Annotated in this window: 47 protein-coding genes; 29 read left to right on the forward strand and 18 right to left on the reverse strand. The window is 64.8% G+C overall.

Annotated features, from left to right (window positions below):
* Positions 1–206 precede the first annotated feature (206 nt).
* Positions 207–1154 (forward strand): NAD-dependent epimerase/dehydratase family protein, encoded by a 948-nt coding sequence (locus tag IVB01_RS15460; protein ID WP_247422388.1) that lies wholly within the window; start codon positions 207–209, stop codon positions 1152–1154.
* Here IVB01_RS15460 and IVB01_RS15465 read toward each other — a convergent pair.
* Complete coding sequence (locus IVB01_RS15465; RefSeq protein ID WP_247422003.1) at positions 1142–2161, reverse strand: glycosyltransferase family 4 protein; 1020 nt, start codon at positions 2159–2161, stop codon at positions 1142–1144. The two genes, IVB01_RS15460 and IVB01_RS15465, sit on opposite strands and share 13 nt — an antisense overlap.
* Positions 2158–3117 (reverse strand): lysylphosphatidylglycerol synthase transmembrane domain-containing protein, encoded by a 960-nt coding sequence (locus tag IVB01_RS15470; protein ID WP_247301761.1) that lies wholly within the window; start codon positions 3115–3117, stop codon positions 2158–2160. Before IVB01_RS15470 ends, IVB01_RS15465 begins: the two co-directional genes overlap by 4 nt.
* Before the next feature lie 220 nt (positions 3118–3337).
* Between IVB01_RS15470 and IVB01_RS15475 the strand changes: the two genes are divergently transcribed.
* The 10 genes from IVB01_RS15475 to IVB01_RS15520 all read left to right on the forward strand — a co-directional run bounded on the left by IVB01_RS15475 (position 3338) and on the right by IVB01_RS15520 (position 15745).
* A complete protein-coding gene (locus tag IVB01_RS15475) occupies positions 3338–4327 on the forward strand; it encodes an NAD-dependent epimerase (protein WP_247422002.1) in 990 nt (329 codons plus the stop codon).
* A 7-nt stretch (positions 4328–4334) separates the two neighbouring features.
* Positions 4335–5747 carry a mannose-1-phosphate guanylyltransferase/mannose-6-phosphate isomerase gene (locus tag IVB01_RS15480; RefSeq protein ID WP_247422001.1) on the forward strand — a complete coding sequence of 471 codons (1413 nt, stop codon included), beginning with the start codon at positions 4335–4337 and terminating at the stop codon, positions 5745–5747.
* A gap of 183 nt (positions 5748–5930) precedes the next feature.
* Positions 5931–6935 carry a Gfo/Idh/MocA family oxidoreductase gene (locus tag IVB01_RS15485; RefSeq protein WP_247422000.1) on the forward strand — a complete coding sequence of 335 codons (1005 nt, stop codon included), beginning with the start codon at positions 5931–5933 and terminating at the stop codon, positions 6933–6935.
* 50 nt (positions 6936–6985) lie between these two features.
* Entirely contained in the window at positions 6986–8137 is a 1152-nt protein-coding gene (locus IVB01_RS15490; RefSeq protein WP_247421999.1) for a DegT/DnrJ/EryC1/StrS family aminotransferase, read from the forward strand.
* Between the two features lie 186 nt (positions 8138–8323).
* On the forward strand, positions 8324–9850 hold the full coding sequence (murJ, locus tag IVB01_RS15495; protein ID WP_247421997.1) for a murein biosynthesis integral membrane protein MurJ: 1527 nt from the start codon (positions 8324–8326) through the stop codon (positions 9848–9850).
* An 83-nt stretch (positions 9851–9933) separates the two neighbouring features.
* Positions 9934–10323, forward strand: coding sequence for a VOC family protein (locus IVB01_RS15500; protein WP_247421995.1), 390 nt, complete (start codon positions 9934–9936; stop codon positions 10321–10323).
* A gap of 352 nt (positions 10324–10675) precedes the next feature.
* The gene (locus IVB01_RS15505; RefSeq protein ID WP_247300206.1) at positions 10676–11083 is read left to right on the forward strand and encodes a DUF1127 domain-containing protein; all 408 of its coding nucleotides are present in this window, start codon (positions 10676–10678) and stop codon (positions 11081–11083) included.
* A 283-nt stretch (positions 11084–11366) separates the two neighbouring features.
* Positions 11367–13676: a xanthine dehydrogenase family protein molybdopterin-binding subunit gene (locus IVB01_RS15510; RefSeq protein ID WP_247421989.1), complete on the forward strand. Its 2310-nt coding sequence runs from the start codon at positions 11367–11369 to the stop codon at positions 13674–13676.
* An 86-nt stretch (positions 13677–13762) separates the two neighbouring features.
* Entirely contained in the window at positions 13763–14209 is a 447-nt protein-coding gene (locus IVB01_RS15515; RefSeq protein ID WP_247421985.1) for a cytochrome c, read from the forward strand.
* A gap of 252 nt (positions 14210–14461) precedes the next feature.
* Positions 14462–15745 (forward strand): cystathionine gamma-synthase family protein, encoded by a 1284-nt coding sequence (locus tag IVB01_RS15520; RefSeq protein ID WP_247469384.1) that lies wholly within the window; start codon positions 14462–14464, stop codon positions 15743–15745.
* Positions 15746–15817: 72 nt separating this feature from the next.
* Here the strand turns inward: IVB01_RS15520 and IVB01_RS15525 are convergent, their stop codons facing one another.
* Positions 15818–16234 (reverse strand): CHRD domain-containing protein, encoded by a 417-nt coding sequence (locus IVB01_RS15525; RefSeq protein ID WP_247278726.1) that lies wholly within the window; start codon positions 16232–16234, stop codon positions 15818–15820.
* A gap of 154 nt (positions 16235–16388) precedes the next feature.
* On the opposite strand from IVB01_RS15525, the gene IVB01_RS15530 reads away from it, so the two are divergent.
* Positions 16389–17315, forward strand: coding sequence for a cytochrome c (locus IVB01_RS15530; protein ID WP_247421980.1), 927 nt, complete (start codon positions 16389–16391; stop codon positions 17313–17315).
* A 147-nt stretch (positions 17316–17462) separates the two neighbouring features.
* Here IVB01_RS15530 and IVB01_RS15535 read toward each other — a convergent pair whose 3' ends face one another.
* On the reverse strand, positions 17463–17708 hold the full coding sequence (locus tag IVB01_RS15535; protein ID WP_061878884.1) for an Lrp/AsnC family transcriptional regulator: 246 nt from the start codon (positions 17706–17708) through the stop codon (positions 17463–17465).
* Positions 17709–18150: 442 nt separating this feature from the next.
* Between IVB01_RS15535 and thiD the strand changes: the two genes are divergently transcribed.
* From thiD to IVB01_RS15555, 4 genes are all read left to right on the forward strand, one after another.
* Complete coding sequence (gene thiD, locus IVB01_RS15540) at positions 18151–18951, forward strand: bifunctional hydroxymethylpyrimidine kinase/phosphomethylpyrimidine kinase (protein ID WP_247278724.1); 801 nt, start codon at positions 18151–18153, stop codon at positions 18949–18951.
* A gap of 214 nt (positions 18952–19165) precedes the next feature.
* Positions 19166–19978, forward strand: a complete 813-nt coding sequence (locus tag IVB01_RS15545; RefSeq protein WP_247278723.1) for a UDP-2,3-diacylglucosamine diphosphatase — start codon at positions 19166–19168, stop codon at positions 19976–19978.
* Positions 19978–21021 carry a glycosyltransferase family 1 protein gene (locus IVB01_RS15550; RefSeq protein ID WP_247421978.1) on the forward strand — a complete coding sequence of 348 codons (1044 nt, stop codon included), beginning with the start codon at positions 19978–19980 and terminating at the stop codon, positions 21019–21021. The genes IVB01_RS15545 and IVB01_RS15550 overlap by 1 nt, the downstream gene beginning before the upstream one ends.
* Before the next feature lie 63 nt (positions 21022–21084).
* Positions 21085–22068 (forward strand): threonine/serine dehydratase, encoded by a 984-nt coding sequence (locus IVB01_RS15555; RefSeq protein WP_091892002.1) that lies wholly within the window; start codon positions 21085–21087, stop codon positions 22066–22068.
* Between the two features lie 267 nt (positions 22069–22335).
* Here IVB01_RS15555 and IVB01_RS15560 read toward each other — a convergent pair whose 3' ends face one another.
* Positions 22336–24090, reverse strand: coding sequence for a caspase family protein (locus IVB01_RS15560; protein ID WP_247469387.1), 1755 nt, complete (start codon positions 24088–24090; stop codon positions 22336–22338).
* Between the two features lie 165 nt (positions 24091–24255).
* Here IVB01_RS15560 and IVB01_RS15565 point away from each other — a divergent pair, with 165 nt between their 5' ends.
* From IVB01_RS15565 to IVB01_RS15585, 4 genes are all read left to right on the forward strand, one after another.
* Entirely contained in the window at positions 24256–24699 is a 444-nt protein-coding gene (locus IVB01_RS15565) for an RbsD/FucU domain-containing protein (protein ID WP_247421974.1), read from the forward strand.
* Positions 24700–24746: 47 nt separating this feature from the next.
* Complete coding sequence (locus IVB01_RS15570) at positions 24747–25142, forward strand: hypothetical protein (RefSeq protein WP_247421971.1); 396 nt, start codon at positions 24747–24749, stop codon at positions 25140–25142.
* A gap of 823 nt (positions 25143–25965) precedes the next feature.
* The gene (locus tag IVB01_RS15575; protein ID WP_247421969.1) at positions 25966–26433 is read left to right on the forward strand and encodes a phasin family protein; all 468 of its coding nucleotides are present in this window, start codon (positions 25966–25968) and stop codon (positions 26431–26433) included.
* Positions 26434–26878: 445 nt separating this feature from the next.
* Entirely contained in the window at positions 26879–27076 is a 198-nt protein-coding gene (locus tag IVB01_RS15585; protein ID WP_247278715.1) for a hypothetical protein, read from the forward strand.
* A 133-nt stretch (positions 27077–27209) separates the two neighbouring features.
* Here IVB01_RS15585 and IVB01_RS15590 read toward each other — a convergent pair whose 3' ends face one another.
* The gene (locus IVB01_RS15590; RefSeq protein ID WP_247421964.1) at positions 27210–27905 is read right to left on the reverse strand and encodes a Crp/Fnr family transcriptional regulator; all 696 of its coding nucleotides are present in this window, start codon (positions 27903–27905) and stop codon (positions 27210–27212) included.
* A gap of 802 nt (positions 27906–28707) precedes the next feature.
* Positions 28708–30129: a hypothetical protein gene (locus tag IVB01_RS15595; RefSeq protein ID WP_247494681.1), complete on the reverse strand. Its 1422-nt coding sequence runs from the start codon at positions 30127–30129 to the stop codon at positions 28708–28710.
* Between the two features lie 75 nt (positions 30130–30204).
* Between IVB01_RS15595 and IVB01_RS15600 the strand changes: the two genes are divergently transcribed.
* A complete protein-coding gene (locus tag IVB01_RS15600; RefSeq protein ID WP_247494682.1) occupies positions 30205–31401 on the forward strand; it encodes a major facilitator superfamily domain-containing protein 6 in 1197 nt (398 codons plus the stop codon).
* Here IVB01_RS15600 and dgcA read toward each other — a convergent pair.
* Positions 31371–32366: an N-acetyl-D-Glu racemase DgcA gene (dgcA, locus tag IVB01_RS15605; RefSeq protein WP_247421955.1), complete on the reverse strand. Its 996-nt coding sequence runs from the start codon at positions 32364–32366 to the stop codon at positions 31371–31373. The two genes, IVB01_RS15600 and dgcA, sit on opposite strands and share 31 nt — an antisense overlap.
* 134 nt (positions 32367–32500) lie before the next feature.
* On the opposite strand from dgcA, the gene IVB01_RS15610 reads away from it, so the two are divergent.
* From IVB01_RS15610 to IVB01_RS15620, 3 genes are read left to right on the forward strand one after another with little or no spacing between them, the layout of a single operon-like run.
* Positions 32501–33634, forward strand: coding sequence for an ABC transporter permease (locus IVB01_RS15610; RefSeq protein WP_247494683.1), 1134 nt, complete (start codon positions 32501–32503; stop codon positions 33632–33634).
* Between the two features lie 2 nt (positions 33635–33636).
* A complete protein-coding gene (locus tag IVB01_RS15615) occupies positions 33637–34407 on the forward strand; it encodes an ABC transporter ATP-binding protein (RefSeq protein WP_247421949.1) in 771 nt (256 codons plus the stop codon).
* A gap of 16 nt (positions 34408–34423) precedes the next feature.
* A complete protein-coding gene (locus IVB01_RS15620; protein ID WP_247421946.1) occupies positions 34424–35293 on the forward strand; it encodes an MlaD family protein in 870 nt (289 codons plus the stop codon).
* 272 nt (positions 35294–35565) lie between these two features.
* Here IVB01_RS15620 and IVB01_RS15625 read toward each other — a convergent pair whose 3' ends face one another.
* Positions 35566–41274: an apolipoprotein A1/A4/E family protein gene (locus IVB01_RS15625; RefSeq protein ID WP_247421943.1), complete on the reverse strand. Its 5709-nt coding sequence runs from the start codon at positions 41272–41274 to the stop codon at positions 35566–35568.
* Between the two features lie 398 nt (positions 41275–41672).
* Between IVB01_RS15625 and IVB01_RS15630 the strand changes: the two genes are divergently transcribed.
* Together IVB01_RS15630 and IVB01_RS15635 are read left to right on the forward strand one after the other, a co-directional pair.
* On the forward strand, positions 41673–42047 hold the full coding sequence (locus IVB01_RS15630) for an Hpt domain-containing protein (RefSeq protein WP_247421940.1): 375 nt from the start codon (positions 41673–41675) through the stop codon (positions 42045–42047).
* Between the two features lie 169 nt (positions 42048–42216).
* Entirely contained in the window at positions 42217–42537 is a 321-nt protein-coding gene (locus IVB01_RS15635; RefSeq protein ID WP_247278705.1) for a 2Fe-2S iron-sulfur cluster-binding protein, read from the forward strand.
* A 17-nt stretch (positions 42538–42554) separates the two neighbouring features.
* On the opposite strand, the gene IVB01_RS15640 is transcribed toward IVB01_RS15635, so the two are convergent.
* Complete coding sequence (locus IVB01_RS15640) at positions 42555–43022, reverse strand: thioesterase family protein (protein WP_247421937.1); 468 nt, start codon at positions 43020–43022, stop codon at positions 42555–42557.
* Positions 43023–43206: 184 nt separating this feature from the next.
* On the opposite strand from IVB01_RS15640, the gene IVB01_RS15645 reads away from it, so the two are divergent.
* The 3 genes from IVB01_RS15645 to IVB01_RS15655 all read left to right on the forward strand — a co-directional run bounded on the left by IVB01_RS15645 (position 43207) and on the right by IVB01_RS15655 (position 45599).
* Positions 43207–44235 (forward strand): NAD(P)/FAD-dependent oxidoreductase, encoded by a 1029-nt coding sequence (locus IVB01_RS15645; protein WP_247421934.1) that lies wholly within the window; start codon positions 43207–43209, stop codon positions 44233–44235.
* A gap of 119 nt (positions 44236–44354) precedes the next feature.
* Positions 44355–44951, forward strand: coding sequence for a DUF2147 domain-containing protein (locus tag IVB01_RS15650; RefSeq protein ID WP_247421932.1), 597 nt, complete (start codon positions 44355–44357; stop codon positions 44949–44951).
* 291 nt (positions 44952–45242) lie between these two features.
* Positions 45243–45599 (forward strand): hypothetical protein, encoded by a 357-nt coding sequence (locus tag IVB01_RS15655; RefSeq protein WP_247421930.1) that lies wholly within the window; start codon positions 45243–45245, stop codon positions 45597–45599.
* 90 nt (positions 45600–45689) lie between these two features.
* Here the strand turns inward: IVB01_RS15655 and garD are convergent, their stop codons facing one another.
* From garD to IVB01_RS15695, 8 genes are all read right to left on the reverse strand, one after another.
* Positions 45690–47231: a galactarate dehydratase gene (gene garD, locus IVB01_RS15660; RefSeq protein WP_247421928.1), complete on the reverse strand. Its 1542-nt coding sequence runs from the start codon at positions 47229–47231 to the stop codon at positions 45690–45692.
* A gap of 94 nt (positions 47232–47325) precedes the next feature.
* Entirely contained in the window at positions 47326–48774 is a 1449-nt protein-coding gene (locus tag IVB01_RS15665; protein ID WP_247300152.1) for an aldehyde dehydrogenase family protein, read from the reverse strand.
* A gap of 79 nt (positions 48775–48853) precedes the next feature.
* The gene (gene gudD, locus IVB01_RS15670) at positions 48854–50197 is read right to left on the reverse strand and encodes a glucarate dehydratase (protein ID WP_247421927.1); all 1344 of its coding nucleotides are present in this window, start codon (positions 50195–50197) and stop codon (positions 48854–48856) included.
* A 26-nt stretch (positions 50198–50223) separates the two neighbouring features.
* The gene (kdgD, locus tag IVB01_RS15675) at positions 50224–51168 is read right to left on the reverse strand and encodes a 5-dehydro-4-deoxyglucarate dehydratase (protein WP_247421925.1); all 945 of its coding nucleotides are present in this window, start codon (positions 51166–51168) and stop codon (positions 50224–50226) included.
* Positions 51169–51291: 123 nt separating this feature from the next.
* Positions 51292–52197 carry a LysR substrate-binding domain-containing protein gene (locus IVB01_RS15680; protein ID WP_247421924.1) on the reverse strand — a complete coding sequence of 302 codons (906 nt, stop codon included), beginning with the start codon at positions 52195–52197 and terminating at the stop codon, positions 51292–51294.
* 126 nt (positions 52198–52323) lie between these two features.
* Positions 52324–53676: an MFS transporter gene (locus IVB01_RS15685; RefSeq protein WP_247421923.1), complete on the reverse strand. Its 1353-nt coding sequence runs from the start codon at positions 53674–53676 to the stop codon at positions 52324–52326.
* Positions 53677–54131: 455 nt separating this feature from the next.
* Positions 54132–56084 carry a hypothetical protein gene (locus IVB01_RS15690; protein ID WP_247421921.1) on the reverse strand — a complete coding sequence of 651 codons (1953 nt, stop codon included), beginning with the start codon at positions 56082–56084 and terminating at the stop codon, positions 54132–54134.
* 79 nt (positions 56085–56163) lie between these two features.
* Entirely contained in the window at positions 56164–57246 is a 1083-nt protein-coding gene (locus tag IVB01_RS15695; RefSeq protein ID WP_247421917.1) for a YbhN family protein, read from the reverse strand.
* Positions 57247–57671 lie beyond the last annotated feature (425 nt).

A 57671-nucleotide genomic window follows, 5' to 3' on the forward strand; every position in this document is an offset into this window, starting at 1 on the left:
TGCCGGCATCATGGCGGCGCAGCCGAACGAGCCGCCGATGCAGACGCTGCGCAAATGGATTGCGGCGCTGGAGCAGGCGATCGCGCGCGACGATCGCGCCACCATCAGGACCATCCTGAAGGATGCGGTTCCCGAATTCGGGTCGACCGCGGCCTGATCGTGCCGGTCGACGGATTGTTGCGCAACGCTGTTCTGTCGGAGCAATGATGAGCGAGATAAAGCCGGTCGCGCTGGTGACGGGAGCGAGTGGCTTCATCGGCCGTCATGTCGTGCGCGCATTGACGCGTGAGGGCTGGTCGGTCCGGTGCGCGGTGCGCAGCCCGGAAGGGGCCGGCGACGAGGTCGTGATCGCATCGATCGGCCCCGAAACCGACTGGCGGGCCGCGCTTGAAGGCGTCGACGCCGTCATCCATCTCGCCGCGCGCGTGCATTACAAGAACGACGAGCGCGCGGTCGAGCTCTACCGCAAGGTCAATGTCGAGGGCACACTGCGCTTGGCGCGCTGCGCAGCGACGGCCGGCGTACGCCATTTCATCTTCATCAGCACTGTTCTGGTGCACGGCCGCAGCAACGAGGGCCGTGCCCCGTTCAGCGAGCGCGATGTCCCGACGCCGCGTGGCCTCTACGGCGCGTCCAAGGCCGAGGCCGAGGCGGGCTTGAGGACGCTGGCGCGGGACAGCGACATGAAAATCTCGGTGATCAGGCCGCCGCTGATCTACGGCGCACACGCCAAGGGCAATTTCCCGCTGCTGGCGCGCGCGGTCAGGCTGGGGCTGCCGCTGCCCTTTGCGGCGATCCGCAATCGCCGCAACTTTCTATGCGTGCAAAACCTGTCGTCGTTCATCCTGCACCGGCTCGGCCATCCCGACCCCACGAGCAATTTCGAGATCTTCCTGCTGGCCGACAGGGAAAGGGTCTCGACGCCCGAATTCATCGCGTGCCTCGCGAGAGCCTCCGGCAAGCGCCCGCGGCTGTTCGGCATACCGCCAAACCTGCTCAGCGCGGCCCTGCGCGTGACCGGGCGTCAGGATATGCATGACGGCCTGATCGGCTCGCTCGAGCTCGACATCTCGAAGGCGATCGCAACCGGCTGGCAGCCGCAGCTCACCCTCGAGGAGGGCTTGCGTCTGGCGGTGTCGGATCAGGAGCCCTGAGACCGCGAGAAGCGGTGCAGCACGCATCCGACCGCGAGCGCGCCGGCCACAAGTGCGCTCGTGGTGACCGCCGGCGCGGCGGCACGGATGGTGAGGATGGCGAGCCCGGCGAGCACGAGGTTGAGCAGGAAGACCTCGCCGATCACCCGCGGGACCGTGAAACCGTTGTCAGTGGCGCGCTGGTAGAAATGCGTACGGTGCGCCGACCAGAACGGCTCGCGCCGCGCGATCCGTCGAAACAGCGTGATGGTGGAATCGGCGAGATAATAGGCCGGCAGCAGCAGTGCCGCGGCCGTCTGCCCGCGAAAGGCGAGCTCGAGCAGGCACCAGCCAAGCAAAAGGCCGATCGGCAGGCTGCCGACATCGCCCAGGAAGACTCTTGCCACCGGACGGTTGAACGGCGCAAAGCCGAGCATGCCGCCGCACAGCGTCGCCGCGACCAGCGCGGCCGGCCATGGCAGCTCGCCCAGCCATCCCAGCAGCAGCAGCGCCGCGGTGACCGGCACCACTTCCGCGGCCGTCATCAGATCGAGCCCGTCCATGAAGTTGACGAGGTTCACGAACCAGACCCCTGCGAGCAGGATGAGGCCGCGCTCCAGCGCAAGCGGCAGCGCCGGAACGATGCGCGCAGTCTCGGGCGCGGTGAACACCACGGCGCCGACGGCCGCGGCCTGCAGCACCAGCCGCACCAGCACCGGCAGCGATACGATGTCGTCGGCAAATCCGACCAGCGCGATCAAGACCGTCGCACCGAGCAGTGCGGGCGGGATCGCGACGTTCGCGACACTCGCAAAGAGCGAGGCGACGATGAGCGTCGCCGCGATCACGGCGATGCCCGCACCCTGCGGGGTCGGAATGCGATGCGAGGAGCGCGCGTTCGGCCGTGCCAGCGCGTAGCGCTGGAGCAGGGGACGGCTGCTCCAGGTGATGAGCGCCGACACCAGCGCGGCGATTGCGACGGCAAGCAGCGACGGCACGGCGGCGAGGGCGTCTGCGGCCGAGCTCACTCGGGCACTCCGATCGGGACCGACCCTTGCGCGGCCTTCTCCGCGCTGAGGATCCAGACCAACCCGCCGATCGCGCCGACGATGAAGAACACGGCGCCAAACAGCAGCGAGACGTTGACACCTTCGTTTGCGGCGAGTCCGGCGAAGCCGAACGCGAGGCTCATGGTGGCTTCACGCACGCCCCAGCCCGCGATCGAGATCGGCATCATGGTGATCAGCATCACCGGCGGGACCAGCAGGAATATCTGGCCGAAGCTGATTGGCGCGGCGATCGCCTGCACGACGCACCAGGCGACGACGACGGCGAGCACGTGAACGAGGACCGACAGGACCGCGATGATCGGTCCGCGGCTGCGGCTGAAGATCACGCGATTGGCGATCACGGCACAGGCGTGGATGTGATGCGTCGCCCACCAGGTCTTCAGCCAGCGCCATTTCAACGCGCCGAAGATCAGGAAGCCGAGGCCGCCCGCCAGTGCCGCGAAATCGATGAGCAGCAGCGCCGAGCGCCCGTGCGGATCGGTGATGAGGGTATAACTCCAGGGCAGGCTCGCGACGATGAGCACCGCGAGCGCGATCAAGCCGATCGCGCGATCGACGAAGATCGAGTAGGTCGCCGCGCGCCAGCCGGCGCCGGCGCGCGCAACCAGCCACAGCCGGACCGCATCGCCGCCGATCGCCGACGGCAGGGTCTGGTTGAAGAAGGCACCGATCACGTTGTAACGCATGGCACGGCCGAGCTCGAGCGGCGCGCCGCACGCGGCGCTGATCTCGCGCCAGCGCAGCACGCCGACGAAGATTTGCAGGAACGCGACCGCGATCGCCACGCCGATCCAGAACAGGCTGGACACCGTGAAGCGCGAGAACAGTTCGGACAGGTCCACCTTGCGCAGCGCCAGATAGAGCAGCGCCGCGGAAATCAGGATCTTGGCCGCAGAAAACAGGATTCGGCGCATCTCGCCCGCATGAACAGGTTTGCGAAGATTGGAGGCAACCCGACGCGAGGCGCCGAATTCGGCCGCTTTGGTATGGTTTTGGCGCCGATCTTGCAATAGCCGATGTAAGACGCTGTGCAGCGGCGTTTGAAGGCCTGCATGAGGAGCGGCAGGCCTATTGCGACCTCCACGAAGTGGCGGCTAAACAGGCTCTGTGGGCAAGGGATCCCTGGGGAACAGAATGACGGATCAGGCGATTTTGGTCACGGGCGCTGCCGGCTTCATCGGCTTTCACGTTGCCCGCCAGCTCTTGGCCGAAGGCCGGTCCGTCGTCGGGCTCGACAACCTCAACAGCTATTACGATCCGGCGCTGAAGCGAGCGCGCCTTGCACTGCTCAAGAAGGAGCCCGGTTTCTCCTTCGTCGAGGCCGACCTCGCCGATCGTGACACGATCGCGGCGCTGTTTGCGCGACATCAATTTGCCAAGGTGGTGCATCTCGCGGCCCAGGCCGGCGTGCGCTACTCGATCGAGCAGCCGCATGCCTACGCCGATTCCAATCTGCAGGGCTTTCTCAACGTGCTCGAAGGCTGCCGCAACAATGGCTGTCGTCACCTCGTCTACGCATCGTCATCCTCCGTTTATGGCGCCAACACAAAAATGCCATTCGCCGTGCAGGACCGCACTGACCACCCCGTGAGCTTCTACGCCGCGACCAAGAAGGCCAACGAAGTGATGGCGCAGTCCTACAGCCATCTCTACCGGCTGCCGGTCACCGGCCTGCGCTTCTTTACCATCTACGGGCCGTGGGGACGGCCCGACATGGCCATGTTTCTCTTTGTAGATGCCATTATGGCGGGCAGGCCGATCCGGCTTTTTAACCATGGCAGGATGCGCCGCGACTTCACCTATATTGATGATGTGACGCGTGTAGTATCCAGGCTGATCGATCTCGTGCCTGCGGACGATCCGGCTGCCGCAAATGCGCCGTCAAAGCTCTACAATGTCGGCAATCACCATCCGGAGGAACTGATGCACGTCGTCGGTCTTCTGGAGCGGGAGCTGGGCCGGACGGCGATCAAAGAATTGCTGCCGATGCAGCCGGGAGATGTGCTGGAAACGTTCGCGGATGTCGAGGATCTGATGCGCGACAGCGGCTTTGCGCCGTCAACGCCGATCGAGCATGGGGTCCGTAACTTTGTCACCTGGTATCGGGACTATTTCAAGGTTTGAGATGACGATGGACAAACGCATAATCCCCCTGATCATGTGCGGCGGTGCCGGCACGCGGCTGTGGCCGGCTTCGCGCGAGGTGCGGCCCAAGCAATTCCTGCCGCTGTTCGGCGCCCGCTCGACCTTCCAGGACACGCTGCTGCGGGTCTCGGATCCTTCGCTGTTCGACCGGCCGATCGTCATGACCAATGCGGCCTATCGCTTCATGGTGCTGGAGCAGCTCACCGAGATCGGGATCGAGGCCGACGTGATCCTCGAGCCGATGCGGCGCGATTCCGGGCCTGCGATCGCTGCGGGTGCGGTGTTCGCGCAGAAACGCGCTAACGAGGCAATCGTGCTCGCTCTCGCCGCCGACCACGTGGTGCGGGACAATGCCGCCTTCGTCGCCGCCTGCCGCGAAGGCCTTGCGGCAGCGAATGCCGGGCGCATCGTCACGTTCGGCGTCAAGCCGGAGCGGCCGGCGACCGAATACGGCTATATCAACCCGGGCGAGGTGATATCGGGCGAGGTGCATGCGGTCGCGCGCTTCGTCGAGAAGCCGGATGCGGTGAAGGCATCGGACTACGTCAATTCCGGCTATCTCTGGAACAGCGGCAACTTCATGTTCCCGGCCGGCGTGCTGCTCGACGAATATCGCATGGTCGATGCGGCGAGCATCGAGGCGGTTACGAGCGCCGTCACCAATGCCGGCCGCGATCTCGGCTTCGTGACGCTGGAGCCCGAGGCCTTCGGCGCGGCGAAGGCGATCTCTATCGACTATGCGGTGATGGAAAAGACCTCGCGTGCAGCAGTCGTGCCGGTGTCCTGCGGCTGGTCCGATGTCGGCTCCTGGCTCGCGGTGTGGGAATTGTCGGAGAAGGACGCGCAAGGCAACGCCGCGCACGGCACCGCGGTGTTCGAAGATTCCCGCAACTGCAACGTCACGACGGATTCCGCGCTGGTCGCGCTCGAAGGCGTCGACGATCTCGTGGTGGTCGCGACTGCGGACGCGGTGCTGGTCTCGCGCCAGAAGGACGCCAACGGCTTGAAGCGTCTGGTGGCCAAGCTGAAGGCGGTCGCGCCGAAGGTCACCGAGGAGCATCTCAAGGTGCACCGGCCCTGGGGCAGCTACCAGTCGGTCGACAACGGCGCGCGCCACCAGGTCAAGCGCATCGTGGTGAAGCCGGGCGGCCGCCTGTCGCTGCAGAAGCATCACCATCGTGCCGAGCACTGGATCGTGGTGCGGGGCACGGCACAGGTGACGGTCAACGATACCGTGAAAGCGGTGCACGAGAACGAGTCGATCTACATTCCGATGGGCGCCGTTCACCGGATGGAGAACCCCGGTAAAATCATGCTGGAACTGATCGAGGTCCAGACTGGAAGCTATCTCGGGGAAGACGACATCATCCGGATTGAAGACGACTATCAAAGGTCGTAACCAGCAAGCTCCGAATCACGCGGCCAGGTCGAAAGAGCGGCATCTGCTCCGGCTCAAGACCCGGGGAACGTGTAATTGTTTGAATCAAATCGTGTCCGGCTGGCTAGCGCGGCGTTCGCCACAAATGTGGCGCCCGTGCTAGAAGCGGCGCCGGGGATTTGGGTTGAATCGGGGTTCTATCAGATGAGTTCCAAAGGGTCTGCACCGGCAAAGGCCGGCCTGCGTGTCGGCGTCATTGGCGCAGGCGTGATGGGCAGCAACCACGCGCGCGTGCTTAGCGGCCTCCCCGGCGTCAGCCTGGTCGGCATCGTCGATCCTTCACCAGTGCACCGGACGCGCACCACCGAGCTTGCGAGCTGCCCGGGCTTCGAGACGCTCGACCAGCTCCTCGCCGAAGGCGCCGATGCCGTCACCATCGCGGCGCCGACCCATCTGCATCACGAGATCGCGCTCGCCTGCATCGCCAAGAACATCCACGTGCTTGTCGAGAAGCCGATCGCATCGACGGTCGAAGAGGGCCGTGAGATCGTCGCCGCCGCGCAAAAGGCCGGCGTCACGCTGATGATCGGTCATGTCGAGCGCTTCAATCCGGCGGTTGCCGCGGTCAAGCAGGCGATCGCGGGTGAGGACATCCTGTCGATCGCGATTACCCGCGTCGGCCCGTTCCCGCCGCGCATGTCCAATGTCGGCGTCGTCATCGACCTTGCCGTGCACGATATCGATTTGATTCGCTGGTTCACCGAGTCCGACATCGTTGAGGTGCAGCCGCAGCTGTCGAGCGCGGTCGCTGAGCGCGAGGACATTGCGCTGTTGCAATTCCGCACCGAGAGCGGCGTGCTCGCCCACATCAACACCAACTGGCTGACGCCGTTCAAGGCGCGCAGCGTCACGGTTGCGACGCGCGGCAAATACGTGATGGGCGATCTGTTGACGCGCCAGGTCACCGAATGCTTCGGCTTCAAGCCTGACGGCAGCTATTCGATGCGGCATCTGCCGGTCGGCCATGACGAGCCGCTCCGCGCCGAGTTGATCGCGTTCTTGAAGGCAGTGGCTAACGGCGAGACGCCGGCGGTGACCGGCGACGAAGGCGTCGCCAGCCTCGAGATCGCGACGCGGTGCCTGGAGACGCCATCGCGGCCCGCGGCCACGGCGCCTGCCCGCAAGGCCCCGCGCCGCGTCGCCGGCTAATTCTTTATCCATGTCGACCTCTCAACTTCGCGAGAAACCAGCAAAGCGCCATGAACCAGCATCTGCGTTCCGATCCCATTCCCTTCATCGATGTCGGCGCGCAGCGCCGCCGGCTCGGCGCCTCGCTCGATGCCGCCGTGAAGCGGGTTCTCGACCATTGCCAGTTCGTCAACGGCCCTGAGGTCTTCGAGCTCGAGAAGCAGCTTGCGGCTTATTGCGGCGCCAAGCACGTGATCGGCTGCGCCAGCGGGACCGACGCGATCCTGATGGTGATGATGGCGAAGAATGTCGGGCCCGGCGATGCCGTGCTGTGTCCGTCCTTCACCTTCATCGCGACAGCGTCGCCGGTGGCGCGGACCGGCGCGACGCCGGTTTATGTCGACGTGGACGAGGCGACCTTCAACATGAGCCCGGAATCGCTGAAGCGCGGCATCGTGACCGCCCGCAAGGCGGGGCTGAAGCCCGTCGCGGTCATTCCGGTCGATCTGTTCGGCCAGCCTGCCGATCACGATTCCATCGCCGAAATCGCCAGGGCCGAAGGGCTGTTCGTGCTTGACGACGCCGCGCAAGCGTTCGGCGCGAGCTACAAAGGCCGCAAGCTCGGCACGCTCGCGCTCGCCACCGCGACCAGCTTCTTTCCGGCCAAACCGCTCGGCTGTTTCGGCGACGGCGGCGCGATCTTCACCGATGACGACGAGCTTGCCGCGACGCTGCGCAGCATCCGCGTGCACGGGCAGGGCGTCGACAAATACGACAACGTCCGCCTCGGCCTGACCGGCCGGCTCGACACCATGCAAGCCGCGATCCTGATCGAGAAGCTGAAGATTTTCGACGACGAGATCGCCGCCCGCAACAGGGTCGCGGAACGTTACGCGCGTGGCCTGTCCAATGTCGTCACCGTGCCGCGCCTGGCGCCGGGCAGCACATCGGTCTGGGCGCAGTACACCGTCCGCCTGCCTGAAGGCACCGACCGCGACGGTTTTGCCGCCGCGCTGAAGGCCCAGGGCGTGCCGACCGCGATCTATTACGGCAAGTCGATGCATCAGCAGACCGCCTACAGGCACTATCCGGTTGCAGAAGGCGGCCTGCCCGGCTGCGAGAGCCTGTCGCAGGACGTCATCAGCCTGCCGATGCACGCTTATTTGACTGAAGCGGACCAGGAGCGGGTCATCGCCGCCGTGCGCGGTGCGCTGGCGGGCTGAGCTTTTCACCTCTCCCGCTTGCGGGAGAGGTCGCGCCGAAGGCGCGGGTGAGGGTTCTCTCCTCTGGGGGAGTCTTCGTCGTCGATCCACCCTCTCCCCAACCCTCCCCCGCAAGCGGGGGAGGGAGCACACCTTCGCTGCGGTTTGCACCTAGACCTGATCTCGCCATGCTCTAAAACAGTCCGCATGCTCGGACGCATCTTCACGGTTGGCGGTTACACGCTGCTCTCGCGGGTGACGGGATTTGCCCGCGACATCATGCTCGCGGCGATTCTGGGCGCCGGCCCCGTGGCCGACGCCTTCTTCGTGGCGCTGCGGCTGCCCAATCATTTCCGCGCGATCTTCGCCGAGGGCGCCTTCAATGCGGCCTGGGTGCCGGCTTATGCCCATGTTCACGGCGAATGCGGGGAGGGGGCAGCGCGACTGTTTGCCGACCGCATTTTCACGCTGCTGCTGGCTTCGCAAATCGTGCTGCTGATCGTCGCCTGGCTGTTCATGCCGCAAGCCATGAGCATACTTGCACCGGGCTTTTCCGACGATGCCGAGCAGCGCAAGCTCGCGATCGAGCTGACCCGGGTCACGTTTCCCTATCTCCTGCTGATCACGCTGGTGACGCTCTATGGCGGCATGCTCAACGTGATGCAGCGCTTTGCCAGCGCCGCAGCGGCGTCGATCTTTCTCAACATCTCGATGATGATGACGTTGGCGGTCGCCGCCTGGTTTCCGACCGCAGGGCACGCGGCGGCGTGGGGCGTGCTGATCTCTGGCTTCCTGCAATATGTCCTGCTCGCCGGCGATCTGGCTCGCCACGGCGGCCTGCCGCGCTTCGCACCGCTCAGGCTCGATGAGGACGTCCGTGGCTTCTTCAAAGCGCTGGGACCAGCGACTCTGGGCTCGATGGGCACACAAGTCGCGCTGTTCGCCGATACCATTATCGCGACGTTCCTGCCCGCAGGCGCGCTGTCGGCGCTCTATTACGCCGACCGCCTCAACCAGCTGCCGATCGGTGTGATCGGCATCGCCATCGGCACGGTGCTGTTGCCAGAGATGTCGCGGCGGATCACGGCCAACGACCACGACGGTGCGATGAAGGCGCAACGCCGTGCGTTCGACTTCACGCTGCTGTTCTCAGTGCCGTTCGTCGCAGCCTTCATCACTGTGCCTGACGCGATCATGCGCGCGCTGTTCGCCCGCGGGGCGTTCTCGAAGGCCGATGCGGCCACCGCAGGTGCAACGCTCGCCGCCTACGCGATCGGCCTGATCCCCTTCGTGCTGATCCGCAGCGCGGTCGCGACCTTCTATGCGCGCAAGGATACGGCAACGCCGGTCCGGGCCTCCCTGACCGGGATTGCGGTCAATGTCGCCCTGAAGGTTGCCCTGATGGGATCGCTCGCCCAGATTGGTCTTGCGCTCGCAACAGCCGTCGGTGTCTGGACCAATTTGCTGCTGGTGCTGTTCTTCGCCGTGCGGCGAGGCTTTCTCGTGCTGGACCGCGCCTGGCTATTGTCGGTCATCAAATTCCTGCTAATCGGGATCATCCTTGCCGCCGCCTTCTGGCTGATTGCGCGCTTCAGCGGCTCTTGGCTGGGCGCGATGCACTTCCGGGACGAGGCGATGCTGCTCCTGCTCGCGGTCGGCGGCACCATCGTCTACGCGCTCGCGATCCTGGTCCTGTTCGGCCGCAGCTGGCTGGTCTCGCTGGTGCGCGGTTAGGGCCCTGTTCTCAACTGAGGATTGAACCAGCTATAGTGGCTCCGACCAGTTGTTCGTAGGTGGAAACAAATTGGTAGCTCTGCATGCGACTACATCTGAGCCTTACCGCGGTGGTCGTACGAGACTATAACGAGGCGATTGCATTCTTTGTCGACAAGCTCGGATTTGAGCTTCGGGAAGACACGCGTCTCGACGAAGAGAAGCGCTGGGTCGTCGTCGCGCCGCCTGGCAGCACCGAGAGCGGCATTCTGCTGGCAAAGGCCGCGAACCCGGCCCAGGCACAGGCCATCGGCAACCAGAGCGGCGGCCGCGTCTTGCTGTTCCTGGCGACCGACGATTTTGATCGCGATTACGCAGCATTTCGAGTGCGAGGCGTGAAGTTTCTCGAAGAGCCGCGCCGTGAGCCTTATGGAATGGTCGCGGTGTTTGAGGACCTTTACGGCAATCGTTGGGACCTTATCGAGCGGACATAGGGCGTCGGTGATGCCGCAGGCCCGGCGCTGCCTGGGGCGATTCTGCCGTCATGGGCGACCGGTGCTTTTCGCGGCCTGCGGCCGACGTGCATGGCTAGAGCTGTGCTCGCCCTCAGGCTGCAATCAACTTCCGCACATCTCTTGATTTTGCACGATTGTCGTGCTATTGGGACCTCATGATCAAATCGTCGCGCAAAGTCACCTTCAACCACATGACCCGCTTCGGCCGGGCCGTGGAAGGAGTCGTGCGCTAGGAATCGACCACGACGTATTTCCACCAGGCCCCGCCGGCATCGGACGGGGCCTTTTTGTTTGGCCACGCTCCCTGCCGGCTCAACAGCAGGAGCATCCGATGCCACCCCAACTGACGAACATTCCATGCGGGACTGAGCGCGATGGCGCGGCGCTCCGCCTCGACTTGCCTATCGTGTTAGCGAAGGAGGCAATGGACGAGGCTTTGGCGGCAGCGCACTTCAACGCGTCCATTGCAGCGCCGGACGACGCTTTGTCGGGTCAGTATGCTGCTGGACCGACGACCGCATCGACGCGAATCGTCCCGGGCTTGCTCAAGCGATATTGGCGTGCGTTTCAGGAGCGTCGCTGGCGCCAGGGCTCGCGAGTCAAATTGCAGAACCTGAGTGATAGGGAGCTGATGGATATCGGCTTGACGCGTGGCGAGATCGACTACATCACATCTCAACGAGCTATCGATAGGCTGAGAGATAGCACGACGCATCTATGGAGCCGTGGTGTGATGTGACTGACCGGCGTCAGAAGCAGACATGCGATTTGCGAGCAAGCGGCGGTCAGCACGGCTGCTTGTTCATAGGAGTGCGCCGCGGGGTTGGTTCGGCAACTATCATGCCAATAACCGGACCGATCTTCGCAGGAAAATGACCGGGCTGCGACCTTTGCGCCCATCCCGCTCTGACAGGTGAGGGCGGCGAACGAGTTTGGCGGACCCTGCATGCCCAAACCCGTTTGCCTTGCCGGTTTTTCCACGGCAATATGCCGGCAAAACAACCATGAGAACGGGAAAGAAAATGGCGGCTCCCATCAAGTTCGGCGTTGGCCAAAGCGTGCTGCGCAAAGAGGATGACGCACTCATCCGCGGCAAGGGCCGCTACACCGACGATTACGCGCCGCAGGCCGCGCTCCGCTGCTTGATGCTGCGCTCGCCGCACGCGCATGCCAAATACACGATCGACGTGAGCCGCGCCCGCGGCTTGCCGGGCGTCGCGCTGATCCTGACCGCAGATGACGTTGCGGATCTCGGCAATCTGCCCTGCCTATTCAACCTCGAGACGGATCCCTTCACCGGCCCGCCTTACCCGATCCTGGCCAAGGATGAGGTGCGCCATGTCGGCGATGCCGTCGCCTTCGTCGTCGCCGAGACCATCGACCAGGCCCGCGACGCGATCGAGGCGATCGAGGTCAAATGGAGCCCGCTGCCGGCGGTGACCGGTGTCGTGAACGCCGTGAAGCCCGGGGCCCCGCAGGTTTGGCCGGACAAGCCCGGCAACGTGCTGTTCGACGTCTCGATCGGCGACAAGAAAGCGACCGAAGCCGCCTTCGCCAAGGCGCATGCAGTCGCCGAAATCTCCATCGTCAATCCGCGCGTGGTCGCGAGCTTCATGGAGACGCGCGCGGCCGTGTGCGAATACGACGCCAAGCGCGACCATCTGACGCTCACCGTCGGCAGCCAGGGCAGCCATCGCCTGCGCGACATCCTCTGCCAGAACGTGCTCAATATCCCCACCGACAAGATGCGGGTGATCTGCCCCGACGTCGGCGGCGGCTTCGGCACAAAACTGTTTCCCTATCGGGAATACGCCTTGATGGCAGTCGCCGCGCGACAGCTGAAGAAGGCGGTGAAGTGGGCGGCCGACCGCACCGAGCATTTCATGGGCGACGCGCAGGGCCGCGACAACGTCACCACCGCGAAGATGGCGCTAGCCGAGGACGGCAAGTTCCTCGCGATGGATTGCGACCTGATGGGCGACATGGGCGCGTATCTGTCGACCTTCGGGCCCTACATCCCGCATGGCGGGGCCGGCATGCTGCCTGGCCTCTACGACATCCAGGCCTTCCACTGCCGGGTGCGCACCATCTTCACCCACAGTGTACCGGTCGATGCCTATCGCGGCGCCGGGCGGCCGGAGGCGGCCTATGTCATCGAACGTCTCGTCGACGCCTGCGCGCGAAAGCTTGACATGACGCCGGACGCCATCCGCCGCAAGAATTTCATCCCGCCGAAAGCGCTGCCCTACAAGACCGCGACCGGCAAGATCTACGATTCCGGCGACTTCGCCGCGCATCTCAAGCGCGCGATGGAGATCGCGGAATGGAAGGAGTTCGGAAAGCGCGCCAAGGCGGCCAAGAAGCAAGGGCTGATCCGCGGCATCGGGCTTGCCAGCTATGTCGAGATCTGTGGCGTGATGGGCGAGGAGACCGCCAATGTCCGTCTCGATCCCAATGGCGACGTCACCGTCCTGATCGGCACGCAATCGAGCGGGCAGGGCCATCAGACGGCCTATGCGCAGATCGTCGCCGAACAGTTCGGCCTGCCGCCGGAGCGTGTGCACATCCGCCAGGGCGACACCGACGAGATCGTGACAGGTCTCGGCACCGGCGGTTCAGCCTCGATACCCACCGGCGGCGTTTGCGTGGAGCGTGCTGCTGGCGAGCTGGGCAAGAAGCTGAAGGAGTTCGCAGCGCAGGCGCTGGAAGCGAGCGCGGGCGATCTCGAAATTACCGACGGCGTGATCCGGATCGCCGGCACCGACCGCTCGATCTCCTTCGCCGACCTCGCCAAGCGGCCCGGCGCCGATCCGTCGAAGCTGAACGGCAGCGCGACCTTCGCCAGCGCGGACGGCACCTATCCCAACGGCACGCATCTGGCGGAGGTCGAGATCGATCCGGCCACCGGCATCATCAGAATCGTCAACTATGTGATCGTCGATGATTTCGGCAAGACACTCAATCCGCTGCTCTTGGCGGGGCAGGTGCATGGCGGCGCCATGCAGGGCATCGGCCAGGCCTTGATGGAGCAGGTGGTCTATGGCGCGGGCGACGGCCAGCTCATCACCGCGACCTTCATGGACTACGCGGTGCCGCGCGCGGCGGACGGGCCGGCCTTCGTGTTCGAGACCAACAACGTCCCCTGCAAGACCAACCCGCTGGGCGTCAAGGGGGCCGGCGAGGCCGGCGCGATCGGCTCCTGTCCGGCCGTCGTCAACGCCATCGTCGATGCGCTCTGGCGCGAATACAAGATCGACCATATCGACATGCCGGCAACGGCCGAGCGGGTGTGGATCGCGATCAACGAGCACCACCGGCGCCATAGCCTGTGATTCACGCGATGGAATGAACCCTGCCGACCGGTGTTGGCCTCAGGAGGGTCGGCACGATCCTGCATCATGGAAAAAGGACTTTGCGAATGAAGCGAGCGTTGGTTGTCGGGGGCGCGTTCCTGTTCGGTATGGGCGCGGTTTGGGCGCAGCAGGACTCTGCCAAGGAAGTTCAAACCCTCATGAAGGGCAACGGCAAGAACGCCGGCGCGATTTCGGCGATGGTCAAGGGCGAGAAGCCCTATGATCAGGCTACGGTGAACAGCGCGCTGGCGCAGTTCGAGGATACCGCCAAGAAGCTGCCGCACCTGTTTCCGGCCAGCGCCAAGGGTGTGAAGCTCGACGGCGACTACAGCATCTCGCCGAAGGTCTGGGAGGACAAGGCCGGCTTCGACGCGAGGGTCGCGAGCTTTGCCAAGCTCGTCGGCGAGGCCAAGGCCAAGATCAAGGATCTCGACTCGCTTAAGGCGACGATGCCTGCAATCGGCAAGGAATGCGGCGGCTGCCACGAGACCTACCGCGTGAAGAACGGCTGACGCCAACATCATCCGGGGTACGGGAAATCGAGAAAGGCGGTTGCCAAGCAGCCGCCTTTTTGCGTTGGCGCACGGCCCAGGGGGAAATCGGTCCGCAAGGCCTGACGGATCGCCGTGAGAGCGGTTATCTTTGCTCCAGCCGCGGCGGCATTGATGTGAGCTGTTGCATGCTGGCGCATCTCGCGCCTGACTGCCTCATGACATCAGGGTTCCAACGCCCGGCGAGGAACTGAAGCAACAGCGAGACAGGCCATGGCAAAACCGTTCCCGTCGAAGACGCACATCGGCAACCATATGCTGCATCCGGAAACCTTGATGCTGACCTATGGCTATGATCCGCAACTATCGGAAGGCGCCATCAAGCCGCCGGTGTTCCTGACCTCGACCTTCGTCTTCAAGACGGCCGATGACGGCCAGGACTTCTTCGATTTCGTCGCCGGCCGGCGCGAGCCGCCGGAAGGGATGGGTGCGGGCCTGGTCTATTCGCGCTTCAATCACCCCAACAGCGAGATCGTCGAGGACCGGCTCTCGATCTACGAACGCACCGAGAGCTGCGCCCTGTTCTCATCCGGCATGGCGGCCATTGCGACGACGATCCTTGCCTTCGTCCGCCCAGGCGATGTCATTCTGCACTCCCAGCCGCTCTATGGCGGGACGGAAACCCTGCTGACGAACACGCTTGCGCGTCTGTCGATCGGCGCCGTCGGCTTCGCCGATGGCGTTGACGAAGCTGCGGTCCGCCAGGCCTCGGAGGAGGCCATGCGCAAGGGCCGGGTGTCGATGATTCTGATCGAAACTCCCGCCAACCCGACCAACGGGCTGGTCGACATTGCGATGATGCGCCGTGTCGCCGAGACGATCGGGAAGAGCCAGGGGCACACACCGATCATCGCCTGCGACAATACGCTGCTCGGACCGGTGTTTCAGCGGCCGATCGAGCATGGCGCGGACATTTCCTTGTACTCGCTCACGAAATATGTCGGCGGTCATTCCGACCTGATCGCCGGCGCCGCGCTCGGCTCCAAAGCAATCATGAAGGGCATCAAGGCGCTGCGCGGCGCTATCGGTACCCAGCTCGATCCGCATTCCTGCTGGATGATCAACCGGTCGCTGGAGACGCTGAGCCTGCGCATGGAGAAGGCCGATGCGAATGCGCGCCTCGTGGCCGACTTTTTGCGCGGTCACGCCAAGGTGGCGAAGGTCCATTATCTCGGTCACCACGAGGATACGTCGCCGGCCGGACGCGTGTTCGCACAGCAATGCTCGGGGGCCGGCTCCACGTTCTCGTTCGACATCGTCGGCGGCAAGGACGCGGCGGTCAAATTTCTCGACGCGCTCCAGATCTTCAAGCTCGCGGTGAGCCTCGGCGGAACGGAATCGCTTGCCAGCCTCCCCGCGACGATGACCCATTCCGGCGTTCCCGCCGACATCCGCCGGAAAATCGGTGTCCTCGATTCCACGATCCGGCTGTCGATCGGCATCGAACATCCGTCGGACCTGATCGCAGATCTCACGCAGGCACTGAACGCGGCTTGAGCGTGGCGAGAATCGAACAGGCCGGGCGCCCCTCCTGCGCCCGGCCCTTCCGCGACGACGCAGCGTTTGCGCTTACTTCGTCACTTGGCCGCGGATCTCGCCGCCGGGGTTCGCCGCCGTGTGGATGTTGATGTAGTACTTGCCGCCGAGCAGATCGGCGGCCTGCGCCTCGGTGAGCGTCGCTTCGCCTTTGACCGGGCTCGATGTCGCATTCGGGATCGCGACCGCAACGCCGGCGTTCTTGCCCGCTTCGGCCGGGCCATGAAAATGAGCGGCTGTGGCAGGGCCAGAGAGCCCGGAATAGGTGACAGTCCAGGACAATTTCTTGCTGGCGGCATCGTAGTCCAGATCGGCCGTTCCGGTGCCGCTGCTGGTCGTTGCCGGCACCTCGGACTTGGCATCGAGCGTTGCTTTCAGCTTTTCGGCGCTGGCCGGCCCTGCGAAAGCAGCGGCCGCGAGCACTGACACGGCGATGACGGTCTTGTTCATAACATTCTCCCTGCTGAACCCGTTTGGGCTGCTAAACTTCCAACAGCCGATGTTTCAGTTTATTCCCGTCTCCAGCCGGGGCAGGCTAAATTCTTCGTGGCTGGAGCCGCGCGCAGATCGGTCGTAGGTTCGCCGCCAGAACGAATGGACGTGCATGTTGCAACGAACAATTCTCGTGGCGCTGCTCGCTGCGCTTGCCGCAGGTGGCGTCTATTGGTGGCTCAGCGCGCCCGTAGTGGCAGCCGCGAGCACCACGCCGCCGCACGCGCCTGATCTTGCCAATGGCGAGGTGATGTTCAACGCCGGCGGCTGCGCGTCCTGCCATGCCGTTCCCAATCAGCCTGATCGTCTCAGGCTCGGTGGCGGCGTCGCGATCAAGTCGCCGTTCGGAACGTTTCACGCGCCGAACATCTCGCCCGATCCCAATGACGGCATCGGCAAATGGACCGACGCCGATTTCGTCAACGCCGTGATGCACGGGGTCTCGCCGGCCGGGCAGCACTATTTTCCGGCGTTTCCGTATACGTCCTATCGGCACGCCGGGCGTGAGGATGTGCTCGACCTCTTCGCCTATCTGAAAACGCTACCGCCTGTTGCGGGCAAGGTGCGCGACCATGATGTCAGTTTTCCCTTCAACATCCGGCGCAATGTCGGCATCTGGAAGTTCTTGTTTCTGGACGGCAAGCCGTTCGTCGCCGACGGCGCGAAGTCGCCGGCATGGAATCGCGGCGCCTATCTCGTGAACAGTTTGGGCCATTGCGCCGAATGCCACAGCCCGCGCAACGCGCTTGGCGGCATCATCGCGAGCGAGCGGTTTGCCGGCGGCCCCAATCCGGAAGGCGAGGGCTGGGTCCCCAACATCACCCAGAAGCGCCTTGGCGAGTGGAGCGCGAAGGACATCGCCTATTTCCTCAAGACTGGCGAACTGCCCGATGGCGACAGCGTCGGCGGCGCGATGACGCGTGTGATCAAGAACACCTCGCAACTGCCGGACGCGGATCTCGCGGCCATGGCGGACTACGTCAAATCGCTGCCGCCGGTGGACGGCCCGACGCCGCCCAAGCGCAAGCAGGGCAGCTAGTGCGTGATGAAGGTTAGCTCGATCGTGAGACTGTAACCCCTCACCCGGATCGCATCTATCGATGCGATCCGACCTCTCCCTTCGAGAGAGGTGAACCGTTGGCTCGTACGATATAAACCAAACTTATCCCGCATCGATGACGCACCGTTAGCCGGTGCCGAACGCCTTGAAGGTGATGATGGTGAGGGTGTCCTGGATGCCTGGCAGCACTTGCACCTTCTCGTTGACGAAATGGCCGATGTCGGTGTCCTTGTCGACGTAGAACTTCACCAGGAGGTCGTATTGACCGGCCGTGGAGTAGATCTCAGAGGCGATCTCGGCTTCGGCGAGCGCATTGGCGACCACATAGGACTGGCCGAGCTTGCATTTGATCTGGACGAAAAAGGGAACCATCGCGGTCACTCCGAAAGCACATCTAGCCGGCTAATAGGCCAAAACCGGCCGGATTTAGCAAGCGAACTTGCCTGCCGCCAGATGCGGGTCCGGCGCTCAGCAGGTGACGGCCACGGCGGCGAATGCATCCCTGAGCCGCTGCGCGAGCTCGATCTTGCGATACGGCTTGGTCAGCACGATCGCTTGCGCATGCACGCGGCCCGGATTCAAGCTGGGCGCGATCCGCAAAGGCCATGATCATGCCGCAGCCCGAGCTCGTCCTGATCTCGACATTTGCGCGCAAGGCTCCCGCCAAATGGCTTTTCGGGTCCGGGCGGGCCTTAGCTGGAGCACGGCTGTGTCGCGAATCGGCGTGGCTTGCCGCTGGTCGCGCTTGCTGGTGTTCCACGGTCGCGCTAGGACAGGCCATGGCTGTGTCCGGATCAAGCAGATGTCTCCGGCGATGACGACGCCCGTGGCGCTCACTATCGCCGGCTCCGATTCGAGCGGGGGCGCCGGCATCCAGGCGGACCTGAAGACTTTTGCCGCGCTCGGCGTCTATGGCGCCTCCGCCATCACGGCGTTGACGGCGCAGAACACGCGCGGCGTCACGGGTATTCATGCGGTGCCGGCCGAGTTCGTCACCGCGCAGATCGATGCGGTGTTTTCCGATTTCGATGTCGGCGCTGTGAAAATCGGCATGGTGGCCCAGGCCGCCAGCATTGACGCGATCGCGGCCGCGCTGTCGCGCTGGGCGCCCCGGCACGTGGTGCTCGATCCCGTGATGGTGGCAACATCCGGCGACCGGCTGCTGGCCTCCGACGCCGTCAAGGCGTTGCGCACGAGACTGATACCGCTGGCCTCGGTGATCACGCCGAACCTGCCCGAGGCCGCTGCGCTGCTCGATGCACCGGTCGCGGCCAACCAGGCCGAGATCGAAAGCCAGGGGCGCCGTCTGCTGGCGCTCGGCTGCCGCGCGGTCTTGATCAAGGGAGGACACGGCGAGGGCGCGGAGAGCGTCGACTATCTGGTTGATGCCGACAACGCCATCGCGCTAGCGGCGCCCCGCCTTGCCACCAAGAACACCCATGGTACCGGCTGCTCGCTGTCCTCGGCCGTCGCGGCGGGTCTCGCCAGAGGCGAGGCGCTCGAGCAGGCGGTCCGCAGCGCCAAGGCCTGGATCAGCGCTGCGATTGGCGCCGCCGACCGCTTCAGCGTCGGCCACGGCCACGGGCCGATCCATCATTTCCACAAGTTCTACTGACGACCGCTCGCCCAAGCGGGAGAGGGAGCGCCTGCCCTCCGGGCTTCCAGTGCCAATCTGATCTTGGACGAGGCGCTGCGCGCCATGTCGCCTGATTGTCGCATGCGACTGATATTCGCAGGGCAGGCGAGGCAAGGCTTGATTCGTATCGGAAGGTGCCTCAAGAGTTCAATCGGTCATCCCCCTGTCACGGGACATTGTTACAGGCTGGCGCATGGGAAGTTACGATGTGAGTGACGAGAGCCCGGAGCGGCGCTTTCGCACGTTGTTCATCTCCGACGTCCATCTCGGAGCCCGCGGTTCTCAAGCCGATCTTCTGCTGGACTTCCTGCGCTACCACGATGCCGACACCATCTATCTCGTCGGCGACATCGTCGACGGCTGGGCGCTGAAATCGAGCTGGCACTGGCCGCAATCCCATAACGACCTCGTCCAGAAGCTGCTGCGCAAGGCGCGCAAGGGCGCCAAGGTCATCTACATTCCCGGCAATCACGACGAGTTCCTGCGCAACTATTACGGCACGCATTTCGGCGGCATCGACGTGGTCGAGAACACCGTTCATACCGGCGTCGACGGCAAGCGCTATCTCGTCATTCACGGCGACATCTTCGACCTCGTGGTGCAGAACGCGCGCTGGCTCGCTCATCTCGGTGACAAGGCCTACGATTTCGCGATCCAGATGAACCGCCTCGTCAACTTCTTCCGCCGCTTGTTCGGCGTGCCCTATTGGTCGCTGTCGCAATGGGCCAAACAGAAGGTCAAGAACGCCGTGAACTATATCGGCGCGTTCGAACAGGCGCTCGCCGCCGAAGCGCGACGTCACGACGCGCACGGCGTGATCTGCGGCCACATCCATTACGCCGTGATCCGCGACGAGGCCGGCATTCGCTACATGAATTGCGGCGACTGGGTCGAGAGCTGCACCGCGCTGGTCGAGCACGACGACGGCCGTTTCGAGATCATCACCTGGGCGGATCATTTGCAGAAGCCGGCAACCGTCCCGCAGGTCGCGGCAAGAGCTGCCTGATGCGCATCTTGGTCGCGACCGACGCCTGGCACCCGCAAGTCAACGGTGTGGTTCGGACGCTGACCAAGCTGGCCGACGCGGCAGAGGGGCTCGGCGTCGCGTTCACGTTCCTGACGCCGCAATCGTTCCGCACCTTTGCGATGCCGAGCTATCGCGACGTGCGCCTCGCCATGCCGCGCCCGGCGCGAATTGCAAAGCTGATCGAAGAAGCACGCCCGGACAGCATCCACATCGCGACGGAGGGGCCGATCGGCCTGATGGTCCGCCGCTATTGCCGCCAGCGCAAGCTGCCGTTCACGACCAGCTTCCATACCCGCTTTCCAGAATATGTCCGTGCTCGCGTGCCGGTGCCGGGCTCGCTGATCTGGCGCGCGCTGCGCCGCTTCCATGCGCCCAGTCGCGCCGTGATGGCGGCCACGCCTGCGCTCGCGCGCGAGCTCGCCGAGCGCGGCTTCGACAACGTCGTGCTGTGGCCGCGCGGCGTCGATACCCATTTGTTCCATCCCCGCGCGATCGACCTCTGTCTGCCGGCGCCGGTGTTCCTCTCGGTCGGCCGGGTCGCGGTGGAGAAGAACCTTGAGGCCTTTCTCGACCTCGACCTGCCCGGCACCAAGGTGATCGTTGGTGACGGTCCGGCGCGGGCCTCGCTCGAAGAGGCCTATCCCGACGCGATCTTCCTCGGCGAGAAGCACGGCGAGGCGCTGGCGGAAATCTATGCTGCGGCCGACGTCTTCGTGTTCCCGAGCAAGACCGACACGTTCGGCCTGGTCCTGCTGGAAGCGCTCGCAAGCGGCTTGCCGGTGGCGGCCTTTCCGGTGAAGGGGCCCCGCGACGTGATCGGCAATGCGCCGGTCGGCGCGCTCGATCACGATCTGCGCAACGCCTGCTTCGCCGCGCTCGACATCTCCAGGCAGGACTGCGTCGCGTTCGCCGCCAATTACACCTGGGAGGCTTCGGCCCGGGCTTTCGTCGCCAGCATCGAGGGACTGGGCGCGGTGCTGCCCTGCCGGAACGGGGCGGAACAGCCGCGCTTCGTGGCCTAATCGACCAAAATCCTCGCGGGGAGGTGTCTTGCTCGCGGCTCCCAGGCCGCGATAAGGTCTGATATGACCGAACAGCTCCTCCCGGTCGGCCCCGCCGACATCGACGCCGCAGCGCGCGTGATCGCGCCTTACGCCATCCGCACCCCGCTGTTGTCTTTCCCCGTGCTCAACGAGCGCGTCGGCGCGAAGGTCTTCCTGAAGCCGGAGATGCTCCAGCGCACCGGCTCGTTCAAGTTCCGCGGTGCCTTCAACAAGGTATTCTCGATTCCGCAGGACAAGCGCGCCGGCGGCGTCGTCGCGTTCTCCTCCGGCAACCACGCCCAGGGCGTGGCGGCCGCGGCGAAGATCCTCGACATGCAGGCGACCATCGTGATGCCTGCGGATGCGCCGCTGTCCAAGCGCGAGCGCACCAAATCCTACGGCGCCGAGGTCGTGCTGTACGATCGCGACCGCGACGACCGCGAGGCGATCTCGCGCGGCATTGCCGAGAAGCGCGGTGCGACGCTGGTCAAGCCGTATGACGATCCTTTCGTGATTGCGGGGCAGGGCACCGCCGGCCGCGAGATCGCCGAGGACATGGCGGGCCTCGGCCTTGCCCCCGACATCGTGGTGGCGCCGGCTTCCGGCGGCGGCCTGATCGCGGGCGTCGCGACGGCCGTGAAGGCGCGCTATCCGCTGGCCGAAATCGTAGTCGCGGAGCCGGAGGCGTTCGACGATCACGGCATTTCGCTGACCGCGGGTCATCGCGAGCCGCATCCGCCGGCAGGCCGCACCATCTGCGATGCGCTGATGGCCCTGATGCCCGGCGAGATGACGTTTGCGATCAACAGCAAGCTGCTCGCGCGCGGTGTCACCGCGTCGGATGCCGAAGTCGGTGCTGCCGTGGCGTTTGCCTATCGCGAGCTCAAGCTCGTGGTGGAGCCGGGCGGCGCCGTGGGCCTTGCCGCTCTGCTGGCGGGACGTCTCGACGTCGCCGGCAAGAACGTCGTCATCGTGCTCTCCGGCGGTAATGTCGATGCGGATCTGTTCGCCGAGCTGGTGGCTTAGCTAGCATCATTCCGGGGCGCGCATGAGCGCGGCCTGCGCCTCATGGCACAATCTGGAATGACCAGAAAGGGGCAGAGCGTTGCCGCTCTACCCCTTTCGCATTGTGCTTGGCGGATTCAGCTCGCCCCTTGCTCGGTGCAACCTCTCCCGCTTTGCGGGGGAGGTCGGCGCGAAGCGCCGGGTGGGGGCTCTTTCCTCTCGGGGGTCCTCGACTGTGGAAGCACCCTCCCCCGCAAGCGGGGGAGGGTGCGCACTTTCTCCGCGCGATCAGTGCATGAAGCTCCGGCGATTGTTGCCGCCCATGCTCGGCGCCTGGTTCATCGACTGGCGAAAGTTGTTGCCGCTGTTGACCATGCGGGTCGGCATCGAGTTGAGCTGCGGACGATTGTTCGCTACGTTATTCTGGACCTGCACCTTGTTCGCCGCATTGGTGTTGAGCTTCACGATACCGGTGTTGCCATTGTTGATGCGGATCGGGTGGTTCTGGTTCTGAACGGGCTTCGCCTCGACGTTCGGGCCGCCCTTGCCGACATTGACCGGCATGCTCACGATCTTGCCGGGTTTGCCGTTGGCGTTGCCGCCATTCGGCATGGTGTTGGTCGGCGCAGGCAGGGTGACGATCTTGCCCGGGGTCTGCGACGAAGTGCCGTTCTGCTGGTTCGGCTGGTTGTTGCCCGCCGGCAGGTTGACGATGTGGCCGCCATTGCCGAGCTTGCCGATCAGGTTGCCATCGAGCGGCTTCTGCACGACTGGCAAATTGCCGTTTACATGCGCGCCGCCATTGTCCTGCTGCATCAGCGGCATGTATTTGGGCTGACCGAGATTGCCGATCTTAAGCGTCGGGGCGATGTTCTGCGGCGCCAGGAATTTGGTCGCCTGCATCAACGGGATCTCCTTCGGCTGCGCCTGCAGCTTCAGCGCGACATGCGCATAGGGGCTGTTGCTGAAGCTGTCATGGAAGCTCTTGTAGGCAACAGGCGAATTCGCGAGCACAGCCTTGTGCCAGGCCTGCGAGATCAGGAGATTGTTGAGCAGCCAGCGGACGTGGTCGCAAAGCGGGTCGTGCGGGTACATCTGGATGAACTCCTGATAATATTCCGGCCGGCCCTCGGACACGACGTAGTCATAGGCCTGGCGGGTCGAGCGGCTCGGCAGGTTGGAGGCCATTTGCACCACTGGCGCTTTCACCGGCGCGCGGTTGGCGGCAACGGCGGTGTCGCCGAAGAAGGTGAAATCAGAGGTCAGCGACGAGCTTTCCCATGGGATTTGCGCACCGCTGGTGGTCTGGTTCACTTGCAGGCGCACGCGCTTGAACAGCTGCTCGATCGGCACGTTGGGCTCGCGCGCGACGTTCAGGAAGGCCTGCGTGTAGGGGCTGTGGCCGTTGGTGCCGTCGAGCGCTTCGGCCCCCGGTGCGGTCGAGTAGCCGACGATCGAGCCGTTCGGCGCATCGACAATGGCAAGGCCGCGGCCGGCGTCGTTGATCTGGGGGAAGGGGTTGTTGCGGCAGGCATCCAGGATGACGATGCGCATGCGGCTCGGGATCGTCTCCAGCGTCGACATCACGTCGACCAGGCGCACCGAATTGTTGACGAGCTCGGTCGGGCTCGAGACCTTGGCGTCGACGGGAACGAGATAGTTTTCGCCGGCGAGCTGCACGCCGTGACCGGCGTAGTAGACCATCGCCACCGTGTTCGGACCGCGCGAAGCGACCTTGGCGGAAAAGTCCTGGACGACGCGCAGCATGTCGTTCTGGGTCAAGTCGGTCGCGGCGACCACTTCGAAGCCGGCCGAGTTCAAGAACTGCGCCATCGATTGCGCGTCATCGTCGGGGTTCGCAAGGTGCGGCGCGTTCTGGTAGTTCGCATTACCGATCACCAGCGCGACCCGCTGCTCCGGGCCTTGCAGCACAGTGGGAGCCGGTGCAACCGGGGCGACTTGCGCGGAAACGGGTCCGCAGGCGAAGCCGAACAGGCTTCCCAGAAGACCCGCAGTCATCAGGAAATGCTTTAGGCGGAACATGGCGTGCTCCTTTGGCACTCATCTCGATGCGAGATTGGTTGCGAAGAAGCCTGACCGCGTTCGAGTTTGACGTCCGTGATCACGATCACGATGGTAGGCTCCGTGATCTGAATCACGTTTGGAACCTGCTATGGTTAGCCATCGCTTGGGAGGACAGTCCGTCACATGCTGAAATCGATCGATCCGATCCTGACACCCGACCTGCTCCGGCTGCTCGCCTCGATGGGCCACGGCGACGATCTCGTGGTCGTCGACGCGAACCATCCCGCAACCCGCATTGCCGCGGCGACCTCGTCGCAGCGCCTGATCCAGTTGCCTGGCATGCGCATGGAGACGGCCGTCCGCGCAATCATGACGCTCTATCCGCTCGACGATTTCGATCCCGATCCGGTGCGCGTGATGATGCCGGTGGACGATTCCGATCGAGTCCCGGACGTGCAGCGCGCCGTGTTGGCGGAGATCGAACGCGCGGCCGGCGGCCCCGTTGCTCCCGGCAAACTCTCACGCACGCATTTCTATCGCGCGGCGGCGGCGGGCTTCGGCGTCGTGCAGGTGGGCGACAGCCGAGCTTATGGCTGCTTCCTGATCCGCAAGGGCGTGATCAGCTAAGGAATCATTCTGCGCAACGTCGCGCAGAACTCTGCACCCGAATTTGAATGGCCTCCGCGCAACTGACCGACTATGGTCGATTCATGTCTCGCCTTGTGTGTCTATCTGTTGCTGTCATCCTGTCGCTGCTCCCTGCCGTCGCGCCGGCTGCGTCGATTCAAAAGCGGCCCAAGCCGGTCTGGCAAGGCTACGGCTTCCTGCCGGGCTATCGACAGCCGCTCAGCAACAGCATCCCGCTCTACAAGCAGAAGGACGCAATGCGTCGTCTGTCGCGCGCAGACCGGCGCCACTGGTACATCGACCCGGTACCTCAGTATTACCGTTGGGATGGCGAGTGGCACTATTTCGGCCGCCCCGGCTTCGGCGGCGGCCGCTACAATGGCGGCAGTTTCGGGCCATGCTGGACGCGAACGCCGATTGGCCCGATCTGGAATTGCGGGTAATTGCTCGCGCGGCGCTCTCGCGCCCCGGACGCAGCGCAGCGCTCCTTCGGCGGTGCGCTGCAGAGCCGGGGCACCGCGGGCCGATGCAGGTGGGACCGCAACGGCGCATTGGCGCTCCTGTCGCTATCCAAAGGCAAGCGGCGTCCCCGTTGCCATCGGGATGTCCTTTATACATTCCGCAATTCCTTGGCGCGCAGCCCCTCCGCGCGGCGCATGGACTACTGGTCACAGTCGGCTGCGTGTCGATGGCCGCTTGCCTTTGGCGGCGAGAGCAGTTGGACCCGAATCTCAGAGCCGCACCCCGATGGCCTGCGCATAACGACAAGGTCGGCTCGCGCCAAGGCTGGGTCGCGTCGTAGCGAGACGCGTGCTCGAGGGTAGAATGGCGCGCCGCTAGTTCCTTCGCCACGGCGATTTGCATTACGGCGACAGTGCTTCAACTGGACTGGGTCGGAGAGCTGGCCGGTTTTGGCGGCGATAGCATACTCCGAAATGGCGCGGCGCCCCGCCACCGACGCAGGAACGATTCAGAGCGCGCTCGCGCGGAGTGCCTCACACCCCTGACGAGGCTCCCACCGCACAGCACAATTCCTGTAGATATGACGACTGCGTGTCTTGACATCTGAGAGAAAAATTTCACCGAGAGTCGCACATCGAACCGACAGCGTCCGCTTGCTTCGCGCATGATGGCATCTCAGGGCCGGGGTTAAGAGCTCCTTTGAATCTGATCGAACACGGAAGCGGGGACATGTCCTCGCCTCCAGTCCCATGAGGCAAGTCAACCTCTCGGGAAATGATGCCGCTTGAGAACGAGGATGGTGCCGTGAGTGAAAGCGAAGTGAAAGTTGGACTGAACGGGACGAATGGTTACGCAATTCCGTTGTTCGGGTTCCCGAATATCCCGTTGCCTAGCGCGATCGGCGGTTTCGCCGAGCAGGGGGTCGCCAGCGCACAGCAAGGCTGCGAGAAAATCAAGGTCGCGTCGGCGGAGATGGCGGAAGCGCTGTGTGAGACGTATTCGAGCAATGCCAAGGGCGCAACCGACTACGCGGCCAAGCTGATCGAAATGTCGAACGCCAATACGGTGTCCGCGATCGACTTCTTCGCGCAGGCCCTGGGTAGCAAGTCAGTCCCGGATGTTTTCACCTTGTCCGTTGCGCAAGCGCGCAAGACCTTCGACACCGCGTCCGCCCAGAACAAGGAATTGTGGGGGCTTGGGGAGAAGCTTGCGAAAGAAACCGGCGAGCCGATCAAGAAGTACTTCGCCAAGGTCCTGCATCCGCCCAGCTAAAAAGCTCTCGTCCAAGAGTCCTTCAGGAGGGAAACCGGCCCGTCGGAACAAGCCTCGCCACGAACATGCCCCCACATGCTCGACCGATAATGGCCAGGTGCGCGATGCCCCCCAAGTAGCCGCACCAATAAGAGGCGCAATCTGACGGGCCGGCCTTTGTTTCGGAATGCAAGCTGACGTGCAAAGGGAGGTCACATGGGAATGGTCATGATCAAATGCCCGCGAAGCGGCCGCGCTATCCCCACCGGCATCAAGGCCGATCGCGAGAGTTTTTTGCGCAGCATTGTGTTTTTCAGGCGCACCCATTGTCCGATCTGTCAGGCCGATCACGCCTGGTTTGCACAGGAAGGCTGGGTGGATGAGCCGAGCGCTCGCGCAGCGCCGCAGCCGTGGCACACGGCCTGACCGTCCCCACAGCGCGTGGATCGTAATCTGGAGGGACACGATGGCGCGGGCGCAAACAACCAATGCACGCTCCGTCTTCTTGATGCAGGCCAGGGAATTTCTTGACGAAGCACGACGACTGAAGCCGGGCCCCGCGCGCAACGAACTGCGCGAGGTGGCGGCGGTGCTGCGCGAGCTTGCGAAAATCGAGGCGCAATGCAAATCTGCAGGGGACAGTGATCGACCCGAGAGAACGTGATCAGGTTCGACGCACCGTCCTTCTCTCTCCGGCAACTGGCTTTTAGTTCACCAGCGCCCTCCTGACTTCCCCGGAAGGACGAGGAGGGCAATCGTGCAAGGTTGCGGCGTGTCTCGACCCGATTGAAAGCAGCTTACCCTGCGCCGCCGGGTTCGCTGGTCAGGATTCGCCGATCTCGCGAAAGGGCCGTTTCGCGTGATCGGCCCATCCCCATCGAGAACACCTCCTCGATTTCGCGCCGCATGGTGTCGTGGCACTCGCAGGCGGCCGCCGCCAGTCGGGACCGGTCGATTTCGATCTGGCCTCTTCGATCAGAGATGATCGCAGCGGACGCGCGCAGATTGCGCATCAAGAGCGTCACCGTCGTTCGTCGGACACCGAGTATTTGCGACAGCTCCTGCTGGGTGAGCGGAAGGACGTCTTGGTCGACGCAGTCGCGCAACTGAAGCAGCCAACGCGACATGCGGGCTTCGACCGGATGCAGCGCATGGCAGGCCGAGCCGAGCTGAAACTGTATGAGCATCGCTCTAACGTGGCTCTGGATTGCGTGGCGGATCGCAGGGCTCCGGGCAAAAGCGGCGTGAAATCGCGACGCGGAAATCCGAGAGGCGGTGCCCGCCACCCGAACCATGGCGGTAATGGCCGAAGGCGACGGCCCCAGCACCGAAAGACTGCCTACGACCCCGTCACGCCCGATCACTGCGGTTGCGACCGTCCGGCCATCCGCCATGTCGACCATCAGCGAGATGGCGCCGGCATGAGGAAAGAAGACGTAATCGACCTGCTCGCCCGCTTGCGAGAGCACCGCGTTGTGATCGAGGACGACCATCTCCAGCTCGGGCGCCAGCAGATCGAAGTCTGATCGCGGAAGTGTTGCAAGAAGGCGGTTAGCAAATCCGCCGGGAGCCATTACCACAGCGAAGCCGCGGTAACGCTTGCACCGCTTCCTCCATTCGAAGCGGCGCCGAACAGCGATCTCAACATTTGTTTAAGTCTGCTTTCTCTACGCGCACTGATATCCAATTCATTTTCCAGACGCCTTCGCTCTCAACAACAATCTCAACGCTCAACCGCGCAACGCCACGATTTCGATGCAAGTGCACCGCGAGCAGCAATGCAATTGCAAAATGCGCATGGGTAAAACCCTACGGCCAGACGGAATCCCAGAGTTCCACATGCTTCGTTTACTCTTGCGCATTGAGCAATCCCAGTTTCGCTCGACATGGAACAGATCAACTTATCGAATGTGTCTGCGAATTGCTGTCCTACGCCGCGAACGCACTCACGATCTGGATAGTCACAAGCTCAATCTCCTCGCACCAGGAGATAGCATTGCGCTTCCGCCAAGATGTGCACTGACCTCGCAAGCCGAGAGCGCATCAACAGCCAAACGGTTTGTCGCGGAGCTACCTACGCTTCGGCGGATGTGGACGCGTTGATTGCGGCTTGTTCCAAGTACGGCCGTGGCAGCCTGAGGCGACGCTTGCGCGCAATCGGCAGACGACATCGTACAAAATCGCGAAGTTGGCGCCCATGTAGCAGCGGGGAACGTGGCTTCTGGGTCCCGGCTCTGCGCATCAACACAAAGGGCGTTGCTGCTAATCCGGGACACGGGAGTGGGGTGCTGAGGTTTACGAGAAGAACGCGATCTTCTCGGCCTGGGTCATGCGGCGGATGGGCGCGAGCGGGTCGTTCGCCGGCGCGCGGGGCTTCTGCAAGATGCCGCTGGCGAGGATGGTGGCGCCGAGCGAGGGCTCCGGCAAGGACGCGGACAGGGGCGAGGGCATCGGCAGCGGCGCGGTTGGCGCTGCCGCGAATGTTGCCGTGGCCGCCATGGCCGGGGCCTGCTGCTCCATCACTTCGGCGGCAGCTTCCGCGATGGCGTCGGTGAGGCGCGCGAGCGAGTCCATCGCGATCGGCGCGTCCGCGGGCTCTTCCTCGACCGCTGCGACGACCGGCTCTGGCGCGATCGGCTCCGGCAACTCCGCCGCAACGGGAGCTGCGACCTCGGCAGCTGCCGGCTCCGGAGCGACCGCTTCATTCTCCACCGGCTCGATGATCTCGTCGAAGTCGGAATCGGGCGCCGCCATCTCCAGCGCGATGGCCTCGAGGATGGCTTCGTCCTCGGCTTCCGCGGCGGCATCGAGCGAGAACGCCTCGGTTGCTTCCGTCAAGGCGGCCGGTTCAGTGGCCGGCTCTTCGAACGAGGCGCCTTCAAGCTTGGCATCATCAGGCACGACATGGTCGAGCGCAGCGTTTTCGGGAGCGATCTGGCTTTCGGCAACGATCTCCGGCGCGACTGCGGCGTCCATGGCCCGCTCGGCAACGGCAGACGTCTCAGTGACGCCAGTTGCTTCGACCTCAGGAGTGGCTGCGATGTCCTGCGGCGCCTCCGTAGAAGCCACGGGGGCTTCGCTGGCCATCGCGCCAGGTGCGACCTCGGCAGGCGGCACGTCAGCAGACGACGGCGCCTCCTGCCTCGGAGCCGGCTCGTAAGGCGCCGCTTGCGGCGTTGCGCCGCCGTCGAGCTGCTCGACCCGATCCCTCAGCAGATCGAAGGCAGCCTGGAGCTCGACGCGGGGGTCGATGGTCGAAATCTGTCCGCAGGCCGCCTCGATCGAGGCGAGCTGCGAATCAATGAGGTCGCAGATTCGCCCGTCGGCGCCGATCTCGCGCCAGCGCCAGGAGATCTCCTTGATGATACGCACCCCGCGCGGGATCGGCGCGAGGCTCGCCTCGATCGCGGCGGGATCGAACGCCGCGATCGCAATCGTCTCGGCCTCGCGGATGGCGCGGCGGATATCGACCAGCGCCTCGGGCAGGCGGTCCTCGACGACGGGTTGTCGCTGTGCCGCAAGGGTTTCTTCGATCTTCGCAACCGCATCGAGCACCATGCGGGTGTCGGCATTGCGGTTGCGCTTGGCATATTCGCCGAGGAACCAGCGGCCGCGCGCGGTCTCCATGAAGGCTTCGCGGATCGCGTCGTAATCCTGCTCGTTCGGCTCGGCCGCGCGGGCAGACATGGGCGAAAGGGCGAATGCTTCGTTGGCCATGACAATCTCGTCGCGCAAATCACCGCGCGTTACTGTAACGATCACCACGATATCGACCGAATCGCAATTGGTTTGATGGCAGGCGAATCACAAATCCCCATCGCGGAAGCCAAGAAGCGGCGTTTCGCCGTGAGCCTCGCCCTGTTCTATTCGGCCGTCTTCGCGGTCTCGGGCACGCATCTGCCGTTCTTCCCGGTATGGCTGAAGGCGATCGGCGTCGACGCGGCCTGGATCGGCCTCATCAACGCGCTGCCGGCGATCACGCGCTTCACCACGCTGCCGCAAGTGACCGCCTTTGCCGAAAAGCGGCAGGCTATTCGCGCCGCCATGATGGTGTCGGTGCTGGCGACGGCGATCGGCTTTACCGCGGTCGGCTTGCAGCAGCAGCCGCTGGCCCTGTTCCTCATCTATGCGCTGACCTGCATGATGTGGACGCCGACGATGCCGCTGACCGATGCCTACGCGCTGCACGGTGTCGCGCGTTACGGGCTCGATTACGGGCCGTTGCGGCTGTGGGGCTCGGCGGCGTTCGCCGCAGGCTCGCTCGCCTGCGGCTATCTCGTCGACAGCATCGCGCCACGTGATCTGATCTGGGTCATCGTGGCATGGGCCGTCGTTGCGGTTCTCGCCAGCTTGCTGCTTCAGCCGCTCGACGAGGTCAGGCGCAGGACCGCCGAGACGCATGCCGGCAAGGCCTTGCTGCGCGATGGCGGCTTTTGGGCGATCATCGCCTCGGCGGCGCTGATCCAGGGCAGCCACGTCGCTTATTACACCTTCTCGGCCATCAATTGGCAGCTCCAGGGCCTCGGCGGGTTGACGATCGCGGCCCTGTGGACGCTGGGTGTGATCGCGGAGATCGTCGTGTTCGCCCTTTCGCCGCGCGTCTCGCTGCATCCGTCCACGATGATGGCAATCGGGGGGCTCAGCGCCGTGGTGCGCTGGATCGTCACCGCCAACGAGCCGCCGCTGGCGCTGCTCGCGATCGTGCAACTCGGCCACGGTCTCACCTTCGGCATGACCATCATCGGCACCATGAATCTCCTGGTGCAGCGCGTGCCGGCGCACCAGATTGCGCGGGGACAGGGCTACTACGCCGCGTGCAACGGTCTATTGGGCGCAACGACCTCGATCGCGTCAGGCGCGATCTACGCCCGCATCGGCGACGGCCTGTATTACGTCATGGCCGCGATGGCCGCTGCCGGTGCGCTGGTGATCTGGTCGGCGCGGCACCGGCTCAAGTCTCATCCCCAGAGCGAAGCGTCCGGCGGGTAAACCAGGCTGTCGTCATAACGCAGGCCGTGATCGCGATCGCGCGCCAGCAGCAGCGGGCCGTCGAGATCGACGAAGCGCGCCTGCGGCGTCACCAGCATCGCAGGCGCCATCGACAGCGAGGTCGCGACCATGCAGCCGATCATGATCTCGAAGCCGAGCGACCGCGCAGCATCGGCCATGGCCAGCGCTTCGGTGAGGCCGCCGGTCTTATCGAGCTTGATGTTCACGGCGTCGTAGCGCGCGCGCAGGGGCTCGAGCGACGAGCGGTCGTGCACGCTCTCGTCGGCGCAGACCGCGACCGGACGCTTGATCCGTGCCAGCGCCTCGTCCTTGCCAGCGGGCAGCGGCTGCTCCACGAGCGTGACGCCGACGTCGGCGCAGGCGGCAAGATTGTGCTCCAGATTGGCGTCGTTCCAGGCCTCGTTGGCGTCGACGATCAGCTCGGATTCGGGTGCGGCCTTGCGCACCGCCGCGATCCGCGCCGGATCGTCTTCGCCGCCCAGCTTGATCTTGAGCAGCGGCCGGTGTGCGGCCTTGGCGGTCGCCGCGGCCATGCTCTCGGGCGTGCCGAGGGAGATGGTGTAGGCGGTCGTCCGCTCGCCGGGCTCCGGGCGGCCCAGCAGGTTCCAGGCGCGCAGGCCGGCCGCCTTGGCCTCGAGGTCAATCAGGGCGCAATCCAGCGCGTTACGAGCCGCTCCAGGCGGCATTGCCGCCTGGAGGGCCTGCCGCGTCAGCCCGCCCGCCACGGCCTGCTGCATGGCCTGAATGGCGCCGAGCGCCGCTTCCGGAGTCTCGCCGTAGCGGGGGTAGGGCACGCACTCGCCGCGGCCGGTCAGCCCGTCCTGGCTGACCTCCGCCACGACGGTCACGGCCTCGGTCTTGGCCCCCCGGCTAATGGTAAAGCTGCCGGCAATCGGAAAGCGCTCGATTCGTGCCGCCAGGGAGACAAGTTTGCTGGAAGTCATTTTGAACCCTGGCGAAATCTGAACCTGCTGGTTACCTCTAGCAACTAATAGTGGCCAGTTGGGGATACCTTCTCTAGGTAAGGGCGCGTGCGCAACCTTCTGTTTTCCTCCGTCCCGGCAGGGGAGCGGACATCTTGAGCGGCGATCCGAAGCTGGAACGGGTTGCCAAGGGCAATGCGCTTGCACTCTGCGCCACCGGGACCTGGACCGCGAGCTTCGCGCCGGTCCTGGAGCGGATGGTGGCCGATGCCGAGCAGCTCGCCGGCAGCCCCCAAAGCATTTTCATCGACGTCTCCGAAGTCGCCAAGCTCGACACGTTCGGTGCCTGGCTGATCGAGCGGCTGCGCCGCAGCCTGACGAAAGGACCTGTCGAGGCCCAGATCGCGGGGCTCTCCGCCAATTATTCGAGCCTGGTGGACGAGGTGCGGCGGGTCAGGGCGACGCCCGTGGTCGACGGCAGCACGATCACCATCATCGGCATGCTGGAGCAGATCGGCCGGGCGGTCGCCGGCGTGGCCGGTACGATGGCCGGCCTCGTCGACATGCTCGGCGCGGTGCTCGCGGCGGGCTTTCGCGTCCTGATCCACCCGCGCTCGTTCCGCCTGACCTCGACCGTGCACCATATGGAGCAGGTCTGCTGGCGCGCGGTGCCGATCATCGTGCTGATCACCTTCCTGATCGGCTGCATCATCGCCCAACAAGGCATCTTCCATTTCCGAAGGTTCGGCGCCGATATCTTCGTCGTCGACATGCTCGGCGTGCTGGTGTTGCGCGAAATCGGCGTGCTGCTGGTCGCGATCATGGTCGCCGGCCGCTCGGGCAGCGCCTACACTGCCGAACTCGGCTCGATGAAGATGCGCGAGGAGATCGACGCGCTGCGCACCATGGGGTTCGACCCGATCGAAGTGCTGGTGCTGCCGCGCATGATGGCACTCGTGATTGCGCTGCCGATCCTCGCTTTCCTCGGCGCGATGGCCGCGCTCTATGGCGGCGGGCTCGTCGCCTGGCTTTATGGCGGTGTCCAGCCGGAGGCCTTCTTGTTGCGGCTGCGCGACGCCATTTCGATCGATCATTTCATCGTCGGTATCGTCAAGGCACCCGTGATGGCTGCGGTGATCGGCATCGTCGCCTGCGTCGAAGGGCTCGCGGTGCAGGGCAGCGCGGAATCGCTTGGACAGCACACGACCGCGTCGGTGGTGAAGGGCATCTTCTTCGTCATCGTCATGGACGGCATCTTCGCCATCTTCTTCGCCTCGATCGGGATGTGACGATGGCAGGCGAAATTCAAAATCCCATTATCCGCGTCCGCGACGTCACCGTGCAGTTCGGCGCAACGCGCGTGCTCGACGGCCTCAACCTCGACGTCAAGCGCGGCGAGATCCTGGGCTTCGTCGGTCCCTCGGGCGCCGGCAAATCGGTGCTGACGCGCACCATCATCGGCCTCGTGCCGAAGGTCGCAGGCTCGATCGAGGTGTTCGGCGTCGACCTCGATTCCTCCAGCACGTCGCAGCGGCGAAATGTCGAGCGGCGGTGGGGCGTGCTGTTTCAGCAGGGCGCGCTGTTCTCCTCGCTCACGGTGCGGCAGAACATCCAGTTTCCGATGCGCGAATATTTGCGCGTGTCGCAGCGGCTGATGGACGAGATCACCATGGCCAAGCTGACCATGGTCGGTCTCAAGCCGGAAGTTGCCGAGCGCTTCCCGTCCGAGCTCTCCGGCGGCATGATCAAGCGCGTGGCGCTCGCCCGTGCGCTGTCCCTGGATCCGGATCTCGTCTTCCTGGACGAGCCGACCTCGGGCCTCGATCCGATCGGCGCCGGCGATTTCGACGAGCTGGTCAGGACGCTCCAGCGCACTTTGGGGCTGACAGTTTTCATGGTAACGCACGACCTCGATAGCCTTTACACAGCATGTGACCGCATCGCCGTTTTAGGGAACGGTAAGATCATTGCAGCAGGGTCGATCGCCGACATGCAGGCCTCGCAGCATCCCTGGCTGAGACAATATTTCCATGGCAAGCGCGCCCGCGCGGTGATGGGCTGAGGTGCCGGAGTAGCTGATGGAAACGCGCGCAAATTACGTGCTGATCGGGTCGTTCACGCTGGCGGTGATCGCCGCTGCGTTCGGCTTCGTGCTGTGGTTTCAGTCGCTGCACACCACCAAGCAGCGCAGCCCCCTGCGCGTCGTGTTCGAGGGCCCCGCGGCGGGGTTGCGCAACGGCGGCAGCGTCAATTTCAACGGAATTCGGGTGGGTGAGGTGGTCTCGGTGAAGCTGGACAACCCGCGGCGGGTCGTCGCACTCGCCATGATCGAGAACAACGCCCCGATCCGCAAGGACACCCTGGTCGGGCTCGAATTCCAGGGCCTCACCGGCGTCGCCGCAATCTCGCTCAAGGGCGGCGACGAGGCCGCGGCCCCGCCGCCGCTCGACCAGGACGGCATCCCGACGCTGACGGCGGATCCCAACAAGCTCCAGGACGTCACCGAGGCGATCCGCGGCACGCTCCAGAACATCAACAAGATCGTCGCCGACAATCAGGAATCGGTGAAGAACTCGCTGAAGAATTTGGAGACCTTCACCAACTCGCTCGCTCGCAACTCCGAGAAGATCGATGGCGTGATGGCCAAGGTCGACGGCGTGATGCTCAAGGCCGACAATCTCATGCTCGGCCTCAACACGCTGGCCGGCGGCAAGGACGGCGGCGAGCTGTTCCAGGCGGTGAAGTCGATCCGCGAACTGGCCGAGGATTTCGATAAGCGCTCCGGCGCGCTGATGAGCGATGGCCGCCGCACTCTCGGCGACATCAGTCGCGCCGTGAACAATTTCGACCGCAACCCGACCCGCGTCCTGTTCGGCGCCAGCAACTCATCGCAACCCGCCCCGCCGCCCGAGCCGCCAAAGCCGGCGGCGAGCGAGCGCAGACGATAGTTGGCGAGGTGTTCGCGTGTCGCTCACCATCGTATTGTGAGCGCCAGGTCTCGTGTCCCGGACGCGCTGCAACGCCCTTAGCGTTGCTGCGCAGAGCCAGGACCCAGAAGGCAACACGGTGTGATGTGCGACATTGGCCCCGGCTCTGCAGCGCACCGCCGAAGGGGCGCTACGCTGCGTCCGGGGCACGACAGCGAGGATGCCGCCCAAAACCAAAACGGAGGCCGTGAGGCCTCCGTTTTCATCCGCTAATCGGTAACGCTACGAGCCGCTCACCCGAGCCGTCCCGCCGCGTGGGCCAGCAGCGTGTAGACCAGCCCCGTCTCCGAGGTCAGGTGGCTGCGCAGCTCCTGCGGGCCGCGGCCGTCGCGGGCGACTTCGTCGAGCAGGCGCTCGAACTCCGCGATGTAGCGGTCGACCGTGCCCTTGAAGTTGCGGTCGGCGCGATACTTGCGGGCGACCTCGTCGAAGGCCTTCTGGCCGGCGGGCGTGTAGAGGCGCTTGGTGAAGGCCTTGTTCTCGCCGCGCTGGTAGCGGTCCCACATCTCGGCGGCGAGGTTGCGGTCCATCAGCCGGCCGATGTCGAGCGACAACGATTCCAGCGGATTGCCACCACCTTGCAGCGCCTGCGGCTGCGGAGCGGGTGCCGCGCGGCCGCGGGGAGCCTCACGGCCGGCCGAGGCGGCAGGACCCGTGTCGGCGCGGTTGAGCAGGTCCGACAGCCAGCCGTCGCGGCCCTGGTCGTTGCCGGCAGGCGCGACCGACGGCGCTTCGGTGCGGCGCGCAGCCGGCATGCCGAGATCCGGCGGCGGCAGCGTCGAGGCGCTGCCGGTGTCGCGCATGCGGGTCTCGGTGGCGCGGCCTGCGACTGCGGCCAGCACCGCCGGCTCTTCCTGGCGCTGCACGCTGCCGCGGCTCGTCGTGGTGACGTCGAGGCCGCGGCCATGCTGGGCTACGATGCGGTTGAGCTCGGCGAGCGCCTCGATCTGGTCGACGATCACCTTGCGCATTTGCGCGGTGCTTTCGGCAGCCTCCTGCGGCATCTCGAGCACGCCGCGGCGCAGCTCGTTACGGGTGGATTCGAGCTCGTTGTGCATCTCGAGCGCCATCTGCTTCATGCTTGCGACCAGATTGCTGAAGCGCTCGGTCGACTGCTTGAACATCGCATCCGCCTCGTCGGTGGTCTGGCGGTAGATGTCGTGCATGGCTTCGATGGTCTGGCGGTGCTCCTCTTCGGACGCCGCGCGCACCGCCTCGAACTGGCGGGTGATTGCGGCAGAGCCTGCGCCGGCGGTCTCGGCGACGACGCGGGCGATGTCGCGGGCACGCTCTTCGGCTGCGGCCAGCGATTCATCGAGCAGGCCGGTGAAGCGCGACAGGCGCTGGTCGAGATCGGCCGTACGCAGGTCGATTGTGGTGACGAGCGATTCCAGCGCCTGCTTGCGCTCGGCGAGCGAGGCGGTGGTGTTCTTGTTACTCTGCTCGACGACCTGCGCGGCCTCGACAAGCGCCTTGCCATGCTTGTCGAATTGGGTCGACAGCTCGCCGAGGTCCTGGAGCGCCTTCGTGGTCTTGCTGTTGAAGACGTTGAGCTGGTCTTCCAGGTTCTGCGTCGCGGCGCCGTTGCGCGAGGTGACGTCGTTCATCGCCGAGACGAAGTCGGCGACGCGCGTCACCAGCGCCCGCTCGAGCGAGTTGAGGTTGTCGTGCGCACCGGTCAGCACCTCCTGAAGCAGGATGTTGCCTTCGCGCAGCCGCTCGAACAGCGCCACCGTGTCGGTGCGTAGGATCTTGCTGGTCTCCTGCATCTCGGTCACGGCCGCGATCGAGACCTGGCGCGACTGGTCGATCGCCGAGCGCGAGGCCTGCTCGAGGTCCTTGAGCGACTTGCCGACCGCGCCGGTGGCGATCTCGCTCGCCGTATTGATGGCGCGGGCGACTTCCGAGCCGTTGCCCATCATAGTCTGCGAGAATGCCTGGCCGCGCGTCTCGATCGACTTCAGCGCGTCGGAGGTGACGCGGTCAATGTCGAGCGTGAGCTGGTTGGTCTGGGAGCCGATCGCGTCGACCAGGGCGCCGCGCTTGGCGTCGATCATGTTCGACAGACGGTCGGCCTGCTGCTGCACATAGGTGACGATCTCGTCGGTCTTACCGGTCATGGCCTGGCCGAAGCTGCTGCTGGCGGCGAGCACCGAGCGCTCGACGTCGGCCGAACTCGACTTGACCCGCGAGCTGGCCTCGTTAGAGGCGGATATCAGCGCGTTCTGGGCGCTGAGCGCGCTGGTCTGGATGTCGTTGGTCGCGTTCGCGGCGGCTGCGCTCAGTGTACGCTCGATCTCGGTCGAGATCGTGCGGATCTGGCTCGCGGCATCCGCCGAGGTCGAGGTCAGCGAGGTCTGCGCCTCACGCGCGCTGTTGAGGATCGTCGAGGCGGTGTCGGCGCCGACCGCGGTCAGCGTGCGCTCGATATCCGTGGTCAGCGACTTGATCTGGCTCGCCGCGTCGGTCGAGGCGGAGATCAGCGTGCCCTGGGCCTCGCGGATACCGCTGGTGAGCGCTTCGATGGTGGCGCCGCCGGCGGTTGCCAGCGCGCGCTGCATCTCGGCCGCGAGCGAACGCACCTGGCTGGTCTGCTCGGCCGAGACCGTGAGCAGGGTGCTCTGGGCGTCGCGGGCGCTGGTGGTGATCGTCTCGGCGGTCGACTGGCCGACCTGCGAGAGCGAACGATGCACTTCGGCCGCGAGCGACTTGACCTGGCTCGCCGCATCCGAGGACGCCGTGACCAGCGTGCTCTGGGCCTCGCGGGCGCCGCTCATGATGGTCTCGGCGGTCGAGGTGCCCGCCATCGAGAGCGAGCGCTGCACATCGGAAGACAGCGCCTTGATCTGGTTGGCGGTCTCGGTCGAAGCCGCGATCAGCGCGCCCTGCGCATCGCGGGCGCCGGCGACGATCGACTCCGCTGTGGTGGTGCCGGCCAGCGACAGCGAACGCTGCACGTCGGCGGTGAGCGTCTTGACATGGTTGGCCGCATCCGAAGAGGCGGTGACGAGCGTGGTCTGCACCTCGCGGGCGCCGGCCAGGATCGAGGCCGCGGTCGCCGAGCCCGCTGCGGACAACGTGCGTTCGACGTCGGCCGCGAGCCCCTTGATCTGGTTGGAGGCATCGCCCGATGCGGCGACCAGGGTCGACTGCGCCTCGCGGGCGCTGGTCAGGATCGAGTTCGCAGCACCGGTGCCGACGGCGGTCAGCGCGCGCTCGACCTCGGACGAGGTCATCTTGAGCTGGGCGTTGACGTCGGAGGAGACCGTCAGCAGCGACTGCTGAGCGGTGCGCGCGCCGGTCTGGATGGTCTCGCTGGTGTTGACGACGAGGTTGGTGAGCGAGCGTTCGGCGTCCTCGACGTGCGAGCGGATCGCGGTCGAGATCATCTCGGCGCGGGACATCATGTCCTCGCTGGCCTGGCGTCCGCTGCTCTCGATGCGGCCGGCGACCGCCTCGACGCGCGAGCCGAGCAGGTCCTCGAACTGCGCCACGCGCACGTCGATGTCGCTCGCGACCGAGCCGACCTTGGTCTCGATGGCGTGGTGGATCTCCTGGAAGCGCGCCGTGACCGTGTCGGACAGATGCGCGGTGCGGCCGTCGATGACCTCGGTGACGCCGGTGATGCGGCGGTCGACGGCCTCGATCGCCTGCGCGGTGCCGTCCGTGAGGGTCGAGGTCAGCAGCGTGAGGCGCGTGTCGATCGACTGCACGGCCTGCGAGGCGCCGTTCGTCACCGCGGAGGTCAGGTAAGTGAGGCGGGAGTCGATGGATTCGAGCGCCTGCGACGCGCCGCCCGTCAGCGTCGTCGTGAGATGCGTTAGCCTCGTGTCGATCAACTGGATGGTCTGCGATGCGCCGTCGGTCAGAGAGGTGGTGAGGTGGTTAAGGCGCGCGTCAATGGTTTCGATGGCCTCCGATGCGCCGCCGGTCAGCGACGTCGTGAGGTAGGTGAGGCGGGTATCTATTGACTGGATCGCCTGCGCGGCGCCCTCGCTCAGCGACGTTGCCAGCGTATTGATGCGTCCGTCGATGGTTTCGGTCATGGACCTGGCGCGGGTGTCGAACGACTGTTCGAGCGCGGCGACGCGGCCGACGAGCTGCTGGTCGAAGGTCCTGATGTGGCCTTCGATCGTGCCGTCGAGGCTGGCGATCTTGCCGTCGAGCGAGGCGTCGAGGTTGCTGACGCGTTCCCCGACCGTGGTCTCGAATTGCACCAGCCGCTGGTCAAGCACGGCCGTGATCTGGCCGCCGTTAGACGTGAAGCGGGTGTCGAAATTGTCGACATAGGTCTTCAACGTCTCGGCGATGTCCTGCGTGCGCTGGCCCATGCGCTCGACGATCTCTCCGCCGAAGGTCTTCACGGTGCGGTCGAACTCGGAGATGTGGCGCGTGATCAGCGCGCCGAGCGTGCCGGAGTCGCGGGCGAACTTCTCGACCAGCTCGGTGCCCTGGTTCCTGACGAGCTCGTCGAAGGCGCTCATCTGGAGCGACAGCGAGTCGTGCGCAGTCTCGGTCTGGCTGACGACCTTGGCGACCAGGCTGTTGACGGTGGCGTCCAGCGCCTCGCTCGCCTTGTCGCCGCTCGTCATGATCTGGCCGGCGAGCCGGTTGCCGGCGTCGTCGATCTTGGCAGAGATGTCGTTGGAACGCAGCTCGAGCTCGAGCAGCAGCGAGTCCGACGAATTCTTCAGGGAATCATGCACCTGCTCGGTGCGCGCGGAGATGCCGTCGACGATCGCGGCGGAGCGCTGCTCGAACTCGCCGGTGATACGGTCGATGCGCTCGTTCAGCATCTCGTGGACGCGGTCGGCGAGATCGACGAATTCGTCGTGGACGTGGCCGGTCTTGAAGTTGAGGCTGGTGGTCAGCCGCTCGCTGGCGTCGAGCACGGCGCGCGTGGTCTCGTTGCTGGCCTCCTCGAGGCGATCGAGCAGGTCGCCGCCGCGCTCACCGAGCGCCAGGATCATGTTGTCGCCGGCATTGCTCAGCGCCTGGGTGATGTGGGCGCCGCGCTCTTCCAGCGCGCCGGTGATGGACTTGGCGACCTCGTCGACGCGCGAGGCGATCGCGTCCGAGATCAGTGCGATGTCGTGGCGCAGGTCGATCTGCACCCCGGAGATGGCGCTGCGGACCTGCTCGGCCTGGCCGACCAGGTTGTCGCGCTGATGCGCGATGTCCTGGAGCAGGGCGCGGATGCGCACCTCGTTGTCGGAATAGGCCCGCTCGAGCGCCGCGACCTCGTTGGCGACCAGCGTCTCAAGCTCGCCGGCGCGCGCAATGGCGCGCTCGATGCCGTCGCCCATCGCTGCGACCTCACGGCGGATGGCCTGGCCGACGGTGACCATGGAATCGGAGGCCGAGCCTTCCGGCTCGGAGAAGCGGATCGCGACCTGCGCCATCGCCTGCGCGATCATGCGCATTTCCTGGCCGCGCCAAACGAGGCTCGCCAGGAAGTAGAACAGCATGATCGGCGCGAAGAACATCGCGATCAGGCCGGCAATGACGAGCACGCCACCGCTCTGGCCCATGGCGGCCTGGATCGAGGGCAGGAAGCCGAATGTCAGCGCGGCGCAGGCGGCGAGCCAGACGCCGGCGAAGATGGTGGCGAAGGTGTAGACGCTGCGGGCAGGGCGGCCCCTCTGAAGCGCCTGGAGCAACTGGCCGATGGTCTCACGGTCGTCATTGGCTGCGCGGCGCGAGGTACGCGGCTCCTCGATCGGGTCGAACGCGGTTGCTCGTTCGTTGGCGGCGGGGCGCGGCTCGAAGCTCGGCTCGTCGAAGACCGGAGGCGCGGGCGGCCCCACCGGAGGCACCGTCTCGTTGCGCATCGCCGCGTTGCGGCTGGTATCCGCAGCGGTGTCACTGATGTTCAGGGCTTCCTGGATCGCAGAAAGCGCAACTTCTGTGGGGTCTTTGGCCTTTTTCGGAGTGTTCGCCATGTTCAGTCCGAGCCCTCGTTACTTGTACGCGTCCCCCCGCGAGCCCTGCGCGATACGCAAGCCCACAGACCGGATCATGCCGCTTGCGCGGATCTCCGAGCCGTCCCCACCCGGACGGCTTGTCCGCCAATTTCTGCAACATCCTATTGGCAGAGCGTCGCGAATGAAATGGCTGCGATTAAGACAATGTTAATCATCGTTAACAGGATCGCGCCGTAACGCCTTAGCACTAAATGCAATTCTCCACCGAACTCGGCCGATTGCGGCAACTTTTCGTCAACAAATCGGCGGAATTGCGTAAAACGGCCCAAACATTTCGTTAACCATTTTCATGCTTGGGTAGGAGGAACCTGACCGCCGGACCGGCGGGACGATCGCGCGCTGCCGGGGCCCTGGTCATGACGCCTGAACTGCAACGGATGGACTGGATGCCCTCGCCCCCGCTTGCACCCATCGACAGTCCGCTCGACCTCGATCACCTCGCCCGCATGACGCTCGGCGATGCCGAGCTGGAACGGGAAGTGCTGGCGATGTTTGCCGAGCAGGCAGTCCGCCTGGTTGCGGCGATGACGGCGCTGCCGGCCGAGGCCGGTGCACTGGCCCACAAGCTCAAGGGCTCGGCACGCGGGATCGGCGCCTTTGCCGTGGCCGATGCCGCAGGCAGCCTGGAGACCGCGATCCGGACCGGTCATGGTCGGCCCCACGCCCTTGCCGTCTTGAAAGAGGCGGTAACCGAGGCTCGCGCCGCCATCGAGGCGATGCTGAAGCCTTAAGGCGCGGACTGTCAGAACCGGGTTCTACTCTTTTGTTTTGACGCGTGTTCTTCCCGCGAAGCGGGATTCACCTCGCGCCGAAAACGCTATGGCGCCGGGCTGACCGACCCGTTATAGGACAGGCCGGGACCCCTCCTTCATTCCAAGCACCGCGGCAGCACGAGCACACATGGCCAAGATTCACTTTGTCGACCACAAGGGCGAAACCCGCACGGTGGAAATCGAGAACGGCGCAACCGTGATGGAAGCCGCCATCCGCAACAGCATTCCCGGCATCGAGGCCGAATGCGGCGGCGCTTGTGCCTGCGCGACCTGCCATGTCTATGTCGACGAAGCCTGGCGCGAGAAGGTCGGCAACCCGACGCCGATGGAAGAGGACATGCTCGACTTCGGCTTCGACGTGCGCCCGAACTCGCGCCTGTCCTGCCAGATCAAGGTCTCCGATGAGCTCGACGGGCTCGTCGTCGCGACGCCGGAACGCCAGGCCTGATCCACTCGATTAGGTAACTATGTCCTCGGCGGCGCGACCTCGATGCCGCGCTTGTGCCAGGGTCTCAGCTTTGCGATCACTTCCGCTGTGAGCGGCGTCGGCCGCCGCGACGCTTCGTCGATCATCACGCCGACCGAATTCGCCGACGCGATGCACTTTCCTTGCGAGAATACGACTTGCTCGAAGGTCACCGACGTTCGTCCGAGCTTCACCACGCCAAGGCCCAGCTCGATCGTGTTCGGCCAGTGCAGCTCGGCGCGGAAATGGATGTCGAGCCGCACCATGATCCAGGCAAGCCCCGGCGGCGTCAGCCCATATTCCGGGAGCTTCATCAGCGTGACACGGCCGGTCTCGAAATAGGTGGCGTAGACGGCGTTGTTGACGTGCTGGTTGGGATCGAGATCGCCGAAGCGCACGTTGTCGCTGAGGCGATATGGGTAGTCTTCCAGGCGGGGCGTCGTATCGAGGTGGCTTGGTGCGTTCACCGATTGATCTCCGTCATATCCTTGCTCGTTACAGCCCAGTTAGTTTGACCCGGCAAGAGGGTGCGGCTGCGGGGCGCTGCCGCTTTTATGCCTTCCCTGATCCATCCCCGTTGGCTAGACAGGCAGGGTCACCCTCGGCCCAAGGGGCGCCGTCCAACCGATAACGACCGATAAAAGAGACGACATGAGCGACGTGATCAAAACCGATGTGCTGATTATTGGCGCCGGCCCGTGCGGTCTGTTCGCCGCCTTCGAGCTTGGCCTTCTCGACATGAAGGCGCATTTCGTCGACATTCTGGACAAGGTCGGCGGCCAATGCGCCGAGCTCTATCCGGAAAAGCCGATTTACGACATTCCCGGCATTCCCCAGGTCTCGGGCCAGGGGCTGACCGAGGCGCTGATGCAGCAGATCAAGCCGTTCCATCCGACCTTCCATCTCGGCGAGATGGTCGAGACCGTGGAGAAGATCGGCGATCCTGCATTCCGCTGCACCACCGATGCCGGCAAGGTGTTCGAATGCAAGGTGGTGGTGATCGCGGCCGGCGGCGGCTCGTTCCAGCCCAAGCGCCCGCCGGTCCCGGGGATCGAGGCCTATGAAGGCACTTCAGTGCACTACGCCGTGCGCAAGATGGAGACGTTTCGTGACAAGAGCGTGCTGATCGTCGGCGGCGGCGATTCCGCGCTGGACTGGACACTCAATCTGCATCCACTTGCCAAGCGCATCACGCTGCTGCACCGGCGCGATGAGTTTCGCGCCGCGCCCCACAGCGTCGAGCAGATGCGCGCGCTGGTCGCAGGGGGCAAGATGGATCTGCGGCTCGGCCAGGTCACGGCGCTCTCCGGCATTGATGGCAAGCTCTCCGGTGCCACCATCAAGGGCAACGACAACACCATGACTGAAATTGCCTGCGACACCATGCTGCCCTTCTTCGGCCTGACCATGAAGCTCGGCCCGGTCGCGAACTGGGGCATTGCGCTGGAGAACAATCTGGTGCCGGTCGAGACATCGGCGTTCGAGACCAACGTATCAGGCATCTTCGCAATCGGCGACATCAACACCTATCCCGGCAAGATCAAGCTGATCCTGTGCGGCTTCCATGAGGGCGCGCTGATGTCGCAAAAAGCCCATCGCTACGTCTATCCGGAGAAGCGGCTGGTGTTCCAGTACACGACCTCGTCCTCCAGTCTGCAAAAGAAGCTCGGGGTCAACTGAGCGGTTGGGGCCGGAAGGCCATGCCCCATATTTCTGGTGCTGGAGCCGTTCGCGAAATCGCCGTAGTCTGTGGCCATCCAGTCCTGGCTAGCAAGTGATTGGCATAGCAAGGTGATCTAATGCAGAATCTTCTTTCCAGCTCTCGGCTGCTCCCCTTCCTCGCGCTCGCGTTGTCGCTTCTTGCGGTGACACCGTCTGCGGCACAGACCGCCGAGCCTACGGCGGCGGGGCTCTGGCAGAAGATCGAAGACGGCAAGACGGTCGGATGGTTTCTCTTCATTGACCGCAACGGCGTCTTCGAAGGCGTGATCGCGAAGACCTTCCCGCGGCCCGGCGACGATCCGAACGAGGTCTGCTCCAAGTGCACGGACGACCGCAAGAACGCGCCGGTGCTCGGCATCTCCTTCGTCCGCAACATGAAGCGCGAAGGCTTGAAGTACGAAGGCGGCAACGTGCTCAATCCGCGCGACGGCCAGATTTGGAAGGCCAACATGAAGATCAGTCCAGACGGCCAGACCCTGACGCTGCGCGGCTATCTTGGCATCGCGCTGCTCGGCAAGGACGAGACCTGGACGCGGCTGCCGGATGCCAACATCGCGCAGATCGATCCTGCCATCGTGGCAAAATATCTCCCTGCGCAGGCCGCCGCCGCGAAGCCGGCGGCCCCTGCGGCGAAGAAGGGCGGCGCGATGATGGCGCCGGCGCCCAAGCAGTAAGGGCGCTTCACGCTGGGTATCATCCCAGCTGCTTTCCCATTCACTGGCGTCGTCGGCCCGCCACCGGGTCTCGCCTTCGGCGAGCCCGATGATGGTGCGTATCCGCCGCAAGGCGTCGATCCTTCCGCCCTCCGCCAGTAGTTCCCCGGAATGCGTGCTGGCGCTGGAATTGCATAGCCTCCGCAAAGCTGTTGGGGGTGAGTCGCTGTCCTTCACGCCTTTCGCCGAGCCGCGGACGGCGGACGGCGGGCGTTGTCCCTCGCGGCGATGATTTCGATCCGCGGAGACGACATGAGATCTGCAATATCGCGTGCGGCCCCGCTGCTGGGTCTGATGACGCTGCTGGCCGCATCGGCGCTGGCGCGCGACGACGGGCGCTACGCCAACTCGCCGCTAAAACCGTGGTTCGAAAGCCTGCACAGCGAGTTCGGACAATGCTGCACCGACGCTGACGGCTACGTCATCGCCGACGTCGATTGGGAGTCCGATCGCGGCCACTACCGCGTGCGCATCGACAACGAATGGGTCGTGGTGCCCGACGGCGCGGTGATCACCGTGCCGAACAAGATCGGCCGCACCATGGTGTGGAAGCACTATATCGACGGCCATCCGCGCGTGCGCTGCTTCATGCCGGGCAGCATGACGTGAACGCGGTAAGTCTTCGATGTGTAGCGGCGGTAAAAGGAAGACGAAACGCTTCAGGGTTCAGTTTCAAGATCGTTTCGTGGATCGCTTTCTTCAGGTCACCGGCGCCGGATTGAACAGCGTGAGATCGTTGTGGATGCCCCAACGATCCGACCACGGTTTTGTCCGGCCGCTGGCGACATCGAGGATCAGGCGGAACAGGTCCCAGCCGGTTTCCTCGATGGTTTTCTCGCCGGTGGCGATGCGGCCGGCATCGAAGTCGATCAGGTCCTTCCAGCGCCGCGCGAGTTCGCTGCGGGTTGCGACCTTGATGACGGGGGCGGCCGCAAGGCCGTAGGGCGTGCCGCGGCCGGTGGTGAACACCTGCAGCGTCATGCCGGAGGCGAGCTGGAGCGTGCCGCAGATGAAGTCGGAGGCGGGGGTAGCCGCGAATAGCATGCCTTTCTGAGTCGCCTTCTCGCCGGGCGAAAGCACGCCGGTGATGGCGGACGACCCGGACTTGACGATCGAGCCCAGCGACTTCTCGACGATATTGGCAAGGCCGCCCTTCTTGTTGCCAGGCGTGGTGTTGGCGCTGCGATCGGCGCCGCCGCGGGCAAGATAAGAATCGTACCAGGCCATCTCGCGCACCAGCGCGCGGCCGACGTCCTCGTTGATGGCGCGTCGCGTGAGCAGCTGGATGGCGTCGCGCACTTCGGTGACTTCCGAGAACATCACGGTGGCACCGGCACGCACCAACAGGTCCGCGGCGAAGCCGACGGCGGGATTGGCGGTGACGCCGGAGAACGCGTCGCTGCCGCCGCATTGCAGGCCGATCACGAGGTCGGAGGCCGGGCAGGTCTCGCGCTTGCGGGTGTTGAGCACCTTCAGCCGTGCCTCGGCCTGGGTCATGATCGCATCGACGATCGCGCCAAAGCCGTCGAAGGCCTCGTCCTGCATGCGCACGATCGCATCGCTGACGCCTTCCGGCACCAGCCGCTCCGGCGCGAGCTTCTCGCAGCCAAGCCCGACGACCAGAATCTCGCCGCCGAAATTCGGATTGAGCGCGATGTTCTGCAGCGTGCGGATCGGCACCACCGCGTCGGGCGCGGTGATGGCGACGCCACAGCCATAGGCGTGGGTGAGGGGGACGACGTCGTCGACGTTCGGGTACTTCGGCAACAGCTCGGCGCGGATGCGTTTCACCGCGTATTCCATCGTGCCCTTGACGCATTGCACGGAGGAGGAGATGCCGAGGATGTTCTTGGTGCCGACCGAGCCGTCGGGATTGCGAAAGCCCTCAAAGGTGAAACCTTCGAGCGGCGGCAACGGCGCGGGCACGGCGGTCGAAATTTCGAGCTTGTCGAGGGCAGGGGCTTCCGGCATGCGAATGCGGGCCTCATCCACCCATTCGCCGGCCAGGATCGGCGACAGGGCGTAGCCGATCACCTCGCCGTAGCGGATGATCGGTGCGTCCAGTGCGATGTCGACCAGCGCGGTCTTGTGCCCCTGCGGCACGAAAGCGCGCAGCGTCAGCCCGCAGGCAAAGCGGGAGCCGGCGGGAAGCCCAAAATCATTGACGACGATCGCAACATTGTCGCGCTCGTTGAGCTTGATGTAGCGGGGTTGCTCTTTCGCTGCGACTGACTGGTCCATACGCTTTCCTAAAGAACGGGAGAAGCCGTGCTTTCGCTCACCTCTCCCCGCAGGGAGAGGTGGGCACCTACGCTTGCGACGCAATCCCGGCCTATCAGCCAGGGAAGGTATAAGCCGTCTTCACCGTGGTGTAGAACTCGCGCGCGTACGAGCCCTGCTCGCGGGCGCCGTAGCTCGAGCCCTTCCGCCCGCCGAACGGCACGTGATAGTCGACGCCGGCGGTCGGCAGATTGACCATCACCATCCCGGACTCGCTGTTGCGCTTGTAGTGCGAGGCGTATTTCAGGCTGGTGGTGCAGATGCCCGAAGCGAGGCCGAACTCGGTGTCGTTGGAGATCGCCAGCGCCTCTTCGTAGTTCTTGGCGCGGATCACGGCGGCGACGGGTCCGAAGATTTCCTCGCGCGCGATGCGCATATTGTTGTTGGCTTCAGTGAACAGCGCCGGCTGGAGGTAGTGGCCGGGCGTCTCGCGCTTGAGCAGCTCGCCGCCCCACGCAAGCTTGGCGCCCTCGTCCTGGCCGATCTTGATGTAGCGCAGGTCCTGATCGAGTTGGCTCTGGTCGACGACGGGGCCGATATGCACGCCGGCCTTGAGCGCGTCGTCCACCGACAGGCCCTTCAGGCGCTCGGCCATCGCGGCGACGAAGCGGTCGTGGATGCCTTCGGTGACGATCAGACGGGAGGAAGCGGTGCAGCGCTGGCCGGTCGAGAAATAGGCGCCGTTGACGGCGACCTCGACGGCAGTCTTGAGGTCGGCATCGTCGAGCACGACCAGCGGGTTCTTGCCGCCCATCTCGAGCTGGAACTTCTTCATTGGATTCGACAGCACGCAGGCCTGCGCGATCTTGCGGCCGGTCTGAACCGAACCGGTGAAGGAAATCGCGGCGACGTCCGGGTGTTCGAGCAGGGTCTGGCCGACCACGGAGCCGGAGCCGACGACAAGGTTGAACACGCCCGCGGGAATGCCGGAGCGGGTGATGATCTCGGACAGCGCGTGCGCCGAGCCCGGCACCAGCTCGGCCGGCTTGAACACCACCGTGTTGCCGTAGCAGAGCGCGGGCGCGATCTTCCAGGCGGGGATCGCTATCGGGAAATTCCAGGGCGTGATCATGCCGACGACGCCCATCGGCTCGCGGGTGAGCTCGACGTCGAGGCCGGGACGCACGGAGGCGCCCTTCTCGCCGATCAGGCGCAGCGCTTCGCCGGCGAAGAACGCAAAAATCTGGCCGGCGCGGGCGACTTCGCCGATGCCTTCCGGCAGCGTCTTGCCTTCCTCGCGCGCGAGCAGGCGGCCGAGCTCTTCCTTGCGGGCCAGGATTTCCAGAGAGATCTTGTTCAGCGCGTCATAGCGCTCCTGCGGGGTCGAACGCGCCCAGGCGGGAAAGGCGGCCTTGGCGGCGGCGATCGCCTTTTCGGTCTGCGCCTTGTCGGCCTTGGCATATTCGCCGACGAGGTCATTGGTGTTGGAGGGGTTGATATTCCTGGTGACGCCGGAGCCATCGACCCATTCGCCGCCGATGAAGTTCTTCAGGATCGCAGTCATGTATTCCTCCAAGTCATTTAGCGGCATGATCCCTCTCGGAAAACCGGTACCCACTTTTCCGGGATCATGCCTGGGTTTCTTAGCGAACGAGGCAGGGACGCTTGTCGTCGAAGGTCCAGCCGGGGATCAGGTCCTGCATGGCAATAGCGTCATCCCGGGCGCCAAGTCCATGCTGCTTGTAGAGGTCATGCGCGGCGTCGATGGCGGCCCTGTCGATTTCGATACCCAGACCAGGTCTCTCGGGGACGGCAATCTTGCCGCCCTTGATCTGGAGCGGCTCCTTGGTGAGCGCCTGGCCGTCCTGCCAGATCCAGTGGGTGTCGATCGCGGTGACCTTGCCGGGTGCGGCGGCGCCGACATGGGTGAACATGGCGAGCGAAATGTCGAAATGGTTGTTGGAGTGCGAGCCCCATGTCAGACCATTGTCGCGGCAGGTCTGGGCGACGCGCACCGAGCCTTGCATGGTCCAGAAATGGGGATCGGCCAGCGGAATGTCCACCGCGCCGAGACGCAGCGCATGGGAAAGCTGCCGCCAATCGGTCGCGATCATATTGGTCGCGGTCGGCAAGCCCGTGGCGCGGCGGAACTCGGCCATGATCTCGCGGCCGGAAAAGCCGGCCTCGGCGCCGCAGGGGTCCTCGGCGTAAGCGAGGATGCCGTGCATGTCCTTGCAAAGCCGGACAGCCTGATCTAGCGACCAGGCGCCGTTGGGATCGAGCGTGACGCGCGCGTTCGGGAAGCGTTTTGCGATGGCGGTGACCGCCTCGATCTCCTGCTCGCCGCGGAGCACGCCGCCTTTGAGCTTGAAATCGGCGAAGCCGTAATGGTCGTGGGTGGCCTCGGCGAGCCGCACCACGGTCTCCGGCGTCATCGCCTCCTGGTGACGGAGGTTGAACCATTCCGCCTTGCCGGTCTCGCCTTCCATATAGGGCAGCCGGGATTTGCGCCGGTCGCCGACGAAGAAGAGGTAGCCGAGCGTCTCGACGCTCTTGCGCTGCTGGCCCTCGCCGAGCAGCGCCGCGACGGGCAGGCCCAGATGCTGGCCGAGCAAATCGAGCAGCGCGGATTCGATCGCCGTGACCGCGTGGATCATGATGCGCAGGTCGAACGTCTGCTTGCCGCGGCCGCCGGCGTCGCGGTCGGCGAAAGCGGTGCGGACGTCGGCGAGGATGTTGTTCATGGCGCCGACGGTCTTGCCGATCACGAGATCGCGGGCGTCCTGGAGCGTTTGCCAGATCTTCTGCCCGCCGGGCACCTCACCGACGCCGGTATGACCGGAATTGTCGGTGAGGATGACGATGTTGCGGGTGAAGAACGGCGCATGTGCGCCGCTCAAATTGAGGAGCATGCTGTCGCGGCCCGCGACCGGGATCACCTGCATCGCCGTGACGACCGGTGCGCCAGAGATCTCCGTCTGGACCATCGCACGCTCCTCTCTATTATCGTTCGTTATTCTGCTGCCTGTTGTGTCGATCGGATGGCGGGCAGATTCTTTACTAGCGCGGTCAGTTCCGCCACCTCCTGCTCGGCGAGATCGGTCAGCGGCGGACGGACCGGGCCGGAGTCGCGGCCGATCACCTTCATGCCGGCCTTGATGATCGAGACTGCATAGCCCTTCTTGCGGTTGCGGATCGCGATCAGCGGCAGGATGAAGTTCTTCAGGCCGGCGTGGATCGTCTGGTGGTCGCGCTTGCGCACGGCCGCGTAGAAGTTGGTGGCGAATTCCGGCACGAAGTTGAACACGGCCGAGGAATAGGTCGTCACGCCCATGTCGAGATAGGGCAGCGCGAAGGTCTCCGCGGTCGGCAGGCCGCCGATATAGGTCAGGCGGTCGCCGAGCTTGGTGTAGACGCGGGTCATCAGCTCGATGTCGCCAATGCCGTCCTTGTAGCCGACGAGGTTCGGGCAGCGCTCGGCAAGGCGAGCCAGCGTGTCGGGCTGGAGAATGGCGTTGTCGCGGTTGTAGACGATGACGCCGATCTTCACGGCGGCGCAGACTGCCTCGACATGGGCGGCGAGACCCTCTTGCTCGGCATGCGTGAGATAGGGCGGCAGCAGCAGCAAGCCGTCGGCGCCGGCCTTCTCGGCACCAATGGCGATTTCGCGCGCGATCGCGGTGCCGTAGCCGGTGCCGGCGAGCACGGGCACGCGGCCCTTGGTCTCCTCGACGGCGATCTTGACGATTTGCGGAACCTCGGTCGGCGTTAGCGAGAAGAACTCACCGGTGCCGCCGGCGGCGAACAGGCCGGCGACGTCATAGCCGCACAGCCAGTCCATGTTGGCGCGGTAGGTCGCCTCGTCGAAGGAGTAGTCAGCCCTGAACGGCGTGACGGGGAAGGACAGGAGGCCAGATCCGATCTTCTGGGCCATCTCCGGCGGGGTCATCTTGCTCATGGGCGCGGCTCCCTTCTTGCGTGTTGTGAAGGACGCAAGCCTGCGCGTCCATGGGCCGGTGTTTAGGAGACCGTTCGATGCGCGTCCAAGCCAAAGCCTATATCGACTGATGCAGATTGAGCATCAATCCTCTGTCACCTCCGCGGAGGACAATTCACCGGCGATTTTGACGAGGGCCGAGAGCAACGGATTCTCGTCGTCACGGCGCCAGACCATGAAGAGCTCGACCGGAAGGCGGGTGCGCAGCTTCAGCGGCCGCAGCCGCACGTCGGAGATCTTCAGACTCGCCGCCGCCGCCGGCACGATGGCGAGGCCGAGGCCGGCGCGCACCATGGCGAGGATCGAATGGATCTGGCTGAGATGCTGGACATAGCGCGGCAGCACGTCGGCGCGCGTGAACAGCGCCACCAGCAGGTCGTGAAAGTAGCGGCTCTCGTAAGGCGAATACATCACGAAGGGCTGGTCGTCGAAATCCTTGATGGTGACGCTGTCGGCGTTCGCCAGCGGATGCTTCTTCGGGATCGCGGCGAGCAGGGGCTCCGCGACGACGCGGCGGCTGGCGAGCTCTGGACGCGCGATCGGCGGCCTCAGCAGGCCGGCGTCGATCTGGCCCGAGGTCAGCGCCTCGAACTGGTCGCCGGACACCATCTCCTTCAGCGAGAAATCCACTTCGGGCAGCTTTGCGCGGCAGGCGGCGACGAGCTCAGGCAGGAAGCCGTAGGCCGCGGCGGCCGTGAAGCCGATCTTCAGCGAGCCGGTCTTGCCGAGCGCGATGCGGCGGGCGACCTGCGAGGCGCTTTCCGCAAGCTTGAGGATGCGCCGCGCCTCCGGCAGGAAGCTTCGCCCCGCGGGCGTCAGGCGCACCGAGCGGCTGGTACGCTCCAGAAGCGGCGCATCGATGATGTGCTCGAGCACCTGGATCTGCCGCGACAAAGGCGGCTGGGTCATGTTCAGCCGCGCGGCGGCGCGGCCGAAATGCAATTCCTCCGCCACCGTGACGAAACAGCGGAGCTGGTTGAGGTCGAACATCGATACATGCCTTAGATGGATAAGGCGTTTCCCCGACACTTCTAGCATCGATCACCCCCAAAACAAAGACGGCGGCTGATTAAGCCGCCGTTGAGTTGCCTGGTCCGCTCCGATTGCTCGGAGCTCTCAGGAGGAACGTTTGAGCATCACCCGCTCGATCTTGCCGACGATCACAACATAGGCGAACGCCGCCACCAGCGCGTTGAGACCAACGAACACCAGCGCGCCGTTGAACGAACCGGTTGCGGCCAGGATGTAGCCGATCACGATCGGGGTGGTGATCGAGGAGAGATTGCCGAACGTGTTGAACAGGCCGCCGGAGACGCCGCTGGCTTCCTTCGGCGAGGTGTCGGAGACGACCGCCCAGCCGAGCGCGCCGATGCCCTTGCCGAAGAAGGCGAGCGCCATGAAGCCGACCACGAACGCCTGTCCGTCGACATAATTGCAGGCGATGATCGACATCGATAGCAGCATGCCGCCGACAATCGGGATCTTGCGCGCCAGGGTCAGCGAGCCCGTCTTGCGCAGGATGGCGTCGGAGATGATGCCGCCAAGCACGCCGCCGATGAAGCCGCACAGCGCCGGGAGCGTCGCGACGAAGCCGGCTTGCAGGATCGACAGCCCACGCTCCTTGACGAGGTAGACCGGAAACCAGGTCAGGAAGAAATAGGTCAGCGTGTTGATGCAATACTGGCCGAGATAGACGCCGAGCATCATGCGGTTGGAGAGCAACTGGCGGATGTGGTCCCACCCGGAGCCGGATTGAGGCGCGCGCTCCTGCTTCAGATCGTCCTTGGACGCGTCGAGATCGACCAGCGCGCCGCCCTCCTTGATGTAGTCGAACTCGGCATCACTGATCGAAGGATGCTCCTCCGGGCCGTAGATGGTCTTGATCCAGATGAGGCCCATGACGACGCCGAGCGCGCCCATCACGAAGAACACGAAGCGCCAGCCGTAGGCGTGCGCGATCCAGCCCATCAGCGGCGCGAAGATCACGGTCGCGAAATACTGCCCCGAATTGAAGAACGCCGACGCGGTGCCGCGCTCGTTGCCCGGAAACCAGGCCGCGACGATGCGCGCATTGGCGGGGAAGGAGGGCGCTTCGGCGATGCCGACCAGGAAGCGTAACGCGAACAGCACGACGATCGCGGTGCCGGTGCTGAAAAAGCCGACCCAGCCCTGCATCATCGTGAAGATCGACCAGACGATGATGCTGAAGGCATAGACGAGGCGCGAGCCGTAGCGGTCGAGCAACCAGCCGCCCGGCACCTGCGCGATCACATAGGACCAGCCGAACGCCGAGAAGATGTAGCCCATCGCGACCGGATCGAGATGCAGCTCCTTGGAGAGTGCGGGGCCTGCGATCGACAGCGTGGCGCGGTCGGCGTAATTGACGGTGGTGACCAGGAACAACATGGTCACGATGAACAGCCTGACGCGAGACCGCCTCACGTCCGCTGCGGACACCACTGCGCTCATCACGCGCCTCCTTAGAACTCGAACATTTCCTCAAGGCGACTCCTAGAGGCGCGCGCGGCAAAGTGTCCAAGTTCAAGGGGGTATCGATCGATGCCGTTTTTGGATTGATGGAACGGCAGACAAGGGGAACGATGCGACGTGACGAGAATGCGCGAGCGCAGTTTGGCTACGGCGCACTACACGAGCCAACCCGCCGTCATTCCCCGCGAAGGCGGAAATCCAGTACGCCGCGGCTTCTCGGTTCAATCACAACCGCCTCGGAGTACTGGATCGCCTGCCCGCGCGGGCGACGACACCGAGAGTGTGGGCCAAGCTCGTCATTGCGAGCCAACGGGTCCGCGCGAAGCGCGGCCCGATGACAGGCTCCGCGAAGCAATCCAGAATCTTGCCGAGGAGGGACTCTGGAGTGCTTCGCTGCGCCCGCAATGACAGGGAGGAGAGAGCTCGTCGTCGTCCTACTGCCGCGCGCTCGGAAGTAGCTGCGGCAGAAATCCGCGCGTCACGCTTGGCGGCACTGCATCCAGCCCGAGCACGGCGCTCGCGGCAGGCAGTGCGGCATCGGCCATCGCGGCGTGGCCTTCGGCGCTTGGATGCACGGCGCCGCCATAGACGGCGGAGAGCACGCCCCAGGTGGCGTCGTGGATGTCGGTCGGCTGGCTCGCGGCCGGCAATCCTTGCGGATAGGTCATCGCAGCAAAATAGCTATCGTTGGCGTCGCGGATCCAGCGGGCACGGGGCAGGTAGGCGCGATATTCCGAGGCGCCGCGACCGCACAGCATCGGCTGACTCGCCGCCGTCACGATGTCGGGATTGAAGCTCTGGCCGTTCTCGGCAAAGCAGGTGCGGTCGAATTCGGGATCGTTGCCGGAATGGGCGCAGAAGCCGTGATCGGCGAACGCGGCCTGGTGCGCATCGACGAAGGTCATGCGGTCGGCTTCGGTATCGCGGCAGAGCGCGCCGCGGGTACAGGTGGCGAGCCCCTTCAGCTGCGGCAGGAATTCGGTGTCGACGAAGGTGGAGACCCGGGCGAGGCGCTGCGGATCGGCATTGAAAGATGGATGGATGTCGAAGCCGCCACGGCCGCCGCGGCAGGGCACGCCGCCGTCGGCGAGCGCCGGGTTGGCGTAGGAGACATAGACCACATGTGAGAGGTCGCCGCCGACCAGCGGCTTCAGCGCCTCGCGCAGCTTGACGAAATTCTGCGGCAGCTCGCGCGCCAGCGCATCGCGGGAATCGTCGACGCTCGCCATCACGCCGGAGCGGCGGAACAGTGCGCGCTCGGTCGCGGTGTCGACGATGACGTCGGCGACGAGGCCGGAAAAATAGACGTCGTTGGCGCCCACCGAGAGCAGCACGAGATCGAGCGTGCGGTCGGGCTGGCGTTTCTTCGCCGCGGTGAGCGCTTCGCGCAGCTCGGCGACCTGCGCGTTCACGCTGGTGTTGCAGACGCCGGTCTTGCCGGGCGGGCATTCGCGGGCGCGCTGCGAGCCGAGCAGTCCGTCGCCGATGCCGGCGCCGGTGCAGGCGAGCGGCAGGAAGGTCACGGCGATGTGGGTGTAGCGCACCGCGAGCGCCAGCGCGGTGCGGGCCTGATAGCTGTAGAGCGAGCGGTGACAGGGCGCGTTGAACCAGAGCGCACTGTAGCGTTGCCAGTTGGCGAGCGTGTCCGGCGCCTCGCAGGCGCGGCCGCCTTTGAAGCCGGCGCGGCTCGGCCGATAGTACTGCGCGCCGGCGGTGCCGAGATAGGAGCGGAAGCAGAAACCTTCGTCCGACAGCGCCAGCGGCCGGTCCGGATTGCCTTCGCCGGAGGCGATACTGTCCCCGAGGCCGGCAACGAAAATGTCGCGAACCTGGATCTCAGCCTGGACCCGCTGGGTCGGATCGGAGCCGGAGGAGACGTCGACGGTCGCGACCGTCTGCTTGCCGTAACGGACGCGCAAATTGACCGGCTCGGCGCAATCGAAGGTCGACGCTTGCGGCCCGTCGCCGTCATCGAACGACCAGGCGCAGGTGGCGCCGACCGGCACTGCGCCGAGGAGGCGCACAGTGACGGGATGATCGATCGGGGTGATGTAGTTCTCCTTGACGTTGTCGCGGGTGCAGGGCTGGTTGACCCGGCCCTGGAGGTCGATGCAGAGCCGGTTGACCATGTTGCGGGCCCAGCCGCGGCCCTCGCTCTGGAGCTCCAGCGACTGCTCGGCGGCCAGGATGCTGCGGTTGCGCGCATTCTCGACATGGAGCAGGAAATCGCGCTCTTCGCGGAACAGGCGGAAGCGGTTGCGCACCTCCCAGCTGATCTGCATGGCGCCGGCGTCCTGAGCGGCAGCGCGCTCGAGCGGCAAAGCGGTCAGAATCCCGGCAAGCAGGAGGGCGCCTGCGGAGAAGGTGCGAAAGGAGGGAGGGATCATGGCCCGCGTGTTCAACGGCAAAGTTGAGGCGGAAATAAGAGGGGATAGCTGCCCCGCCCGCAACCTATGTCTGAGTGGCCTACCGCTTGCCGGCCTGCCGCAGCGCACGCTCGCGCTCCATCGCGGCCACCTGCTTGGGCAGGTTGGCCTGGGTGCAGGCCTCCGCCAGCCGCCGCCGCTCCTGCCACGGCGCGACCACGTTCATCCAGAGCTCGCGCGTGCCCATGATGGAGATGGCGAGGCCGAACGGGATCACGAAATAGAGGATGCGGAACACCAGCAGCGTCGCCAGAAGCTCCTCGCGGCCGAATTCGGGAAGCGCCACCAGCATGGCGGCATCGAATACGCCGATCGAGCCCGGCGCATGGCTGGCAAAGCCGAGCAGCGTTGCCAGGATGAACACAACGGCGAGCGACATGAAGTCGATCGGTGGATTGGCCGGCATCAGCAGGTACATCGCCGTGGCGCAGAAGCCGAGATCGATCACGCCGATCAGGATCTGCACCAGCGTCAGGGGCGCCGAGGGCAGCACCACCTTCCAGCCCTTCTGGCCGAGCTCGCGCCGTTTCTCACCCATGCAGAGCCAGACCAGATAAGCGCCGATCGAGGCGAGGCCGCCGAGCGCGATCAACCGGTTGATCGACGACGGCAGCTGATCCATCGACGACGCCGCACCCGGATGGATGGCCATGCCGATCGAGAGCACGAAGATGTTACCGAGCCAGAAGGTCAGGCCGGACAGGAAGCAGATTTTGGCGACGTCGATCGCGTTCAGCCCATAATCCGAATATATCCGGAAGCGGATCGCTCCGCCGGTGAAGACGGTAGCGCCGATGTTGTGGCCGATCGAATAGGACGTGAAGCTGGAGAGCGCCGCGATGCGATAAGGCACGTGCTTCTTGCCGATCGTTCGCAGTGCGAAAAAGTCGTAGAATGTCAGCGTGCAGAACGCGAAGAAGACGCAGATCGCCGCCAGACCGATATTCCCGCGAGGAATCTCGGTCAACGCCGTCAAGATAACTCCGGTATCGATGCCCTTGAGGGTCCGCACCAGCGTGGTGATTGCGAAGGCAATGATGAAGACGCTCGCGGCAATGCCGAGCCGTCGCCAGCCAATCCATCTATTGAAGCCGCGTTTCAGCGCGGGCAGCAGTCCGTGCATTCATCCTCCCGGCGGGGGGCAAGACCGATCCGGCCAGGCATTGGCCAGTGCGGGTACGATGACGGCCAAAGGGCAGGCGTCGATCGCTTGGCATGATCCAGCTCATTTAAGGCAAAAACAGCGGCTTGTGCAGCCCTTGACAACAATAGGTTCTGCGTTGGACCAGCCACTTTTGTCATATGTGGTTCACATCCGACGCGCGTTAAGCATATGAGTCGCGACGTGCGGTTCGGAAAGCGCATTCGTGTTTAAGGAGGATGGTTTCAAATCCTGGCGCCGTCGGCATTGTTCCAGCGCAAGCGAAGGGTGTCTTGGAACGTCGGTGCCGCGTGCTCGTTAGGCCCCATCAGCAACCGGACATGGCGGAACAGGCGGCCTTTCGTGCAGGCCCATGCCGTCGTGTTCCTGAACCGAGAGGACCGGAA

Source organism: Bradyrhizobium sp. 164, from assembly GCF_023073715.1.
Taxonomy (GTDB): Bacteria; Pseudomonadota; Alphaproteobacteria; order Rhizobiales; family Xanthobacteraceae; genus Bradyrhizobium.

Excerpts from the sequence above, each read along its gene's own strand:
- IVB01_RS15460 (WP_247422388.1), top strand. The coding sequence starts at position 207 with ATGAGCGAGATAAAGCCGGTCGCGCTGGTGACGGGAGCGAGTGGCTTC.
- IVB01_RS15470 (WP_247301761.1), bottom strand. The coding sequence starts at position 3,117 with ATGCGCCGAATCCTGTTTTCTGCGGCCAAGATCCTGATTTCCGCGGCG.
- IVB01_RS15475 (WP_247422002.1), top strand. The coding sequence starts at position 3,338 with ATGACGGATCAGGCGATTTTGGTCACGGGCGCTGCCGGCTTCATCGGC.
- IVB01_RS15480 (WP_247422001.1), top strand. The coding sequence starts at position 4,335 with ATGGACAAACGCATAATCCCCCTGATCATGTGCGGCGGTGCCGGCACG.
- IVB01_RS15485 (WP_247422000.1), top strand. The coding sequence starts at position 5,931 with ATGAGTTCCAAAGGGTCTGCACCGGCAAAGGCCGGCCTGCGTGTCGGC.
- IVB01_RS15490 (WP_247421999.1), top strand. The coding sequence starts at position 6,986 with ATGAACCAGCATCTGCGTTCCGATCCCATTCCCTTCATCGATGTCGGC.
- murJ (WP_247421997.1), top strand. The coding sequence starts at position 8,324 with ATGCTCGGACGCATCTTCACGGTTGGCGGTTACACGCTGCTCTCGCGG.
- IVB01_RS15500 (WP_247421995.1), top strand. The coding sequence starts at position 9,934 with ATGCGACTACATCTGAGCCTTACCGCGGTGGTCGTACGAGACTATAAC.
- IVB01_RS15505 (WP_247300206.1), top strand. The coding sequence starts at position 10,676 with ATGCCACCCCAACTGACGAACATTCCATGCGGGACTGAGCGCGATGGC.
- IVB01_RS15510 (WP_247421989.1), top strand. The coding sequence starts at position 11,367 with ATGGCGGCTCCCATCAAGTTCGGCGTTGGCCAAAGCGTGCTGCGCAAA.
- IVB01_RS15515 (WP_247421985.1), top strand. The coding sequence starts at position 13,763 with ATGAAGCGAGCGTTGGTTGTCGGGGGCGCGTTCCTGTTCGGTATGGGC.
- IVB01_RS15520 (WP_247469384.1), top strand. The coding sequence starts at position 14,462 with ATGGCAAAACCGTTCCCGTCGAAGACGCACATCGGCAACCATATGCTG.
- IVB01_RS15525 (WP_247278726.1), bottom strand. The coding sequence starts at position 16,234 with ATGAACAAGACCGTCATCGCCGTGTCAGTGCTCGCGGCCGCTGCTTTC.
- IVB01_RS15530 (WP_247421980.1), top strand. The coding sequence starts at position 16,389 with ATGTTGCAACGAACAATTCTCGTGGCGCTGCTCGCTGCGCTTGCCGCA.
- IVB01_RS15535 (WP_061878884.1), bottom strand. The coding sequence starts at position 17,708 with ATGGTTCCCTTTTTCGTCCAGATCAAATGCAAGCTCGGCCAGTCCTAT.
- thiD (WP_247278724.1), top strand. The coding sequence starts at position 18,151 with ATGACGACGCCCGTGGCGCTCACTATCGCCGGCTCCGATTCGAGCGGG.
- IVB01_RS15545 (WP_247278723.1), top strand. The coding sequence starts at position 19,166 with ATGGGAAGTTACGATGTGAGTGACGAGAGCCCGGAGCGGCGCTTTCGC.
- IVB01_RS15550 (WP_247421978.1), top strand. The coding sequence starts at position 19,978 with ATGCGCATCTTGGTCGCGACCGACGCCTGGCACCCGCAAGTCAACGGT.
- IVB01_RS15555 (WP_091892002.1), top strand. The coding sequence starts at position 21,085 with ATGACCGAACAGCTCCTCCCGGTCGGCCCCGCCGACATCGACGCCGCA.
- IVB01_RS15560 (WP_247469387.1), bottom strand. The coding sequence starts at position 24,090 with ATGTTCCGCCTAAAGCATTTCCTGATGACTGCGGGTCTTCTGGGAAGC.
- IVB01_RS15565 (WP_247421974.1), top strand. The coding sequence starts at position 24,256 with ATGCTGAAATCGATCGATCCGATCCTGACACCCGACCTGCTCCGGCTG.
- IVB01_RS15570 (WP_247421971.1), top strand. The coding sequence starts at position 24,747 with ATGGCCTCCGCGCAACTGACCGACTATGGTCGATTCATGTCTCGCCTT.
- IVB01_RS15585 (WP_247278715.1), top strand. The coding sequence starts at position 26,879 with ATGGCGCGGGCGCAAACAACCAATGCACGCTCCGTCTTCTTGATGCAG.
- IVB01_RS15590 (WP_247421964.1), bottom strand. The coding sequence starts at position 27,905 with ATGGTCGTCCTCGATCACAACGCGGTGCTCTCGCAAGCGGGCGAGCAG.
- IVB01_RS15595 (WP_247494681.1), bottom strand. The coding sequence starts at position 30,129 with ATGGCCAACGAAGCATTCGCCCTTTCGCCCATGTCTGCCCGCGCGGCC.
- IVB01_RS15600 (WP_247494682.1), top strand. The coding sequence starts at position 30,205 with ATGGCAGGCGAATCACAAATCCCCATCGCGGAAGCCAAGAAGCGGCGT.
- dgcA (WP_247421955.1), bottom strand. The coding sequence starts at position 32,366 with ATGACTTCCAGCAAACTTGTCTCCCTGGCGGCACGAATCGAGCGCTTT.
- IVB01_RS15615 (WP_247421949.1), top strand. The coding sequence starts at position 33,637 with ATGGCAGGCGAAATTCAAAATCCCATTATCCGCGTCCGCGACGTCACC.
- IVB01_RS15620 (WP_247421946.1), top strand. The coding sequence starts at position 34,424 with ATGGAAACGCGCGCAAATTACGTGCTGATCGGGTCGTTCACGCTGGCG.
- IVB01_RS15625 (WP_247421943.1), bottom strand. The coding sequence starts at position 41,274 with ATGGCGAACACTCCGAAAAAGGCCAAAGACCCCACAGAAGTTGCGCTT.
- IVB01_RS15630 (WP_247421940.1), top strand. The coding sequence starts at position 41,673 with ATGACGCCTGAACTGCAACGGATGGACTGGATGCCCTCGCCCCCGCTT.
- IVB01_RS15635 (WP_247278705.1), top strand. The coding sequence starts at position 42,217 with ATGGCCAAGATTCACTTTGTCGACCACAAGGGCGAAACCCGCACGGTG.
- IVB01_RS15645 (WP_247421934.1), top strand. The coding sequence starts at position 43,207 with ATGAGCGACGTGATCAAAACCGATGTGCTGATTATTGGCGCCGGCCCG.
- IVB01_RS15650 (WP_247421932.1), top strand. The coding sequence starts at position 44,355 with ATGCAGAATCTTCTTTCCAGCTCTCGGCTGCTCCCCTTCCTCGCGCTC.
- IVB01_RS15655 (WP_247421930.1), top strand. The coding sequence starts at position 45,243 with ATGAGATCTGCAATATCGCGTGCGGCCCCGCTGCTGGGTCTGATGACG.
- garD (WP_247421928.1), bottom strand. The coding sequence starts at position 47,231 with ATGGACCAGTCAGTCGCAGCGAAAGAGCAACCCCGCTACATCAAGCTC.
- IVB01_RS15665 (WP_247300152.1), bottom strand. The coding sequence starts at position 48,774 with ATGACTGCGATCCTGAAGAACTTCATCGGCGGCGAATGGGTCGATGGC.
- gudD (WP_247421927.1), bottom strand. The coding sequence starts at position 50,197 with ATGGTCCAGACGGAGATCTCTGGCGCACCGGTCGTCACGGCGATGCAG.
- kdgD (WP_247421925.1), bottom strand. The coding sequence starts at position 51,168 with ATGAGCAAGATGACCCCGCCGGAGATGGCCCAGAAGATCGGATCTGGC.
- IVB01_RS15680 (WP_247421924.1), bottom strand. The coding sequence starts at position 52,197 with ATGTTCGACCTCAACCAGCTCCGCTGTTTCGTCACGGTGGCGGAGGAA.
- IVB01_RS15685 (WP_247421923.1), bottom strand. The coding sequence starts at position 53,676 with ATGAGCGCAGTGGTGTCCGCAGCGGACGTGAGGCGGTCTCGCGTCAGG.
- IVB01_RS15690 (WP_247421921.1), bottom strand. The coding sequence starts at position 56,084 with ATGATCCCTCCCTCCTTTCGCACCTTCTCCGCAGGCGCCCTCCTGCTT.
- IVB01_RS15695 (WP_247421917.1), bottom strand. The coding sequence starts at position 57,246 with ATGCACGGACTGCTGCCCGCGCTGAAACGCGGCTTCAATAGATGGATT.